Origin of the sequence: Nostoc sp. (genome assembly GCF_041747015.1) — a bacterium.
Classification (GTDB): Bacteria; Cyanobacteriota; Cyanobacteriia; order Cyanobacteriales; family Nostocaceae; genus Nostoc.
This window is the reverse complement of sequence record NZ_JBGTFY010000096.1, coordinates 1-57671: the sequence shown is the minus strand read 5'-3', so window position 1 is coordinate 57671 and position 57671 is coordinate 1. Positions and strand designations below refer to the sequence as shown.

The following is a 57671-nucleotide window of genomic DNA, read 5'->3' as shown; positions in this document are numbered from 1 at the left end:
CTGCTATATCTCATACTACGAAAAGTTGACTTAGGAATTAAACTCAGTAACTTAGAATTTAATTGGTTGAAAGAGTATGAGCTTGTTGAGACTTTAAAAGCTATCAAGCAAGAGCAGCAACATAGATTTCAAGAATTTGGAAATCTAGAATTTGACTTTTCCAAATTACAATCTAAGTACAAAGCTACAAAGCATGACGTTTCTTGGCAATCTAGTCATCTGTATTTCATACTTTTGAAACTTGAGTCAGGAAATTTAGTCACTGATTCAGATGTTAAATGGCTGAGAGCAAATGGTTTAGATGAGACGAATCAAATTGCTCAAGAGATAAACCGATTTACTCAACTTAAATCTAAGTACAAAGCTACTCAATATCAAGACTCATATCCTGAGAGTAAACTGTATCAAATACTGAAAAAATTAGAGTTAGCAGAACGTTTAAATAATTCTGAATATAATTGGCTACTCAATAACCAACTCTTGGAAACAGCAGAAATTTTTAAACATCATGAGTCAGTAGAAGAAGCTAAATTTGCTGAATTAAGAGATAAATACCAAGCGAATCCACACTCAGACTTATCATTATCCAGTCCACTATATCTAATACTGCAAAATCTTGACATAGAAAATAATTTAAGTGATTCAGAAATTAACTGGCTGGAACAGCAAGGACTTAGTGAAACAATTGCCATTGCTCAAGAATTGGAACAAACACGAGATTTTGCTGCATTGAAAGCTAAGTATAAAGCAACTGAATATCAAGATTCATCGTCTAAGAGTCACTTATATAAAATTCTCAAAAGGATTGAGTTGTCCAATCAGTTAGGTGAACAGGATATTAACTTTCTCAAAAAACGCAAGCTGACTGAGGTTATAGAAACTGCAAATGAAAAATATGCCTCTACCCTAAAATCTAAGATAGATTTCGGAGAACTACTTAATGAATCAGAAATTGACTGGCTGAAAAATAACAGACGTGCAGATATCATTGTTCTCGCTCAACAAAAGCACTTCGCTATCCTAAAGAGAAAATATGGATTGATATATCTTTCACTTGCGCTAGAGCCATTTTACACGATTATGGTCAAACTAGAGAAAAAAGAACGGCTAGATCCTAAGTTGGTTTTGCAGCTTATGGAAGAGGAACTATTATCTCCTGGCGGGAAAATTGCTCTTGCGTATTCTAGGTTAGAAGCAGAGTTTTATGAGCAGGAATTTCACCGCACTGGACATAAATGGGATATTCCCACAGCTAGTAGTTATTGGCGCAAAGCAGATGAACCTGAACAGGCATTAAAACTTACTGATTTAGACTTAAGCCAAATTAGAGAAAGCAATCTAAAGTCAGCAATTTCAGTTACTAGAGGTGCTGCTTTCAGAGATATGGATAACTTAGCTGATGCAGAAATTTGTGCAAAAAATGCTATGGAGTATCAGCCAGCAAGTTATCAACCTTGCACATTGATGGCAGCTATTGCTCATGATAGGGGTGACTATGCAAAAAGAGATTATTGGTATGAACAAGCAATTAAACGCGGTGCTAAACCTGAAGATATAGATGATGAGAGAAAACGATTAGTCAGGAGTACAAAAGATGAGAATAAACGACATGAAGCAGCAGAATATTTACTAAAAAAAGATTCACAACGCTACTCTTGGGCTAAGTCTTATCTCAAAAAATCGTCAGACAATGGTAAGTAAACTGGTTTGCATCACCAAACTACCAACATGACCAGATTTATTCACGACGTAGTGGAAAACTTGCTCAAAGTTCGTTTTGGTGAAATAGATAATGAGCTTCAAGCCATTATTGAACCTTTATTAAAGTTATCACCAGAAGAGTTTACGCCTTTACTATTGCAGTTATCACGTGAAGAATTAATCAATCGGTTTTGCTAGTTTAAAGAAGAATTCAGGAGTCAGAATCAATGAGTGGGGGAATTAAAATAATTCGTAATTTGTAATTCGTAATTCGTAATTAAGTTTTGTAATGGGGATTTTACCCCAACACAAAACTAATTAAACCCATTTATTCATCTACCACTCTCACAGAATTAAATTCTGAATTCTGGCTCCTGACTCCTGAATTCTGTTTAAAAAATTTTATTTTCTAGGTCTGTATAAATGGATTTTCTGACAATTCTCGGATTAGCGGCTGCTACACTCACCACAATCTCTTTTTTGCCACAGATGTTTAAAACGTGGCAAACCAAATCAGCAAAAGATGTTTCTTTAGTGACGCTGATTACATTCATAACTGGTGTTTTTTTGTGGTTAATTTATGGAATATATCTACAATCGTTACCGATTATTCTTGCTAATGGCGTGACATTGATTTTTAACTTGATTATTCTATGGCTTAAAATTAGATATAGATAAACTTGCCTCTAAGAAACACCTGTGACATCATCTGTATTTGATTCTGAACGCCTCCTTTTCACCCCCGCCACCCCAGACAATGACGCTATCCCCATAATCTTCGCTTTTCCCAATGAGTACAGCGTAGGTATCACTAGCCTGGGCTATCAGGTGGTGTGGGCAACTTTGACAATTCGTGATGATGTGCAAGTGAGTCGCCTGTTTACCGATACTCATGAACAACTCCCCAGAACGCCGGAAATAGTCGGATTTTCTATTTCTTGGGAACTGGATTATGTAAATATTTTAAACCTGCTGGAATCTTTAGAAATTCCCATTCGAGCAACTTTTCGTGATGATTCTCATCCAATAATTTTTGGTGGTGGCCCAGTTCTCACTGCTAATCCCGAACCTTTTGCAGATTTTTTTGATGTAATTTTGTTAGGAGATGGCGAAAACCTGTTAGGGAATTTCATTGAAGCTTACAAAGAAGTGAGAAATGCTTCTAGACAAACTCAACTAAAAAGACTTGCACAAGTCCCAGGAATTTATATTCCAAGTTTGTATGAGGTGGAATATCACACAATAGATGGTGAAGTAAAGTCTATTAAACCAATTTCTCCCGAAATTCCCGCAGTGGTGCAAAAGCAAACTTATCGCGGAAATACTCTATCGGCATCGACTGTAGTCACGGAAAAAGCCGCATGGGAAAATATTTACATGGTGGAAGTGGTGAGAAGTTGTCCAGAAATGTGCCGCTTTTGTTTGGCGAGTTATCTCACACTACCTTTTAGAACAGCGAGTCTAGAAGATTCATTAATTCCAGCGATCGCCAGAGGTTTAGAAGTTACAAATCGGTTAGGATTATTGGGGGCTTCTGTAACTCAGCATCCAGAATTTGAGACTTTGCTAGATTATATTAGTCAGCCAAAGTATGATGATATCCGTCTCAGTATTGCATCAGTGCGAACCAATACCGTAACAGTCAAGTTAGCAGAAACTTTGACGAAACGAGACACGCGATCGCTTACAATTGCTGTAGAGAGTGGTTCCGAGAAAATCCGGCAAATCATCAACAAAAAGCTGCATAACGACGAAATTATCCAAGCTGCGATAAATGCCAAAGCTGGCGGATTAAAAAGCTTGAAACTCTACGGAATGGCAGGAATTCCTGGTGAGGAACCAGAGGATTTAGAGCAAACTGTGGCGATGATGCGTAATATCAAAAAAGCTGCACCGGGATTGCGCTTAACATTTGGATGCAGCACCTTTGTACCCAAAGCCCACACACCATTTCAATGGTTTGGGGTGAATCGCCAAGCTGAAAAGCGGTTGCAGTTTTTGCAAAAACAGCTTAAACCACAGGGGATAGAGTTTCGCCCAGAAAGCTATAATTGGTCAATTATACAGGCTTTGTTGTCCAGAGGCGATCGCAGACTCTCCCAACTTCTCGAACTTACTCGTGACTTTGGCGAGTCTTTGGGTAGCTACAAACGTGCTTTCAAACAACTCAAAGGACAAATCCCTGACTTAGATTTCTACGTCCACGCCGAATGGTCAACAGAACAAGTATTACCCTGGAGCCACTTGCAAGGGCCTCTACCACAGTCTACACTACTAAAGCATTTGGCTGATGCTAAGAGTTATATCAACCCATCCCCAAAGGAATTACAGCCATTGAATTCATAGCTGAAAACTTAATGCAAAACACAGCTGAGTATTACTGCGCCTATTGCGGCGAACCGAACTTAACTTTTATTGATTTGAGTGCTGGAGGACAGCAATCTTACATTGAAGATTGTCAAGTTTGCTGTAACCCAAATATTTTGTATGTGCGGGTTAATGAAGATACCCTAGATATCGAGATTGATACCGAATCCGAAAGTTAAATTTTAGGTTTTTCTTTCCATGCTGCACTTTAAACATTCCTCAGTAATTAATGCCTCACCAGAAGTAGTTTGGAAATTTCACGAAAGGCTAGATATTTTGCAACTACTAAATCCACCTTGGCAGCCAGTCCAAATCGTTCGTCGTGAGGGGGGGCTTGCTGTGGGCGCAATTACAGAATTTCGTCTGTTTCTGGGCCTATTACCCTTAACTTGGTTAGCGCGTCATACTGAATGTGAAAAATATCGCTTGTTCACCGACGAACAGATATCTGGCCCTTTTGAGTCTTGGGTACATCGACATGAATTTAAACCGGAAGATGGCAAAACTAGGCTGACTGATGCTATTTCCTTTTCTATGCCTGGTGGAGGAACAGTTGAATTTGTCAGTGGTTGGTTAGTGCAAGTGCAATTAGAAGCAATGTTTCGCTATCGTCACTATGTGACTAAACGGGAGTGCGAGTCATAATAAACTCATCTGAGATTATTAATGCAAGTAGGACTAGCCCTTTCAAGATGACTCGACAAATCTCGTTTTTTATCTCTGTATCCTCTACGCCTCTGCGGTTTAAAAGTAATTTATCTAACTACAAAGACACAGAGGACACAAAGATTAAGAAGGGGAAGGGGGAAAGGGGAAAGGGAAACCCCATATTTAAAAATAGGGGAATAAGAGTGGTTGTACGCTGATTTTTCTCGCCTTCAAGACGCTAAGAGCAAACGCACTATGTGGCGGGTAAAATCTTCTTTTAATATTCTCCATATTTAAAAATCGGGGCTTTATACCGTGTAGGGAAAAGTTTACTTTAATTCCTTTACCCCTTCCCCCTTTTTGCTAAAAAGGGGTTTTTTGATCAACATTTTTACCCACCTTGAAAGGGCTAGTTCTACCCAGTTTAATTAATGAAAACTTTTTTAGATAAAAGCCTTGCTGGACAAAGATTTTAGTCTCAATATGCTGATCATTATTCAAGGTGGATTCTTGTATTGAACACCTACCAAGTATAGGCTCTACGTTTATTGTAAGGATCACCTGTAAAAGGCTGTATGCCAATAATCGGATAAGCATCATCCGTAGGACTAAAAATCCGCGCAGCTTCCGAAATATATTGGGTTATGTTAGCAAGTATTTCGTAAATAGCCATAATATTAGACTCCTATTTTTGAGTCGCTTTAATGGTGATACCTACACTCTAATGCCGATATTTTTGGTTAGCTATTATTGTCAATATATTGAGAATATATGCAATGTTTATTCACATAATTTAGTCTGATTCGCTCCTCCTGCCTCCTTCAACATTCAGGGTAACAAATTAACATTATTACTAAGTTTTACTATTAAAAAATATTAAGTATTTTATGAAGTTAGTATAAATTTACCTATAAATCTACTGTTCTACAGCAATTTATAAAATAAATTCGCTAGGAGTTGACATTATTTATGGTAAATATTACCATAAATAGCAGAGGCATCTTGTAGGGAAGCTCTTGCATGACAACTTTATTAGATTTGGACTATGCACCGAAACAGCAAAGCCAACAGAACCAGGAACTAAACCTTTCTGGGGATGACTACAGCTTGCTGACCGACCTTTATCAGTTAACAATGGCAGCTTGTTATACCGGTGAAGGTATAGAACAACGACGGGCAAGCTTTGAGTTGTCTGTGAGGCGCTTGCCAGAGGGTTTTGGTTATTTAATAGCAATGGGGCTAGCCCAGGCGTTGGAATATTTGGACAAATTCCGCTTTAGTGCCTCGCAAATTGCGGCATTACAGGGGACAGGAATTTTTGCTCACGCAGGCGATCACTTTTGGTCAATACTAGCTGAGGGAAAGTTTACGGGTGATGTTTGGGCAGTACCAGAAGGGACAGCCGTCTTTGCCAATCAACCACTGTTGCGAGTGGAAGCACCCCTTTGGCAAGCCCAACTGGTAGAAACTTACCTCCTGAATACGATTAATTACCAAACTTTGATTGCCACAAAAGCAGCACGGTTGCGGGATGTAGCCGGGGAGAAAGCAACGCTTTTAGAATTTGGGACACGACGAGCATTTAGTCCCCAAGCTGCTTTGTGGGCGGCACGGGCGGCATTGGCAGGTGGGTTAGATTCCACTTCCAATGTGTTAGCAGCGCTACAACTGGAACAAAAGCCAAGTGGTACAATGGCGCACGCCCTGGTGATGGCGTTGTCAGCAATAGAAGGCACTGAAGAACAAGCTTTTAGTGCATTTCACCGATATTTTCCGGGTGCGCCATTGTTAATTGATACTTACGATACCGTTGCTGCTGCCCAGCGCTTGGCCGAAAAAGTCAATTCTGGGGAAATGCAATTAACAGGAGTGAGATTGGACTCAGGAGATTTAGTTACCTTGTCAAAACAGGTGCGATCGCTTCTTCCTGGTGTGCCAATTTTTGCCAGTGGCGACTTAGACGAGTGGGAAATTGCCAGATTAAAAGCTGCTGGGGCCCAGATTGATGGTTACGGACTGGGAACGCGATTAGTTACAGGTTCGCCTGTAAACGGAGTTTATAAACTCGTAGACATAGATGGCATCCCAGTGATGAAGCAGTCGAGTGGTAAGGTTACTTATCCAGGGCGCAAGCAGATTTTTCGCTCGTTTACGGGAGGTAAGGTAAAAACAGACAGGCTGGGACTTTTAGGTGAAAGTCCTCTAGAAGAAAAACCTTTGTTGGAGTTGGTAGTGCAAGAAGGTAAACGGGTGCAACCATTGGAGACTTTAGCAACAATTCGTCAGCGTACCACTGCCTCAGTTGCCAGTTTGCCACAACAGACACGGCTTTTAAATCATCCTGTGGCTGTAGAAGTAGAGATTTCTGCCGCACTGCAAGAGTTGACTGAAGAAACTAAGAAACGAACCGCGATCGCGCAGCGTCTCGTAGAGAAGGACGCAAAGTAAGATGATGAGAATTGCTTTGTTTGGTACTAGTGCCGATCCACCAACTGCTGGTCATCAGGCAATTATGAGTTGGTTGTCTGAGCGTTATGATTGGGTGGCAGTTTGGGCAGCGGATAATCCTTTTAAGTCTCATCAAACACCTTTAGAGCATCGGGCGGCAATGCTGCAACTGTTAATTGCGGATGTCGATACACCACGGCACAATATTGCTTTGGAACAAGAATTGAGTAGCTTTAGAACACTGGAAACAGTAGAGAAAGCGAAGGTTACTTGGGGTGATGACGCTGAATTGACGTTGATCATTGGTTCAGATTTACTCAGTCAATTACCACGCTGGTATCGGATTGAAGATTTGTTACAGCAAGTGCAACTATTGATCGTGCCACGACCCGGATATGCAATAGATGAATCTAGTTCAGAGCTAGTGCAAAAGCTGGGAGGTAAAATTGCGATCGCCTCTCTTACTGGTTTAAATGTTTCCTCAACAGCGTACCGCGAAAATGGAAATCTTGAAGCCCTCACTCCCCCTGTAGTTGCCTATATTAATCGACAGCATTTGTACAAATGCCAGGACACCACCAAAAAAAGCTTTCAACTCCGCTGAACCAACAACCTTTGGCCGATTTCAAGGTTGGTGTTGATAATGTAATTTTTTCTGTAGATACTGCCCAAAATCGGCTGTTAGTTCTACTAGTAATGCGGCAGCAAGAACCATTTTTAAATCATTGGAGTCTTCCCGGTACTTTGGTGCGTCCAGGTGAGTCTTTAGAGGATGCCGCCTATCGCATTATGGCAGAGAAAATTAAAGTCAATAATCTCTATTTAGAACAACTGTATACCTTTGGAGGCCCGAATCGCGATCCACGGGAAGCAACCGATAGTTATGGTGTGCGCTATTTATCAGTTAGCTATTTTGCCCTTGTGCGGTTTGAGGAAGCCGAATTGATTGCCGATCGCATGACTGGCATAGCTTGGTATCCGGTAAAACAAGTGCCGCAATTAGCTTTTGACCATAATGAAATTCTGGTCTACGGACACAGGCGTTTGCGAAATAAATTGGAGTATAGTCCAGTGGCTTTTGAAGTCTTACCAGAAATGTTCACTTTAAATGATTTATATCAGTTATATGCGACAGTTTTAGGAGACAATTTTTCCGATTATTCTAATTTTCGGGCGCGTCTACTCAAGTTAGGTTTTTTATGTGATACCAGAATTAAGGTATCACGAGGTGCTGGTCGTCCGGCTAGTTTGTATAAGTTTGATGCCGAAGCTTTTGCTCCCTTAAAAGATAAACCTTTGGTGTTTATTTAACCAATTTCTACCCCAAGTCCAGAGTTAAAAGTCTTAAGTCCAGAGTAACTTATGACTCTTGACAAATGACCAATGACTAATGACTAATGACAAATAATATGAAAATTGCGATCGCTCAAATTAATCCGACAATTGGTGATTTGCTTTTAAATGCCCAAAAAATCCTGGAGGCGGCACAACGAGCAGCATCTAGCGGTGCGCGTTTGTTGTTGACACCAGAACTTTCTTTGTGTGGCTATCCACCAAGGGATTTATTACTAAATCCTAGTTTTGTGGAAGCAATGGGTATCACGTTACAAAACTTAGCCCAGGATTTACCGCCAAATTTAGTTGTATTGGTAGGAACTGTTGAACAGAACCTCAAAGCATCTATTACTGGTGGTAAACCTTTATTTAACAGCATAGCTTTGTTAGAGAATGGCAAGGTCAAGCAACTTTTTCACAAGCAACTTTTGCCTACTTACGATGTCTTTGATGAACATCGCTATTTTGAATCAGGTTTGCAAGCTAATTATTTCACTCTAGATAATATCCATATTGGTGTAACTATTTGCGAAGATTTATGGAACGATGAGGAATTTTGGGGCAAGCGTAGTTATGCAGTGAATCCGATTGCTGACTTAGCAATTCTGGGTGTAGATTTGATTGCAAATTTGTCTGCTTCCCCCTACACTGTCAGCAAGCAGCAGTTTCGTGAAACAATGCTTAAGCATAGTGCAGTGCGTTTTCAACAACCGATTATTTATGTTAATCAGGTTGGCGGAAATGATGACCTAATTTTTGATGGGCGTAGTTTTACCTTGAATCGTCAAGGTGAAATTATGTGTCGCGCCTGTGGTTTTGACAGTGATTTAGTAGTAGTAGAATTTGACGAGGTGCAACGGGATTTGCAGTTGGGTTCTATAGTACCTATATATGAATCAGAAGATGAAGAAATTTGGCAAGCTTTAGTTTTAGGAGTGCGAGATTATGCTCGTAAGTGTCGCTTTTCTAAAGTAGTGTTGGGTTTAAGTGGCGGGATTGACTCTGCAATTGTCGCTGCGATCGCAACTGCTGCACTTGGTCAAGAAAATGTCCTTGGTGTTCTCATGCCTTCCCCTTACAGTTCCGATCATTCCATTAGTGATGCTTTAGCATTAGCCGAAAATCTGGGTATTAAGACTAATCTTTTACCAATTGGCGAGTTAATGCAAGGCTTTGATCAAACATTAGGTGATTTGTTTGCAGATACCGAGTTTGGATTGGCAGAAGAGAATATACAATCCCGAATTCGCGGTAATTTATTAATGGCGATCGCTAATAAATTTGGCTATCTTCTCCTATCTACCGGTAACAAATCAGAAATGGCGGTCGGTTACTGTACTCTCTACGGCGATATGAATGGCGGGTTAGCGGTAATTGCAGATGTCCCTAAAACCCGTGTGTATTCACTTTGCCAATGGTTAAATCGCAATAATGAAATCATCCCGCAAAACATCTTGACTAAAGCACCTAGCGCTGAATTAAAACCAGGTCAAGTTGATCAAGACTCTCTACCGCCTTACGAAATTTTGGACGATATTTTGCAACGCCTGATTAATAATCATCAATCAGCAGCGCAAATTGTTGCAGCAGGTCACGATCTGGTGATTGTAGACCGAGTAATCCAAATGGTAGCGCGGGCTGAATTTAAACGCCGACAAGCACCCCCCGGTTTAAAAATCACCGATCGCGCCTTCGGAACTGGTTGGCGAATGCCTATTGCCAGTAATTGGGTTGGTGTCAAAAACGCTTACCAGACTAAAACTGTACCTACGCCTACCCTAGTCTGTTGGGATGGACAAGATGCCCATCCGCAAATCAAGTAGTAGTCTGTCAAGCTAAACGTGGACGCAGAGATAATTTCCCTCACCGCGTCTTGTTGGATGTTGAGATTTGCTTCCTGTATCAAAACCTTGATTTTTCTATTTATGATGCAGTACACGTCAGTTAAGCATTTCTTCCTTTTCTTTGCGTCCTTTTAAATTGGAGGTTGGGTTAAGCAGAGCGCAACCCAACAAAGCCCCAGAAATGTTGGGTTTCGTTCGTCAAGCTAACCTACGCAGTTTAAATTTTTGGCGCTAATCCAACTACTTTGTGTAAGACAGCAATTTTGTCTAACTTTGTTCTTGTGGTTGCCCTATCTGTGCCGTCAGCTTCTCTTTATCTTGCCTGCGTTTTTTGGCGTAAAGTTGAATAGTTACTGCCATCAAAATAATCATGGCAAAAATGCCCCAGACAGTGATATCTGTAGGTAAATTATTTTTAAACACAGCCAGCAGGACGATCGCTACTAACATAACTGTGGGTGCTTCATTTAAAGCACGTAGTTGCTGGCCATTCCAGCCACATTCATCTACTGCTAACTTCTTCATAATCCGGGCGCAGTAATGATGATAGCCGATTAAAATGGCAACAAACAGCAGCTTGATATGCAACCAACCCTCTTTTAAAACGTCCGGTTCAGTGCTTAATAAACCGATAGCCATTGCGATCGTCACAAACATTCCTGGGTTAGTGATGATATAGTAGAGACGCTTTTCCATAATTTGATACTGATTCTTCAGTATCGTTCGGGCTGGTTCAGGTTCAAGGTTCGCTTCAACATGATAGATAAAAAGACGTACCAGATAGAACAAACCGGCGAACCAAACTACAAAGCCGACAATATGAAATGCTTTAAACCATGAATAAGCCATGAATTCTAATTTCCTTTACTTGTGGTTGTGATGCATTTTTAGTGTTAATAAAAAGTTCACAAATGCAGGCGGGGATAACATTTATAAAAACAGAATTCAGAAGTCAGGAGTCAGAATTTAGCATAGATTCTGTACGATTGGAGAATGAATAAAAGGGTTTAAGATCGCCACTAAATCAACGGTTTAGTGGTCTTCTCTACGTGATCCAAGCTTTGCAAACTCCCTAACGCTACGCTATCCATGTAGGATTCAGACCCACCACTGATGGTTACTGAGTTTGCTGTTAGCGCAGCCTGTTGTAGAGAAGTATTGATTCTTACTTCTGAATTCTGACTCCTGAATTCTTCTTTATCTGTGGGTTCATTTTTATAATATCGATTTTTGCCAGAAGTATATTGTCAATGAGCATCTTTACGGCGTACAAAGGGTAAAAGGTCTTTCAAAATTTCCTCGTGGTAGTGTTCTTGAGGGTAATGTCCGACGTTATTAAGTTTTATTAATTCGGTATTTGGCACGGAATTTGCAAAATTTTGTGCCATGTCTATAGGTAGCCAAGGGTCAATCATACCCCATTGGATTAGAATTGGCTGTTGCCATTGTTTAAAGCCAGATTCAATTTCTTTCATTGCGGAATCAAGCTGTAAATTGCGAACACTTGCTAACAGACTCCGACCAGATGCAGAAGTTTTCAAAAATGGTTTTCGATAAATATCTAAATCATTATCTTCTATGCGATAACGGCTGCCACCTTCTAGCGTCCGGTCAACTAAAAGCGGATCTTGAGTCATTACTTCACCTACCAAAGGTAAACCCAATTGTTTAATTTTCCAGGGTATTTTGGCAGCAGTTGAAATTGGTGTATTTAGGATAGCTAAATTGGCAATTTGTTCGGGGTGACGCAAAGCATATTGTAGTCCTACAGAACCTAAAAAGCCTTGGACAACTAAAGAAAAATGTTCAAGTTCCAGCGCTTTAATAAATCCTGATAAAGCAGTGATAAAAGCATCGGGAGTGTAAGCAAAATCTCGTTTTTCTGGTTTTGCAGAAAATCCGTAACCAATCCAATCTGGTGCGATCGCTCTTGTCCCCTGATTCGCCAAAGCAGGTATAATATTACGCCAACTGTAACTTTGTGAAACTAAGCCATGTAGCAACAACACAGGCGTTAAGTCGGTTCTGCCGATTGGTAAAGATTCCCGATAAAACCATTCCAGTGAATCTACATTGATTTTATGTTCTGTTATTGACACGCTATTTTTTTATGGATTGGGCATTGGGTATTGGGCATTGGGTATTGAGTACCTAACTCTTAACTCCCCACTTCATGAGAAATAATCATCTCACGAATTGCATAAGCTGTGGCGGGTGCTAGTAAAACGCCATTGCGATAATGTCCGGTAGCTAGGAGGACATTACTAAACCCTGGCAACTTACCAATAACTGGGGCCGGTCGTCCTTCAGGACGGGGACGTAACCCCGACCAAGTGCAGAGAATAGTTGCTGTGGCTAGCTCTGGGCAAAATGCGATCGCTTGTTCTCTAAGAGCTTCCAGTAGTTCTTGATTTGGCAGGATCTCACCCTCCGGGTTCGCCAGTTCCTTTAACGGGGGGAACCCCCGCAACGGACTGGACTCATTTCCATCGCTGGGAAATTCCACTGTTGCACCTACCCAATAATCTGTGCTGCCCACAGGAACAATATGGACATCGTTACCTGTTATCGCTGGCTGGAAGTCGGGATTACCTAATAGATATCCTAAACGTAATTGCAACGCTTGCCCCAGTACAGGGCGGATATCAATCATCTGATTTAATTTTGCTGTCAGTGCTGTTGAACCTAGCCCGGCTGCGATTACAAACCAATCAGCGGCTATTTTACCTTCTGTAGTCTCAAGTTGAGTGCAAAGTTGGGGGGAAGATTCAAGTGTAGAGATTGGGGCATCCAAAACAGCCACACCAAATTTGAAAGTCACACCGTTTTGCTGGGCAGCCTCAACTAAAGCTAACGTGAGGGCAATTGGATCAAGTTGACGGTCTTGCGGAGAATAGACAGCGCCAGTAATTTTTTCGTGATTAATTTGAGGACAGATATTCTTAAGTTTAGCCGTGTCCCAAATTTCTAAATGCCAGCCTTGAGAGTGGCGAATTTCGACTAATTTTTCCCATGCTGAGATCCCCTCTTGCCCTGCTTTAAGATGGCTATCAGACAAAAGCATGAGAATTCCCTGACGATTAAAAGGAATTTTGCGACCTGTTAAAGCTTCTAGTTCAGGAATCAAAGTCTCATAGCGTTGGATGCTAGTTTGTCGCATCTGCCAAGCTTTGCCCTTAATTTTTTGGCTGATTGCGCCCATCAAAACGCCAAGTGCAGCGCCCGTGGAAGCTTGGGCTGGTGGTTGCCGATCGCAAACTGTGATTTTCAGTCCTTTAACTAGACTTAGTTCATAAGCGATCGCTGCCCCAACTACACCACAACCGATAATAACTACATTCATGACTTGTATTTGAAGTGAGGAGTTAGGAGTGAGAAGTTAAAAATTTAAAATTCCTAACAGATGCGATTAATCGCGTCTCTACTCCTAACTCCTGTACAGACGCGATTAATCGCGTCTCTCTTCTGTTTTAGGAAGCAGCTGGAGGAATTTGTCAATGTCTGCGAAAGCAGCTTGGGAGTTACTCAAAGCAATTTGAGCATTGCTAGCACTAGTACCTCTATCAAGTTTAACTAGATGGTTAAAGAAATCTCGCGTTATTTGACGTGCTGTGGGTTGGTCTTTGGGTAGAAGGTTAGGAGTGACATAAGTCAGGTTCAGCTTTGCTTCTGTTATGGGACCATGTATAAAGTTACGCACATTAATCCAATCTTTTGTTTGGATCAGGGTATTTAACTCTTCTGAGCGATCGCGCACAGCCTGAATTTCAGGAACGTATGCCTGAATTTTTTCAAGTTGTGTTGCTGTGTAAGTTGGAGGTGCAACTGCAACACCAGGACTGCCACAACTAATGAGGAATGTGGCCAATAGTACTAAAAGAAATGAAAAAATCGAGCGTTGACGCACCATAGACTGAACTTAATTGCTTTTTGTTTGCCAAGTAACAGTGTCATTTTAGATCGCTAGCGCAATTTATCGCTCTTATCAGCCAAGGATTTTGCAGAAAATCCTGATATTTTCTCCAAAGGACAGAGTCCCATCCGCTTTTGAAGAATTTTTAAGTATAATCACTTAATAGGTGTTACCCAGTTCCAACAAGAAGCGATCTTTGGCATCTGTTAATAATCAGGATTGTTCGGAAAGTATGATTTAGAGTTGCTAAATTAAAAAGGTCTTGATAATCTGAGACACCGATAATATAAGCCTTCTGGCGGTTTTCCTGTCTTCACATTACCCCAGACGCCGACGCAATATAGGAGTATTTTTTAGTGAACGCATCTGAACAGGCAACTAACCTTAAACTTGCCAGCAACATTGCTACAGTAGTTAATTTGTTCAAATTTGAGTTTCCTGACGCCAAATCTGATCTCAAACCCTGGAAGAATGACCCGGAGACTAGGGAATTAGTCGATCCAGATTCTATAGATATTGGTTTTCACTTTCCTGGTATCAGCAAATCTTGGCGAAGTCGCAGTATTTTAATTCAAATCCGATTTTATCAAGATCCCATCAATAATTCACGCCGGGCGATCGGTGTGGAGGTAGCTGGATTTGATCATCGCGGCGAAGCGTGGCGACTGTCTACGGTGGAAAACTGGAGTATTGTCGGGGCATCTTCGCCTTCAGGTGAAATTGGGGATAAGCTCAAACAGATTTGCCGACAGATTTTAGAAGTATTTAATAAACAAAGTGAATAAAATCAACTTGTGTTAGAAAAAGTAGTGAGGAATAATACAGAGGAAAACTTTGCGTAGGCGTAGCCCAACCCAGATATTACCCTGAGCCTGCGTCGTTCGCGCAGCGTCTCGCAGAGAAGGGCATCGCTAGATAACATTGCTGACTCTGGCTTTGGGAGATGCAGAATTAGGCATTGGGTAGCTGGTTGTTAAAGCCACTTAATTGAATTAGCGTTGCCAATGGAAACGAATTATGTCAGAGGAAACCGCTTTGAACTAATGACTTAATAGTTGCTTGGCGTTTGCTGTGGCTGACTTACTTAGCTCGTTGTCAGCTTAGAGCGTCTCATTTGAAAAGTCTATTACTCATAAATCCCCTTGTCAATAGGGTTTGAGACGCGCTAACCCTGTCTACAAGTCTCAGCTATTACCTTCACCACTGGGCACTTTTTAAGACGCTAACAATTCTGGCTGAGACATTAAACTTTGGAGAGTATGGCGCATCTGAGCGATCACCTGGAGTTGAGAGTCACCAGTTTCCTGGAATTGATCCAAAGATTCTCCAATTCCTTGCAGCTTTTGCCGTAAGCCATCCAGAGAATCCTGAATTGGCTGTAGTACTTCTTCATAAAGATTCACTCGACCAGAGCATTCAGCAGTTGCTCTTCGTAGGGATAGCAAGTTTTCCTCGATCGCTTTTAGTTCTTGGCGTTTTTCATCAAAATCGTGAGTTTGATTGTCAATCATTCCTTGATTTAGCTCAATACCGGTACGGATCTGCTCAATCTCACGTTCCAGCTTTTGTATTTCCTGTGAATGTTGTTGTCGCTGGGTTTCAATTTGTAACAGAATCGGTTCTAAATTAATTTTATTGTTACTTTCTTCTTCATTATTAACAATATGTCCTTGCCGCCGCAGCAGTACAGCTTGGTGTTGCTTGAGAAACTTCTGATGCTGTAACATATTACGGCGTTGTCCCACCAAACTGGAGTTTAGCATTTCATAGAGGTCTTTTTCATCTGTTAGTTCTAGTTCCAAATTGATATGGTCATGGTCAGATGCGTGATTTATTTTAGTTTGCAGTTCTTCTATAGCTTCTTGTTTATATTTCAGTTCTTGTTCTTGATCGTGAACAAAGCTAGCGTCTATTTCCACCTTATATTGCAAGTCTTGCACTATTTTTTGTAGTTCTTCTAAAGGCTTTTTCTCCAAAGCTTCCACATCAACTTGCTGACCAAGAACTACATCACCAGATGTTGCAGCCAAAGAGTGAATTTGTTGATATAACTCTTCAGCGTTTCGTAATTGCTCTTTGATTATCCGAGTATATTCTTGCTTGCTGGTAAGGTCTGCTGTATTCACCTGCAATTGGGCTGTGTGCTGGGCTAGAGAATTTTGGGCTTGTTGTGATGCATTTTGGCGATCGCTAAAGGTTTGTGACAAGCGCTCAACTTCTTCGTGCTGTTGAGCGATCGCAGTTTTTTGCTCCTCTAGTTTTTGCCAATGTGGGGTAAGAGTAGCTTGCTGTTTTTCGATTAATTCAAAAGCCAGATGGAGGTGTTCTCTGACTGTTTCTGTGGGAGCAATGCGAGTAGACAAGCGATCGAGTAACCCACTCATCACCCGACTTTGCTCCTCATCTAAAACCGTCCCTTGTTGGAAGTCCGCTTGATGTTCCTCTAGGCGACGCTGCTCACCCCGCAAATGCTCCCAAGCGCCTGACAATTCCTGGCGGTTGCGTTCAACTTCTGCAAGAACCCGTTCAATCTCACCACGGGATGTTTCAACTTCCTGTTTTTGCTCCTCTAGGCGTTGCACCTCATCTTCCATTTCTTGCAACTGTTCTGACCGTGCTTCCATGTCCATTTCACGGCGATTCAACTCTTGCGCCTGAAACGTTAGCGACTGTTTCCACTGATCAATCTCATCTTCCTTGAGCTTAAATTTCTCCAATTGGCGAGAAAAATTCTGCAAAATATTAACTAACGGACGCCCTGCCTCCTGAATTCGCTGCACTTGACGATTCGGATTCAGTTCAACCAATACCAAAGCACCATCATTTAATTTGCTTGCATCCTCAGCGGCAATCACTTCTTCCGACACAGTACTCCAATTCTGGTCAGTTCGCTGACAAGCTAGCAATTTTAGTTCGGTTTTGGCACCGCCACTGAGTAAACCACCTTTCTGTTTTTGTACTTCTGCTAAATACAGCACACCGTTAGTCCTTTATTGATGCACTTAAAGTTCGTGTTTTGGGATATACCTTAAATAATTCTGTTAACTTCTCTCACTGAACCGAAGTTTAGGAGAACAAGACAGACAAAACTATAGACGTGAGATATTACGTCTTGATACTTATAGAAGCGACTTGGTCGCGCCTTTATATTCTGTACTGATGATAGTGATGATGACTTCCGTGTTAATACTAGCTTTATCGAAAGCTATTACGAAATATTAAGATTTATAGCTTAATTTATTTCTTAATGACAAGAAGGAACAGGGTAAAAATCTTTCCAATACTGCATAATCAATACTTAAACTACCTGCTCGAAACATGGAAAAATTGCGGGACACCATTAACACATAATATCAACGGCATTGCAAGGAGGACTTTTTAACTAAATGCAGGGAAATTTAAATGAAATTGATATTTGCAGTATCTTGCAATTAATTGAGTTGGGACAGCGAACTGGACAACTATGGGTGGAAGCTTATAACTCCCACCATAGCAACAAAGGAGATGGAGATGGAGCTATCAGACATCACTCCAAACAAAAATCTTGGTTTGTCTTTTTCCTCAACGGTCAAATTATTTATTGCCAGGAAGGCGAAAGTAGTTTATCCCGGATTAATGATTATTTACATTATTACCGAATTGAGATGCGACTCGCTGATAAACAAATTGCCGAGCTATCATCAACCGATGCGTCAGAGTATGCCTATCTTTGGGCGCTCTTGGAGCAAAATATTATCAATCCAAAGATAGCTGGTAATATCATCCACGGCTTAGTCCATGAAACCCTCTTTGACCTGTTGAGTTTACACCAAGGCAACTTTATTTTCCATCAGGATACACCACTTGCTCCGCAATTAAATACTTTGGAGATTGCGCCCTTTGTGACAAAAATTATCAAGCAGGTGCAAGAGTGGAAGCAACTCTATCCACATATTCAGTCTCCCGAACAGTTGCCAGTGCTATCTGACAAAGTTCAGCTACACTCATCGCTACCAGCAGCAACCGTGAGTAAGCTACAACATTGGGCTGATGGTAAAACTTCCCTGCGTCAGCTGGCTCGCTATCTTAACCGAGACATTTTGACCGTGGCTAAGGCAATATATCCATATGTGCAGCAGAGTTGGCTACAACTAGTATATTCAGTCACAACTAAACCGGATACTCACATAGAAAATTGGCACTTGGAGGGAAAATACAAAGGACGGATAGTATGTATTGACGATGCGATCGCGATCGGTGAGACTATAAATTCCATCTTAAAACCACAAGGTTATGAAGCGATCGCTCTCACCAATCCCTTGGAGGCGCTCAATCTAATTTTTCAACTCAAACCGGATTTGATTTTATGCGACATTGCCATGCCGGAATTGGAAGGGTACGAGGTTTGTTCCATGCTGCGACATTCAACAGCATTTCGGCTCTTACCGATTATCATGCTCAGTGGTAAAGATGGATTTATTGATCGACTCAAAGCTAGGATGGTCGGGGCAACAGATTATTTAACAAAACCATTTACAGATACTGAGTTACTCATGCTCGTAGGGAAATATATAAACAAAGATTTTCATGAGAATAGGGCATAGGGCATTGGGCATGGGAAAAACAAATTTTCATTCTGTGTTTACGAACTATAGTTCATGGAGTCTGCTGTGTCGGAGGACATAAAGAAAGCTAAGACTTGTTGATTTCCCAAAAGATGAGGTAAAAGATGTTATCACAGAGTCAGCCAACTCAGTGAAATGTAAATATCTAGGAAATTAATGAAAAACTAGAATTAATTTATACAGTTAGCACTTACGGGAGAATCAGGGAATGTTCCAAATAGGAACGTCTACATCAGGAGGTAGATAAGCACTTATGAGTACAGTTCTGATTGTGGAAGACAGTATCGCGCAAAGGGAGATGATTACAGATCTCCTGAAAGCAACTGGCCTAACAGTCACCCATGCCAGTGACGGATTAGAAGCATTGGAGGCAATTCAAATAGCACCTCCCGATTTGGTGGTATTGGATATTGTCATGCCCCGGATGAACGGCTACGAAGTTTGTCGGCGGTTAAAATCCGATCCAAAAACCCAAAATGTTCCTGTAGTTATGTGTTCTTCTAAAGGTGAAGAATTTGATCGCTACTGGGGAATGAAACAGGGTGCAGACGCTTACATAGCCAAACCGTTTCAACCAACCGAGTTGGTGGGAACAGTCAAACAACTGCTGCGAGGATAAGGATAAAAACAATATGGTCAGCAAACCGGACTTTTTAAGTGGCAGCGGTCAAGACCACTTTCGACCAGAATTACAAGTAGAAAGTCCTGAAGGTGAGTTACATTTGAGGTTTTATATTCCCTCGCATCAGGAGTTTGCGCTACAAGCAACTGGCATCCGAGAGGTAATTGAACTAAGTCCTGATAGAATCACCCCGATTCCTAATGCTTCTCCTTTACTTTTGGGTACTCTAAATTTACGAGGTCGAGTTATTTGGGTGGCTGATTTGGGTCAATTTCTTGGAGAAGCAAGTGCATTAAATACGGATAGAGCTGAAATTCCGGTGATTGCCATCGAAGAGCAAGACACAATAGTGGGTTTAGCAGTAGAGGAAATTGGTGGTATGGACTGGCTAGATGTCCAGAATCTCATGCCGCCAACTCGTATTCCAGATACTATGGCTCCCTTCTTGCGCGGAGAGTGGTTATTAGATGCCAAAAAAAATCAGTGTCTACGACTACTAGATCAAATGGCAATTTTACGGAGTGCTAGGTGGGCAGGATGAAATTGGAGGAGGAAATGGCAGCAAGTATTGATAATAACGAGCCAACATATCAACAGGCGATGACCGCCTATGTCCAAAGGAATTATGAGGTTGCCGCCACTTTAGTTGACCAAGTGGTGCAAAATTTACCAAATGACCCTAACTCCCATTTGTTAAGGGGTCACATCTACTATGTTTTGCAGCAGTACGATGTAGCAAAAGAAGAATATCAACAGGTATTACGCTTGACTAAGGATCAAGAAATTGTTGGTTTTGCCAATAATGGAATTGAAAATATCAATCAATACCTACAATCATTCGATGGTCAGATTGATAGAGCAGGAAGTCAAGAGCAAATAAATTCCTCGGAGATGTCTGATGTACTGGCATATAGCGAACAAGAATTAGAAGATTTGGGTGCTAGTCAGGAGTTTGACAGCAATAGCCTTGATTTGAACTTTTTTGGAGAGGATCAAGAAATTGTAAATGGCGTTGAAGATATATCTTCAGATAGTCCATTTGACCTACCTACAGAAGACAGTATTGGAACGAAAAAAATATCAGATTCTTCTACAGCTTTTGGTGACGACCCTTTTGCCTTAAATGAAGAATCACAAGAACAAGAGTCAAATAGCAGCACTTGGGAGGATAAAACAGAATTAGAGTTGCCTGCTTTGTGGCAGGAAGGTGTATCAGAACATAGCCTTGAAGAATCATTAGTCAATAGTCAGTTTTCAAATAATGGAATAAATTCTTCTCAAGGAAATTCAGCTATTGACAATAATAAAAACTCTTTATCTTCTAATTCACAAAGTGGTAATAGCGAGAATAATTTGCCTGATCTATTAAGTGATCTGAAGTTTAAAGAGTCTAGTATTGGGAATTTAGAATATAAAGAATCTAGTTTTGGAGATGAAACTTTACTAATTGTTGGAGAAGAACTTAGAAATAGTTCGACAACAACAAGTAATTGGGAAGACACCAATCAAGATAATTTACCTGAAACCGAAGCACATAGCTGGTTGGAAACAGAGGAAGTTTTTGAGTCGAATTTATCTGATGATTCTTCATCTTCTAGCAGCCATCTACCTGTGGAAGAAAAACAGTTTAATTCAGATGAACTTAGAAGTAAAAATAGCTTTGATGATGAAAATTTTGATCTAGAAGCATTTGAATCTGCCTTTGGCTCAGAGGGGTCAAGCTCTCATGAAGACTCAAACAATGTACTGAATGGAGAAAATTCTAAGAGCAATATAGAATTTTTAGATGACTTTGAGGAATTTGACGATTTAGGGAATATTCCAGGGTTTGACCTGAGCGAAGGAAATTCTAACTTCGGTGATGTCCCAGTGTACTCTGCTTCGCCAGAAACCAGTGGCAGTGGACGCCCTCAAAGCGCGCAGGCTTTTTTAAGTGAGGCAGCTAGCGATCGCGAAGAAGAACTATTTTCGATCACTGGTTCCCATGAATCAGTTCCAATCTTTAGCCAAACAGATATCTCGAAACTAGAACCCAACGTTAGCATCGAGCAAGGCTGGTTAGCACCATTAGAAAATGCCTCCATAGCCAGGAAACAATGGTTAGTTGCTGGGACTGTGGGCATTGTCTCGGCGCTGGTTGTAGCCACAGTTAGTTTTGTGGCCACCACATTTTCGCCAGCAGGGCAACGAGAATCAGTGCGGAACACAGGTTGGGGAATGTCACTGGCAGCTGGAATTGCAGGTTTTGCGACTGCGGGCTTCATGGGGAATCTCACACTTAAGCAAATTCGGCGCACAACCAAGGATTTGGAAACTCAGTTTGAGGCAGTACGCCAAGGAAATCTCAATGCTCAAGCCACGGTGTATTCCGAAGATGAATTGGGGCATTTAGCCAGTGGCTTTAATGAAATGGCGCGGGTAATTTTCACAACTACAAGTGAAGCCCAACGGAAAGCCGATGAACAAGAGGAAGCCAAAGAAAACCTGCAACGTCAGGTGATTCGCCTGTTGGATGATGTGGAAGGAGCTGCTAGAGGTGATTTAACAGTCCAAGCCGAGGTGACAGCCGACGTACTGGGAGCCGTAGCTGACGCTTTTAACCTGACAATTCAAAACCTGCGGGATATTGTCCAACAAGTAAAAGTGGCGGCGAAGGATGTAACAAGAGGTGCAACCAACTCCGAAACCTTTGCTAGAGCCTTATCTGGTGATGCCTTGCGCCAAGCAGAAGAGTTGGCAGTCACACTGAATTCTGTACAGGTGATGACCGACTCGATTCAGCGCGTAGCAGAAGCGGCGCGGGAAGCCGAAACCGTCGCCCGTGATGCTAGTACGATCGCTCTCAAAGGTGGGGAAGCAGTAGAAAACACTGTGGCGGGGATTTTGGAAATTCGGGAAACCGTTGCCGAAACTACCCGGAAAGTCAAGCGTTTGGCGGAATCTTCCCAAGAAATTTCTAAAATTGTGGCGTTGATTTCCCAAATTGCTTCGAGAACAAACTTACTGGCACTCAATGCTAGTATTGAAGCGGCAAGGGCAGGAGAAGCTGGACGCGGATTTGCGATCGTCGCCGATGAAGTGCGCCAGCTAGCAGACAAATCTGCTAAATCCCTGAAGGAAATTGAACAAATTGTGATGCAAATCCAAAGCGAAACTGGCTCTGTCATGACCGCGATGGAAGAAGGCACACAACAAGTAATTAAAGGCACAAAATTGGCAGAAGAAGCCAAGCGATCGCTCGAAAACATTATTCAAGTGGCGAATCGCATCGATATTCTTGTGCGCTCAATTACCAGTGACACTGTGGAGCAAACTGAAACCTCCCGTGCTGTCGCTCATGTAATGCAATCAGTAGAACTGACGGCACAAGAAACTTCCCAGGAAGCACAGCGAGTTTCGGGCGCACTACAACATTTAGTAGGTGTATCCCGTGACTTGATCGCCTCCGTTGAACGTTTCCGAGTGGAAACTATGGAAACTAGATAAATTGTCCTTTGTTATTTGTTATTTGCTAATGACCAATACTTCTCTACGAGAGGCTGCGCCAACGGCAACACTCAGCACAAGTGACCAATGACCAATGACCAATGACCAATGACCAATGACTAATGACCAATGACTAATGACCAATGACCAATGACTAATGACCAATGACCAATGACCAATGACTAATGACTAAAAAACTATGCTGCCGGAACAACAACAGCGGATTTTGGGTTACTTTATTGAAGAAGCCAGGGATCATGTAAATACCATTGAGCAGGGGTTGCTGAATCTAGAGGGTACCCTGAACGATCCGGAAATGATTAGTGAAGTCTTCCGGGCGGCTCACTCCATCAAAGGAGGAGCGGCGATGCTTGGATTGACTAGCATCCAGCATACCTCCCACCGTCTGGAAGATTCTTTCAAAGTTCTCAAAGATCATCCGGTTCAGGTTGACCAAAAGTTAGAGTCTTTATTCCTCGGTGTATCTGATACTTTGAAAGTGCTGTTAGAGCATTTGAGCGGGCCATTTGGTCTTTCTGAAGATGCCGCTAATATTCTGATGTCAGAAACTGAGCCGGTTTTTCAATGGCTGAATGAGCATCTGGAACTACTTGTAGAACAAGGGAATAGTAGAGTAGCCAGCAATCCTGACACAACACAACAACTACATACAACTTCTGTAGAGAATGTCTCCACACCTACAGAACTTTTCCTGCGGCGAGATATTCCCGGTTTGGCAGAAGACACCCATGAGGAATCTACAGAAATACCCTTCTCTGTATCACCCCAGGAGGTACGTGATACTCGCGGACTCGCTAACGCTGCGCTATCGCCCGTTAGCGCTAAAGAAAATAATAACTGGAGCGAGTTTCAAGCCCAGGTGCTGCAAACACTGCGAGAAATGTTGCAACTGTTTAAGCAAACAACTACACCCTCAACTCGGCAAAACCTTCAGCAATGCTGTTACCAATTAGTCAGACTTGGTGAGACTTGGAATTTGTCCAAGTGGTGCGGTTTGTGTCAAGCAGCAGCCAGTGCGATCGGCAATCCCGAAAATACCTATCTCACTTTAGCGAAAATTGTCATTACTGAAATCAAGCAAGCTCAAGAATTAGTCCTACAAGGTAGAGAAGCCGAAATTGCAATTAGTCATCAACTAGAAGCACTTTTGAGCTTTGCAGAAATTGAGTTGTTAGAAATTACTCCTAATTTGTTTGACGAACAGTTTGCGGCTTTGACAGAGTTATCAACTTCACCAGAGCTAATTGTGTCCGTCAATACTCAAGAAATTGAGAAAACCAAGGAGTTAGTGCCACAAGGTCGCATAATTAATCTATCTGAGGAATTTAATCTAGACGAGAATAGTAGCGATAGCGGAGCGTTAGCGAGTCTGCGAGCGTCTCGCGCAGCGTTGTCTCGCCCCTCTCTTCAGTTACAAGAAACATTAGTAAACCCTGCAACTCCTACTAGCTTTACACCTACCGTACATGACGAAGTACATCCAATAAGTAACAATCTTGACCACAATGGCCCAGAGGTAGGAATATCTGAACTAAATACCCTTGCCGATTTATTTGCAGGTGAAACTCCTGAATTAGATGAAACCTGGCATCAAGAAGAAACCTTAGATATTGTTGCCACTGATAACTTTGGAATTGATTTCAGCAGCAGTGATACTGAAGATGCTGATAGCGATTTATCCGATTTACTCTCATTTGATGACGACACAAGCAACGATTTGGACGCAGCAACTACAGCCACAACCGAAGATTTATCTCTGTTATTTGGCGACAACTTCCTAGAAAAGGAAAATTCAGAACCGCAAAATAAACAAATATCGGCTACGACTCAAGAGTTGAGCGATATCAACGTACTTAATCTAAATTTAGACTCTTCTCCTGCCGAAATTTTACAAGAATTTACGGAAAGTTCTAGTGAGATAAAGCAGCCTCTTGAGGAGATTGTCCAAAAGAGTGTCAACGAAAACGATGTGGTTGAAGATTTATCGGCACTGGCATTAGATGACAATGAACTATTGCCTACAGACGAAGTAACTCAACCAGAAATTGAGGCGATCGCCCTACAGCCCTTCGGGCATCCTACGGCAGACGTTGGCGCAGCCATCGCTAATGTGGAACTATCTCCCAACCAACAGAATAGTTTTGATAACTTATTATTAGAAAGCGGAAATAAAAATTGGGTAGAAGAAATTATCCCTAGTGACTACATCGAATTACCCCAGCAAACAGGCTTGTCTTTGGACAGTCTATTTGCTGATATGAAAGAACAGACACTATTGCCTACAACCGAGTCAGAAATCGGTGATTTATTTGCTACATCTCCGGCAATAGCACCTGAGTTTTCGCAATCAGAAGATGATCTGAGCAACTTCTGGAACCAGGAAACCTTAGAGGAACAACTGGGCGAATTCGATTCTTTAGTTGAGCAGAATGTGGATAGGGCATTAGAAGAAAGTTTGTTTGCTGCGGCTGGTAATGACATTTTTGCCGACAGTCAGCAACCCATACCCTCTCCTATAGCCAGTTTTGATATAGAAGAAGATTTTGATCTTAATTTCCAGCCTCAAGAACACCAAGATTTAATATTCTCATCAGATTCTGGAGATGATTTATTTGAGGAGTTAGCACCGAGTAACTCAATTATTTCCCCAGCAATCAACGATGATCTACAGCCTTCCACACCTGAAACATCGTTGTTCACGCCGCAGCCAGAGGAGGAAATTCACAGGCGATCGCAACAACCAGAAGCTTTAGATTTTGTTCCAGAATTTACCAATCAGCCCCCAGAGATATTTGCTGTTGATCCATTCGGCTCTTTTGATGAAAACACCGATGAGGATTCGCAGCTGCTGTTTGAAGATGTAGCCATAAATGACTCGACTTATATTCAACTGGACAGCACGGATGAGCTATCGGCTACAGAAACTACTCTAGATATTAGTTCTCAGGAAACTTCAACATTACCCCAGACAAGTGCAGAAGTTTTAGATATTGAGGAAAATAATAACTTAGAAACTGCTTTTGATTTCACAGACAACACAGTTGTTGAAAGTACAGAACTGGGTTTTGTGAATGATTTATTGTTTACAGAAACTACTCTGCTAGAAGCAGCAAACCAGGAAGAATTAGCAGAAAACGCGGCAACAATTGACTCGCAAGCCATTAATGAATTCACACAAACGGTTATTCAAGAAGATGTAGCAATCGATTTGTGGGATTTAGGAGAGACATCTGAATCTGTAACAGTCTCAGAGGAAGAAAATCCTATTGTTGCCCAGACTGAAGAATTAGCAACCAGAGAACCTATTGAAGTAGCTGCTCCAGAAGATGAATTTGCAGACTTGGCAGCATTACTAGGAGAAGAAGTAGTACCAATTCCCAAAGCTGCCTCAATACCAGAAGTAGATTTTGCTGCCTTAGAAGAATTACTAGGTGCAGATAACGACGAAGCGGCTAGTATATCTAGCGCTCGTCAGCCCTTCAACACTCAACCAGCCTTGACTAAAAATGCGATTCCATCACCAGCCATAGAAGATGAATTTGGTGATTTGGAGAAGTTACTGGCAGAAGCAGATCAAACAATATCCCATGCACCATTAGTAAAATTCAACACCAGCAAACCTCCCCGCCCCTCTACTCGTCGAACTACGAGATTTGAAGAAACGATGAAGGTTCCAGTTAAGCAACTGGACGATATGAGCAATTTAGTTGGGGAGTTGGTGGTAAATCGTAATACCTTAGAGCAGGATAATGAACGGCTGCGCCAGTCACTAGATAACTTGCTGATTCAAGTGCAACAACTCTCAGATGTCGGGGCGAGGATGCAGGAGTTGTACGAGCGATCGCTACTGGAAGCTTCTTTATTAGCTGGACGCAAAAAGAAAGACTCCGGTTTTCAATTGCCTGATTTCAATGCCGACAGAGGTTTTAGCGAGTTAGAAATGGATCGCTTTACTCCCTTCCATACACTGTCCCAGCAGATGATTGAGCGCATTGTCCGCATCCGGGAATCAGCAAGTGACATTGACTTTGTGACTGAAGAAACCGAGCGAGTTGCAAGGCAGTTCCGCCAAGTAACCACCCAGCTGCAAGAGGGACTAACAAGAGCTAGAATGGTGCCTTTTGCTCAAACTATTGATCGCTGGCGGCGAGGAGTGCGCGACAATGCTATTAAGTGTGGCAAACAAGTAGAGTTAGTGATTGAAGGTGGTGATACCTTAATTGACAAGATGATTTTGGATCATCTCACCGATCCACTGACGCATATGTTGAATAATGCGATCGCTCACGGTATTGAAACGCCAGAAGAAAGGCAGGCTGCTGGTAAACCACCCGTGGGAATCATTACCATCCGCGCCTTCCACCAAGGCAACCAAACTATCATTTCCGTAGGCGATGACGGTGCAGGCATCGATTCAGTAAAGGTTAAGGCTAAGGCGGTGAAGATTGGCATGATTACACTAGCGCAGGCAAAAACCATGTCTCGCCTGGAAGTCTACGATCTGCTGTTCCAATCTGGTTTTACGATCAAAGACCAGGCAGATGAAATTTCTGGGCGTGGTGTGGGTATGGACGTAGTGCGATCTGAAATTAGCGAAATTCGTGGGACAGTCAACACCGATTCTGCTGTTGGCAAGGGAACCACCTTCACCATTCGTTTGCCACTGACTCTGAGTATTTGTAAAGCTCTGTGCTGCGTTTCTGATCGAGCCAGGATTGCCTTCCCGATGGATGGTGTAGAAGATACGCTAGATATACCAGTCAAAAATATCCAACACGATGCCAATGGGCAATCATTTATTTCCTGGCGAGATACGATATTACCATTCCGACCTCTGAGGGAACTTTTAACTTTCAATCGCCAGATCAGTCGCGGTAACGTCTATGGCGGTACCAGAGATGATGATATGGTTTCTGTGGTTGTGGTGCGATCGGCAAATACCATGATTGCCCTACAGATTGACCTGGTATTGAGCGAACAAGAAATTGTCATTAAGCAATTTGAAGGGCCAGCGCCTAAACCCATTGGTGTAGCTGGTGCTACAGTCTTGGGTGATGGCCGCATTATGCCTATTGCTGACGTGCTGGAAATAATTGACATCTTCCAGGGACGAATTTCTACACAAATTGGTGGTGATTCTTGGCAACAGAAAGCTACTCCCCCAGATATCTCTCCTGCGAAGATTGACCCGACAGTGCTGATTGTCGATGACTCAATTACAGTCAGAGAGTTGCTCTCCTTAACGTTTAACAAAGCAGGTTATCGCGTAGAACAGGCGCGTGACGGTCAGGAAGCTTGGGATAAACTCCGCTCCGGTCTACCTTGCGATATCGTATTTTGCGACATCGAAATGCCCCGTTGCGATGGTCTGGAGTTGCTCTCTCGCATTCAGAAAGACCCAAACCTCAACCACCTACCGATCGCAATGCTCACCTCGCGGGGTGCAGACAAGCACAGACAAATTGCCGCTCAACTCGGTGCTAGTGGCTACTTTACCAAACCTTATCTCGAAGAAGCTCTCCTCGAAGCTGCGGCGCGGATGCTCAAAGGAGAGAAACTACTTACTAGTACAAGTAATGCTTAGTTTCACAATTTTGTTATACACCTTAACAGAAGCTCTGCAAGGTGTTTTATTTAAATGAAACAAAGATTAAACTGCTATCAGTAAATTTTCAATGGGAAAGGGTTTTGGGGTAAAGGTAAATTCGGCGTTGCATAAATGCGGGATGATTTTTCTCACGCAGAGGCGCAGAGACGCAGAGAGGATAAGGAGTTTTAGATTTCAATACATAACATTTCATCCCTTGATTCAGCAACGCTGTAAATTCAAACCCTTTCCCCCAAAAAGTATTGTGTACACTCCATGTCTTGGGTCTATCTTTGTAATATGTAAAGAAGTACTTTTGACCTAAGACTATGCCTTCTTCTGAAAAATCCCTCACCTACCCATGCAGCTATAAGAGCAATCAAGTCGATAATTACCACGGTACTTTAGTTGCAGATCCTTACCGTTGGTTAGAAGATCCTGACTCTGGAGAAACAAGAACTTGGATTGAGGCACAAAATCAAGTTACTTTTGGCTACTTGAGTGAAATTCCTGCTAGGGAAAAAATTAAACAACGCCTCACTAAACTTTGGGATTATGAAAAATACGGTATCCCTTTTAAAGAAGGCGAAAATTACTTTTATTTCAAAAATGACGGACTGCAAAATCAAAGTGTTTTCTACACCTTGAAAACCCTCGACGACCAACCTAAAGTTTTACTCGACCCCAATCAACTCTCAGAAGATGGTACTGTTGCCCTTTCGGGATTGTCCATTAGCGAGGATGGTAAACTTTTAGCATACGGTCTATCGACCTCTGGTTCTGATTGGCAAGAGTGGAAAATACGCGATGTTGAAACTGGTGAAGACCTGCAAGACCATCTAAAATGGATTAAATTTTCTGGTGTATCTTGGACACATGATCGTCAAGGCTTTTTCTACAGTCGTTACGATGAGCCGAATGAAAAGACTCAATTAGAAGATGTTAACTATTATCAAAAGCTCTACTATCATCAACTAGGTAAACCACAATCTGAAGACGAATTAATTTACTGTCGTCCTGAACAGAAAGAATGGGGTTTTAGTGGCGATGTTACTGAAGATGGACTTTATCTAATAATCTCAGTTTGGTTGGGAAGTGACCACAAAAATTTAGTTTTCTACAAAGATTTGACTAAACTTAATTCGGAAGTTGTAGAACTGATTAACCAGTTTGAGGCAGATTACAGTTTTATTGATAATAATGACAGTGTTTTCTATTTCCGCACAAGTTTAAATGCGCCACGGGGACGAGTAATTGCGATCGATATCAAAAAACCTATGCTGGAAGATTGGCAAGAAATCATTCCCCAATCATCGGAAACTCTGGAAAGTGTTGGCATCCTCAATAACCAATTTGTTGCTGATTATCTCCAAGATGCTCACAGCCAAATTAAAATTTTTGACTTGAAGGGCGCATTTATCCGCGAGGTAGAATTACCCGGACTCGGTTCCGCAGGTGGCTTTGGTGGTAAACGTTATGATACTGAAACTTTTTATATTTTTACTAGCTTTAATACACCAGGCACTATTTATCGCTACGACATGGTAGCGGGAAAAAGTACCGTTTTCCGCCAGCCGGAGGTTGATTTTAACCCTGATGATTATGAGACAAAACAAGTCTTTTATCATAGCAAAGATGGTACTAGAGTACCCATGTTTATCACTCATAAAAAGGGCATTAAATTAGATGGGAATAACCCCACTTATCTCTATGCCTATGGTGGTTTTAATGCTTCAATGACACCTGGTTTTTCTGTGAATCTTTTGGTATGGATGGAGATGGGTGGTATCTATGCTATGCCCAATCTACGCGGCGGTGGAGAATATGGCGAAGAATGGCATCAAGCAGGAATGAAGGATAAAAAGCAGAATGTCTTTGATGACTTTATTGGCGCTGCTGAGTGGTTAATTGCTAATAAGTATACTAAGCAGGGTAAGCTAGCGATCGCTGGTGGTAGTAACGGTGGTTTATTGGTAGGTGCTTGTATGGTGCAGCGTCCCGATTTGTTTGGTGCAGCTTTACCAGCAGTTGGCGTCATGGATATGCTGCGGTTTCACAAATTTACCATCGGCTGGGCTTGGACTTCTGAATATGGTTCAGCAGATAATTCAGAGGATTTTCAAAAGCTCTACGCCTATTCGCCATTGCAAAATCTCAAATCAGATACAGCTTACCCAGCTACCTTGATTACCACAGCCGATCATGATGATCGTGTTGTCCCTGCTCATAGTTTCAAATTTGCCGCCGCTTTGCAAGCAAATCAAGCCGGTGATGCACCAACGCTAATTAGAATTGAGACGAAAGCAGGACATGGAGCAGGCAAACCCACGGCTAAAATTATCGAAGAAGCCGCAGACAAATGGGCTTTTTTGGTGCGTACTTTGGATGTTGAAGTTTAGCAGCTTTGTCGGGTGGGTTGCAATACTTTTCGGACTTCGCTTAATAATCTCCTTTTTGGTCTCTTAATTGGTTAAAGGGCAAGGGGTAAAGGTAAATTTAAACTCTTTCCCCTTTCCCCTTGAACCCTTTAATTTACGATGACTATTAAACTCCTACCAAAACAGCTTCTCGCACCTTGGCAATCACTTCAATCAAATTACCCGTGTTTAAGCGGTAACTCAGAGGATGGACAATCAAGCGCGCCGTGCTTTCATACAGAATAGCAATCTCAATCAAACCATTTTCGCGCAAAGTCCGTCCTGTGGAAACCAAATCCACGATCGCCTCTGACATTCCAGTAATCGGACCTAGTTCTACTGAACCATACAACGGCACTATTTCCACAGGTAAATCGAGACCGTGAAAATATTCACGAGCGCAATTGACATACTTAGAAGCAACTCTACCATGCGGCGGTAAATCTAAAGGCGATCGGTAAGAACTGGATGCTTTTACCGCCACCGACATCCGACAATGCCCAAACTGTAAATCCACTAAGTGAGCAACCTGCGGCTGTTTTTCCCGCAGCACATCGTAACCAACAACACCTAGTTGAGCTTGACCATATTCTACATAAACAGGCACATCTTGCGCCCGCACTAACAAACCTTTGGCTTGTCCGCGAACGTCATGAATCTGAAGTTGGCGATTTCCTGAATCTAAAAAAGCACTAAAATCTAATCCCACAGATTGTAGCAAGCGGATGCTATTTTTAAGTAGTTCCCCTTTTGGCAATGCAACAGTCAGCATTCTATTTCTTAGTATCCTTGGCGTTCCGACAGTTGAATAATATTGAGAATATCTCTATATGCTTACCACAAGCAGCATGACAATTTTATTAGTTGATGATGAAGTTGAACTAACAGTCCCCTTAAGTCGCTTATTAACTCGTGAGGGTTACATTGTAGATGCCGCTTACGATGGGACAACTGGCAGCAAACATTCACAAGCCGGTAGTTATGACTTACTAATTTTAGATTGGATGCTGCCAGGAAAAACGGGGTTAGAGATTTGTCAAGAATTGCGACGCCAAGGTAAAACTACTCCCGTTCTGTTTCTTACAGCTAAGGATACTCTAGATGACCGTGTAGAAGGTTTAGATGCTGGTGCGGATGACTATCTGGTGAAGCCTTTTGAACTACGGGAATTATTAGCAAGAGTCCGTGCTTTGTTGCGTCGTTCCGGTTCTAAAGCCTATGAAACCATCACCGGACGCTTGACTGTAGCTGATTTAGAACTTGATTGTGAAAATCAAGTAGCCTATCGCCAAGAACGGATAATTGAGCTATCACAAAAAGAAAGCCAGTTGCTACAATACTTTATGGAACACACTGGACAACTGCTAACTCATGCCCAGATTATGCAAAATTTGTGGCAAGAGGAACAACCCAGTAGTAATGTGATAGCGGCATTAATTCGCTTGCTGCGCCGTAAGATTGAAGTAGGTAGAGAAACTACACTGATTCACACAGTTTATGGCAAAGGCTATCGTTTTGGTGCTTCCTCAGTGGAGTCAGTTTAGTCGCCTGCTTCCAACTGACAATGATTCAGTTCATTAGGTAGAAGAATTATTGACATTTTTCAGTTTTTGCAACTTTAATTCCTGTCGAAGTTTGTTGTAGAGGGATGAATCTACAGGCATCATAATCTGTGAAATCCCCTTCCAGACACCAAGCTGATTATTTGCACCCATATCTTTCATGAGTTGCTCAGTGTAACGTAAGGAAAAAAAGGAGATGCATGTTGCCTTCGCTACAATACTATAGTAATGATTTTTCAGCCAATCCATATCTGCTGCTATTTCCTGATACATAACTGACGGCGAAGGCAATAACAAATTGCCTTTGACATACTCTGCCAGCCACCAAGCACTAACTTCTGATGTCAACTGACAATAGAAACTGCTGTTATAGCCAACAAAACCCATCTGTGGAATATTAGGATGAATCAGATAACGGTAAAGGTTAAAATTACCATCTTCATCGATTATCTGTCGGCGATATTCTTCTTCGAGAAAGGGAAGTTCCTGGTTAAATCCTGTACCAAAAATTACTATATCTGCCTGCAACTGCTGACCATTGGCTAATTCCACACCATCAGGGATAAACTTGGCGATGCTCGTTTTAATTGCCTGAATTTTACCAGAGTGTACATACTTAAAGAAATCTGGGGGAGCTATGCTAATGGTACAGTTGACCACATTCATCGGTTGTTCGGGCAACATTCCGCAGCTATCAAGACCGAATTGCAGGCGTAGCAGCATCTCGTTAGTGCGCCAAAAAACCCATACTAGTGGCTTACCCAGAGTGTGCAATAACTTTTCAATCCGTCCCATCTGACGGTAGGGGAACCAAGCTTCTGAAAAGCGGGTTAATAAAATATACTTCAGGTTTACTAAACCCAGAAAAAATCTAGGAACCTTCCACAGTGGCTTACGGAAGACGAGGGTGGATTCTTTGGCTATGTTCGCCGCCAAAGTCGCAATGTCGCAGGCAGACTTGCCAAAACCCACTACCACTACCCGCTTACCCTCAATTATTGAGGCATCGTTAAACTCGGTAGAATGCATTACCCGTCCTCCAGATGCAGCGAAGTCCTCCCTACCAGGCAAAGAAGGTAGCTTAGGGATGCTAAATGTCCCATTGCACACTAGCACAAAGTCAAATTCATGCTTTTCCTCTTTTTCATTCACTCTGATGGTAACTACCCATCCTGGTTTTTCTCCAGTTTTGCGGGAAACATTGGTAACTTCCGTTTGGAAGCGAATCCTCTCAAAAACCCCAAAATTATGGGCGTATGAATCTAAGTAATTCTGCATATCTTCTGCTGTAGGCCATTCTGGGTAAGATGCAGGCATGGGATAGTCCGAAAAACTATATGTATCACCCGTATTTTGAGTTGTTAATCCTGGGTAACTTCGAGATTTTTCCCAAACACCACCAAGTCCTTTTTGTTTCTCGAATACAGTAACGTCGTAGCCTTCTTCGACAAAAGTTTTAGCTGTTACCAGACCGCTGATTCCAGCTCCAATCACGCAAATTTGTTTGATTTCCATTGTTTTGTAACTAAATTCCGAAAGAATTTGTCCAAATACAAATTTACAGCAGTTTTCATTTATTTGAACCGCATCTTGGTCTATTTACCTGAAAATAGCTGTAAGCTAGATAATGCAAATTATGTAAATATATACTGATTGGTCAATACAGCGTGTCCAGATTTCAGATGAAATTCAAGCTATTGACCAATTTGAACAAGGTGCTTCAGGAGTGCTGAGTAGAAAGATTTAATTCATAAGCACTACTCCTTACTCAGCACTGTTTTGGTAAGTCTTGATAATTTTGATAAAACTCTCGCGCTCTCGGTTCATAAAAATATATGACGCAAGAATTCATAGAATTAAGACAAAGTATTTTAGAAGGTCGTTATGATGAGGCGCTAGAGATTATTGATGATTTAGAGGAGATGAGTAAACAGGCAACTCTGCGAAAAATAGAAGCATTTTTAGTAAGATTATGTATTCATCTCATTAAAAATCAAATTGAACAGCGTTTAACTAACTCTTGGATTGCTTCAATCTCTGACTCAGTAATTCAAATTGCCAAATTAAATCTTAAAGATAATCAAAAATCTTACTATATTAAAGCTGATGAATGGCAAGAATATTTAGATGAAGCAGTAGCGATGGCAATTCGACCAGCAAGTGCTGAAATTTTTGATGGTACGTTAAAACCTAGTCAAATTTCCCAAAGGATTAATCAAGAACTATTGATTGATGTTGCTCAGAAACTGTTGTATTTAACTTATGAATATCAACCTAAAGAACTACCAGAGATTATTGATTATCATTTATCAGAATTACCAGGAGGTAAAGATTGGTTTGAGTAAGTTTAAAGATAAGAATCCAGAAGTCAGAATTAAAAAGACTTTGATACTCAATGCCAAAAACTTTCATTCAATAATGTTTCTACATCATTAGGAAAAGGACAATCATCAGGAAATTTTGTTTCATATTCCTTACTCATGTTTTTATGTGCATTTTGATAACATTCATCATATATAGTTAAGAAATAATTACGCAGACTGGGAGAATCTCGAAGAATACGATTTAATTCCTGTTGTGTGCGGCTAATTGTTGCTTCCCAACCGCCATAACATTCTGGTAAATTTACATAATTCCGTTTTAAGGCGTGTTCAAATAAAGTTGTCAAACGACTTTCTAATTCCCGTCTATCTCTCCTCCCCAATCCTTCTATCTCCTCAATTAAGTTTTCCCAGTCTACCTTGCTATAATCTTGGGATTGTAAGCTATTGATAGTCTGCTGAATCCACAATGCAAAGTCTGTCTCGTAGAGAGTTTTTACTGATGATTGAGTCATAATGATTAAAAACTTTAGAGTGCTTTAGCAATAGTTTAACCCAAGGGTTTAACAAAATTTTAAAGATATAGCGATACCTACGGTGGGCTTCTCTACGAGACCCTTCTCTACGAGACGCTCCGCGTAGCTTGCTTCCACGAAGTGGTACGGCAAGCTCAGGGCAGCGCGCTACGTGAATACCAACGCATTTTTTTTGGGCGTTCTACGTGGGTGGTTACGAAGATAACAGGATTTTAAGATGGTTGCTACAAAATGGCGATCGCACTTGTACTATAAGCTAATAAACATCGTCATGAGTACCAATGTCTAGCAAAAGAACATCGCACTAAGTCAATCATCATACATGAGCGATCGCTTTACTTTAATCAGCGATCGCACTATTCCTCTGACATTCCTCTCAATCAATGCTATCATTAGCACAAATTTCTCACTTTAGGGATGCACGTAATCAGCAAAGTGAAATTGCGGGAATTCTGGGTTCAACACGCTGATTCTGAAGATGCTCTCAATGACTGGTACAAGTTTGCTTCAATTGCGAACTGGTCTAATTTACTGGATGTTCAGAAAAGATATCCAAAAGCATAAGCGGTTGGTAATTTTACAGTGTTTAACATTAAAGGTAATAGCTATCGTTTAATAGTAGACATTAGATATTCCAGCCAGACAATTTTTATTAAATACGTTCTCACCCATCCTGAATACGATAAAGAAAGGTGGAAAGATGACTCCTACTTCTAGTCAACAAACCTATACTGACTTACTGATTCAGTATCAACCTAAGCCAATTAAAACAGAGCAGGAGTATAACAGAGCTCTAACAGCAGTCGAGGGGATGATGTCTGGCGAGTTGACAGAAGCCGAAACTGCCCTTTTTGAGTTGTTGGTTCTTTTGATTGAAAATTACGAGGAATGTCATTATGCGATGGGTGCATCAAAACCCGTGGCTACTTTGGAATCCCTCATGCATGAGTTTGATGTGGAACCAACTTCTTTAGTTGGGGTTTTTGGCTCTGTTGAGATTGTCAGGGAAGTGGTTAATGGTCAACGAAAAGTTAGCCAATCTCAAGCTGACTCCCTAGCTAAGTTTTTTAATGACCATTATTTTGGGCTTTCTCTAACGGCTCTTGACTTTAAACAGTAAGAAAATTGAAGATTAATAAGATTTCTGAGGAATTTCTCTAGATTTGGTTGGTGTGATGTTGCGATGGCTGCGCCAACGTCTGCGACGATCGTAATTCTACCAGCTAGCGCTGAAATTTTTGAGGGTACGTTAAAACCTAGTCAAATTTCCCAAAGGATTAACCAAGAACTATTGATTGATGTTGTTGAAAAACTGTTGTGTTTAATTTATTAGTATTAACCTAAAGAACTACTAAATATTATTAATCAACATTTAGCAGAATTACCAGGAGGTAAAGATTGGTTTTAGTAAATTTAAAGATAATATTAGGTAATTGAATCTAAAAACCAATGACTACAAACACACACTTTAACGCTAAAGTCAACAACGGCACAATTGAAATTCCTATTGAGTATCAAGATGAGATACGCAACGCCGAAATCGTGCAAATTGTGATCTTGAAACCCTTGCCAAAAAAGAAATGTTTTCCGCAAACGGGTATCATCGCCCAGTTAACTGCAAATCCTATCCAGATCGCAAGTTTCAAACCACTCACCCGAGAAGAAGCAAATGAACGCTGGTGATTTGACACGATGCTTTGTTGATTCCAATATTTGGCTTTATCGTTTTATTTTGAACCCCAGCGATCGCATCGTGTGCGGTTTACTGCCACTGATATAACTTTATAATTCAAGCTAACAAGCAAAAGGCATGACCTAAAAAACCAAGCAGAGCAATTTGTTACGATAACTTCTATACTAATCAGGTTTGCTTAAGCATTTGCTAGAAATAAACAAACTGTTGTTACTAAGGTGCAAGCATTTATAACAAATGAGTACCCAAATACGATATCGAAGTACCCAAATACGATATCGGAGTACCCAAATACGATATCGGAGTACCCATTTATAATTAATGCTTAATTTGTTAGCTTAAATTTTAAGTATTTGTTATGCTGAGTACGCGATCGCACCGATCGCAGCAAATGAGTATCCATTTATAATAAATGCTTAAGCTTGTTGTTGCTAACAAATAAATATTCGTAAAGTCCGGGTCTGTCTTTGTAACGAGTGGACAAGCTATTATTATCACGGGAACTGGATTTGTAACGTTGCTGCTGCTTCGACTTCCACAACAGCTTGAGCAATTTCTGGGTCTTGGTCTGCTGCTGCTTTGAGTTCCAGCACTGCTTCACCATAATCTAAACGCTGCGGTTCATTTCCCTCAACAGCACTGGTGAGTAATGGCGATTTATTCTTCTGGCGGAGTAATCCGATTAACTTACCACCTAGCGCCCATGTAGCATCACCAATGTTTTCGCCGATTTTCTCTTGAGCTTTAGTCCAAAGTGTAGTTGCGATGTCTACGACGGGCTACGCCTACGCAGTAGCAACAGCCGTCAGTGTCACAGTTAGCATAAATTTACTACAAACTTACAGCAGTTTTTATTTAATTGAAACACATCGTAAACCTGTTATCATCAAAAAACTTAAGCTTGTACTATTTATAATTTACCTAAAACCTGATTAATTTGAAGTTGCAGTTTTTCTCGTAATTGTTGCGCCTGTTGATAAACTGCTGTACGTCCTTTGTTTGAGTGGGTGTCTAATTCTGCTGGCTCTAGAGGCTGAATAAAGTAACGCAGACGAGTTTTCATTGCCCAAACTCCCATTGAGGGAAACAGAAGTAAGCCAAACATCAAAGGCGAAAAAGGCAAAAATGGTAACTTGACTAGCTGTTGCAATTTTTTTAAATTAACAGTCCAAGGATGTAAAGATTCACTACCGATGCAAACAACTGGCAGAATCGGAATATTATAGCGATCGCTCAACTGAATAAAGCTAACATCAAACTTTTCTAGTTGATAGCGTCTTTTCCAACCTTTCAGAGGCCCGCGCATACCTTCGGGTGCATACAAGAGAATTTTACCTTGGGCAATTGCTGCCTCAAAATCATTTAATTCGGCTCGCACACCACCTAAAACCTGTGACCATTTAGCTGGTAACCACCAAATTACCCAAGGATGATCAAATAATGCTGGACTTGCTAGGGGATGCACTTCCCATCCTCCGGCTTCACTTAATAGATAACCCAAGGTCAAAAAATCCCAAGGAAAACACATCCCTGCATGATTCATTACCACAATCAATGGCCCTGTTTGCGGCAAGTTTTTGACTTGCTGCATCTCTCCACGAAAATAATATTTAACAATGGGGCTAAGAATTTCTACGCGAAAAGCTTTTTGATACTTAGGATCAAATTCACCAACTTCTTTTCGTGGTAAACGACAGCCAAGACGCAACCAGCGATTTAGTAGCGCCAGATAGAATCCACCAGGAATTAAAAATAATCCATATTCTATCCAATTCCAACCATCTGGATCGGTATAATAGTGCTGCCAGTGGCGGTTAAATAAAATCAGCCAGCCTGGAGGATACCAAAGACAAAACCAATCAAACCAACTAAATTTATAGCCTTCATCTGAAACTTTTTCCAAATGAGTATATAGGAGGTTTTCGGAGTCTTGATTAATCAAAATAGTGATGTGAATTAGGCAACAGTTTCGTTAGTGTACCATAGCTTTGTTATTGGCATCTTACTATAGAAGTAAAAATAACATTGAGTTAGTTAAATACCAAAAATCCTACTTAACAAGAATGACTTCCTTCAACATCAACCTTTATCTGTTTCTAGAAAACCTTGTCTTTTTCGTAATTGCCACATTTTTTATTGTGGTTGTAAACAGGGGGTGGAAAGACACAAAGCCCTATACTCTGCCTTTACCATTACCTGCTTGGTATAAAGTCTGGTTTCTATCAGTGCAATTGCTAGGAGCACTGCTGCCATTAGTAGTTATGCTGTTATGGGGTGTATGGTGGGGCGAACGCACTGTGTTAACTGTGCTTGGCTGGTATTTTATAGTATTAGGGTTGCAAATCCTCTCGGAGATAGTTACACTCAGGCAGTTACAAAATGTAGTCTGGGTGATGGTTCCTTACATATACCTGCCTTACCGCTTCTGGCAGTTGTATGAAGGTTTGACACTTTTGGGTTCTAAAACCGAGTTGTTGTGGGTAAGATATTTATTGATTTTTGAACTGGTGTTGTGGATGGTGAACTATGCCTTAGATATATCTCAACTACCAAGGCTACTTCGCTGGGAAGTAAAATCAAACTCCGACGTTAGTATCAGTTAAGTGTTCAGAAACTCTCTAAAAGCTGATAGCGTCAAACAAAGGAAGATATCGTTGTGGACTTTCGAGCTTGAAAACCCGTTCTAATTACTGGCTACTGCTGCCTTACATCCGACTCCAGTGGAAAACCATCACCAAGGGACTTGTTGGCATTTTAGGATACGTGCTGGCAACATTAGTGCTGATAAATCTCGCCGGGAAATTGGCAACTCCCTTTGCACAAGGTAATGTAGTAGCGATCGCTCAAATAACTGGTAGCTGTGCCTTAGTCTTTCTTGTCAGAGGCTTGTTTCAGTCTATACAAGATATGTACATGGCAAAAGCTGCTTTGAGAGTTGCTTTTCATCTCCGCCAGCAAGTCTACGCCCATCTTCAAAAGCTGAATCTCAGCTATTTTGAAACGGCCAAAGCCGGGGATTTATCTTACCGCCTCACAGAAGATGTTGACCGGGTTGGCGAAGTCGTAAATAAAGGATTTCACGACTTTATTCCCTGCATTTTGCAGTTGGTGGCAATTCCAATTTACATGATTTACCTGAATTGGCAGCTGACATTAGCAACGGTGATTGTTGCACCCTTGATGGGTATTTTAGTCGGCTGGTTTGGTGAACGGTTACGCAAGTATTCCTTAAAAAGTCAAAATCGGGTGTCGGGTTTATCGGCTATCCTCTCAGAAGTTTTCAACGGTATTCGTTTGGTACAGGCTTTTGCTGCCGAAAATTACGAAATTGCCCGCTTTGGCTATGAAGCAGAACGCAGTCTGAAAGCAAAATACTCAGCCGAACGCCTCAAAGCGATTCAAATTCCGATCATCGGATTTCTGGAAGCCTTAAGTGCGTTATCGTTACTGATTGTGGGAGCATGGCAAATTTCCCAAGATAACTTAACAGTGGCGGATTTCTTCAGCTATTTAGCGGCGGCGGCGCTGTTAATTGACCCCATTGGTCACACCACGAATAATTACAACGAATTTAAGCAGGGTGAAGCATCTGTTGATCGCGTTTTTGAATTGATGGCAATTCAGCCGACGGTGATCGAAAAGATCAATGCGATCGCTCTACCTCCAGTCAAAGGCAAAGTAGAATATCGTCATATTTCCTTCGCTTATAAACCAGGTGAACCCGTATTAAAAGATATCAGTTTATTCGTATCGCCAGGTGAAGCGATCGCTCTTGTGGGTGCTTCTGGTGCTGGTAAAACCACATTTGTGAATCTCCTCCCGCGTTTTTACGACCCCGAAGTTGGGCAAATCTTTATTGACGGTGTTGATATTCGAGATGTCAAACTGCATAGTCTGCGGCGACAAATTGGGATTGTTCCCCAAGAAACCATCATGTTTTCGGGGACAATTGCCCAAAATATCGCTTTTGGACAAGATGTTTTTGACATGGAAGCAGTTAAAGAGGCGGCAAAAATTGCTAATGCCCATCAATTTATCAGCCAACTGCCAGATGGTTATCAGACTTGGGTGGGTGAGCGTGGGGTAAACTTATCTGGAGGACAAAGACAAAGAATTGCGATCGCTCGTGCTGTTCTGCTCAATCCCCAAATCTTGATTCTGGATGAGGCGACATCAGCATTAGATTCCGAGTCGGAAGCACTGGTACAGGAAGCGCTGGAAAGATTGATGGAAAAACGGACAGTGTTTATTATTGCTCACCGTTTATCAACCGTTAGACGGTGCGATCGGATTTTAGTTCTCGAACAAGGACAAATTGTCGAATCGGGAACCCATGAAGAATTATTAGCTTTAGAGCGTCGCTATGCACGGTTTTATGCTCAACAATTTAGTTAGGCAGAAAGGAGAGTAGGGAATCTCACTTCTTTGGAGTACAAGTATCATAGGAACAGAAAACCGAATTATCAAATAACTAGGTACTCATCATGATTCAAGATGACATCATTAAGGAATTGCAATATATTCCCGAATCAAAACTACAGGCACTATACGAACTAATTCACTATTTTCGGCTTGGGATTAACAGTGAGATGGAAAAACAATCTAGTGAGTCCGAAGACTTAAAAATAGATAAAAATCTATGTATGAATACCTTGCAGAAAATTAAGCAGGGCGATTTATCAAGTTTTAGTGAGATTGGTGATGTGAAAACATACATTCAAGACTTAAAACATGAAATTAGTTAAAGATGATGACTATAACCGTAAAGAACGAAAATTCTTTAAAAAACGCCCTCATTTAATTGATAAATATGGAGAAGTCTTAGAAAAGCTAAAAACTAACCCATTTGACACATCACTAAAAACGCATAAATTAAAAGGCGAACTTAGCGAATTTCATTCATGCAGCTTAACCTATGAATATCGAATTATTTGCGTATTTTTAATACAAGATGAAACGATTGTTTTAGTCGATATTGGTAGCCACGATGAAGTTTATTAACGCATTACTATGACTACCCAACCCGAAACCGAACTAGAATCTATTATTAGAGTGTTACCAATGGCTATCTAAACATATTGCTAACTCGCTCTCTTGAAATGCCAAGTTTAGCTTCTTGCAATGCTGATTGAGTGTCCAAAGGTAATTTATAAAGATCGAGTGTTATTGTTTTTGGTGAAGCTGCAAATGTACCATTTACGCAAAATCCTAAAATTTCCGAATAAGAACTAGTTGAATTAAGAATAATGTGTTGAGTAACTACATCTCTATCAGGAATTAAATCATTTCCGTACTTACCCTTTAATTGAAATGCAGCAACTATATTACCATTAGAAAGAGCAGTGTAGAACAACGGTTTAGCTGCCAATTGCTGATTTATTTTATAGGCTTGATTGTTGGAAATAAATGGTCGATAAATAGTAGGAGCCGTATGGTTAAAAATGTCATATCGTGAAACGTAACGATTGACATTGCCAGCGTGAATTTTACAGAATTCAGGCGTAGATTGGGCTTGTGCTACCGATTGAATTGTTAAAGATGTAATTGCACAAATCAAAATTGATTTGATAGCTTTCATTTAGTGTTTTCCCTGATGAAGACATTCCTCTAGCTTAAAATGCAGTAATTTTTCTTACCTCGGTAAAAGCGCTAGACTTTCTTAATGCTTTTTTGGGGGATGTCGTCAAATATCTGTTAACCCGGTTTTCTATGCGAGTGCTACTCATACCCCATTTTCTTATGGAAACGCAGGGCAAAGCCATCTAAATATTGACAATAAAGCAGAGGGGCAAAGGAAAAAAATGATTTTCGGTACAAGCCTTGCCCCATGCTAACTATCTCCTCGACTGAATTGCCTTGATTAACTCATAAAAAGGTTGCCAATTATCTTCCTGAGCAATTGCTTCCCAAATAGATTCAATCACAGGTCTTAATAATGCCGTTTGCGGATTATGAACAGCTAGAGTTTGGGCAATTACATCAATGCGTAGGCGTAGCCCGTCGTAGACATCGCACTCCAAATCATTCAAAATTTTATGGTATAGTATACACCAATCATCAAAAATTCCTGATGCACCCGGTACTGGTACAATATCGGAACCATTCATTACAAAACCTGGTTCATCTCGCCATTTAGATGAAAAAGTGCGAGCCATCTCATAAAAGAATTGGTGATAACCAACTTGGCTCACTTTCAAAAATTCAATCGTTAGATTCAACAGTTCCCCAGCTTCTGGATGTGCCAACTCCCCAAAACCCAACTTTTTCAACATCAAAGAACTGTATTCAGCTTCATAATATTCACCAAACCTAGCTAATCCAGACTCCATTTCGGCTTTATCTATAATCGCCTTCAAAGGTTCCTGGAGCATTTCTAAATTCAACTGGCAAATAATTGGTTGATTACCGTAACAGTAGCGTCCAGAATAGTCAAAATATGCAGCTATAAAGTAGGGGTTATAATTAGGGATAAATGCGAAAGGGCCATAATCAAAACTCTCTCCCGTAATCGACATGTTATCAGTATTAAGAACTCCATGACAAAAGCCAGCCGCCATCCACTGCGCTGCTAGTTCTGCAACCCGTTTAACTAATTCGGCGTAAAACAGAGCATATTTCTCTTCTTCAGTACTTAAGTGTTGATAATACTGCTCAATTACATGGTCTAATAACTTCTGAGTTAAATCTGGACGCTGAAAATAGTGCAGTCGCTCAAAAGTGCCAAACCGAATATGAGAACTGCTCATCCTCACCATCACAGATGAACGGGTAGGCGAAGGTTCATCGCCCCGCCAGAGTGGTACACCTGTTTCAATCATGCTCAGACAGCGCGAAGTCCTTACACCCAAATAGTGCAGTGCTTCCGCAGCCAGAACTTCCCGCATTCCACCTTTGAGCGTGAGCATACCATCGCCACCACGGGAGTAGGGCGTTCTCCCAGAGCCTTTCGTGCCAAAATCGTACAATTCGCCATCATTAGCACGTATTTGCCCGTAGAGAAAGCCTCTACCATCACCCAACTGCCCGTTATATTCCCCAAATTGATAGCCGTGGTAACGCAGCGCCAACAAGGGTTTGCGCCCCTGAAATTTACCAAAAGCTGCGATAAAATCTTCGTCTTTGACTACTTGGGGGTCTAGACCGAAACGGGGTAATAGTTCATCGTTACGCCAACGCAAGAGGTGTTGGGGAAATTCTGCCGCCGCAACCTCATCGTAGTAGTCATCGCCTAGAGATTCTAAGGCGCTTTCGTAGTTGACGGTGAGAAAAGGATTGCTAGAATTTTTGTTGTTTGGAGTTTCAGCCAGAGTCATTACGAGCAAAGCTTAATTCATTCTTCCCTTAATACTACCTCTGGCTTCGGCATCAGCATAGACGCAAAAAGCGACCCATATCCCAAATATGGTAGCGCCACCATTAAAATCTGGAGCGGATAATGAATAAAATTTTGCAATTAAAGAAAAAGTTGACTCAATTGGCTATTTTAGACGCTACATTTGAGGTTTTTGGTTCAGAATTACACCAGTATCAATTTAAACCTTGCTTGAGTAACAAAGATATTCAAGTGTTTGAATCCAGATATAGTATTATACTACCAAGTGAATATCGAAACTTTCTCTTAGAAGTTGGTAACGGTGGTGCAGGACCCGGATACGGCTTATGCGGACTGGCGGGAATTGAATCCGAAGATGTCACTCCAGAAAAGCCATACCGAGAGAATTACGAAATTCTCTGTAAACCATTTCTTTTAAAAGAAGCATGGAATGATTTGGATTTAATTGTCAACAATGATGCTTACTTTGACGATAAATTAATTCATGGCACTCTAAGCATTACAAATTATGGTTGCGGCATTTATGCAATGTTAATCGTTACTGGGGAACAATCAGGAAACATTTGGATAGATGACCGTACTAATGATAATGGAATATATCCTGCTTCTTTGAGTTTTTGTCATGCTTTCCATGACGTTGATCCTAATGATTTTAATCCCAATAGCGATGATGAACAGCCTTTAACTTTTTATGATTGGTATGAAGACTGGCTCAACCGAAGTTTGGAACAAATTCGTCAGAATTCGTAATACTTCGGCTGCGCTCAGTACAAGTTCGTAATGACGCTGCGCTATTGATCGTCTATAAATTATTTTAAAATTTAGGTGGTTGCCAATTAGGATTTATAAGACTTGTGAGAATATGATCTTCCCATTGCCCGTTAATTAACAAATAGTCTCTAGCATATCCTTCAATGACAAAATCTAGTTTTTTAAGTACATTACCACTGCGCCGATTGTGAGGCATATAATTAGCCATAATCCGGTGAAAATTTAACTCTTGAAATAGATATTGAGTTGCTGCTTTTAGCCCTTCTGTCATATATCCTTTACCTTGTTTCTTTTCAGCAAGACTATATCCGACATAGCAAAAATGAGCCGCTCCTCGGACAAAGTTACTAAAATTGACAGTTCCAATAATGACGGTGGGATTTTTTTTTGTAAAAATAAATAGCTTTAACGATTGGCCATTGATAAATTCCAGAAAATTATTCTCTATCTGATACTGCCAATATTCTTCAGTAAAAAAACCATCAGCCCAAAAAGGGTAGAATGGAGTGAGATAAGTTTTATTATTAATGAAGTATTTGATAATTTGAGGTATATCTTCATGGATCGCTACTCGTAATAATAAGCGATCGCTTGTAATTAATGGCAGTTCTGATATCATAACAGGACTTAATCGACGGGATATCTTCTCTAGATTGTGTAAATTCTCTCATACTTGCGGTTTAACAGTATTCAACTTTGTTGTATTATGATGTTCCAATTAGCAGAATCAGCCGTAAGGATAGTGATGTGGTGGGAATACGCTACGATTGGCAGGAATTAGAGATTCGGGCGATATACAACACGCCATTGCTAGAGCTTATTTATCAAGCTGCTAGTGTGCATCGCCAATATCATGACCCAACAAAAATACAAGTTTGTAAGCTTATATCGATTAAAACGGGAGGTTGTCCAGAAGATTGTAGCTACTGTGCCCAATCTTCGCGCTATCAAACAGAGGTAAAGGCGCAAGCACTCCTAGAAAAAGAAACCGTAATTGGCATCGCCCAAAAAGCTAAAGAAACTGGCGTTAGTCGCATCTGCATGGGTGCTGCTTGGCGGGAGGTGCGGGATAACTCACAATTTGAGGAAGTCCTGGAAATGGTCAAGGATGTAACCGCAATGGGTTTAGAAGTGTGCTGTACTCTGGGTATGTTGACGGCAAATCAAGCTAGGAAGTTGGCAGAAGCGGGACTTTACGCCTACAACCATAACTTAGATACCTCGCAGGAATATTACAGCACAATTATTACCACCAGGACTTATAGCGATCGCTTAAACACAATTGAAAATGTCCGTCAGACAAATGTTACTGTATGTTCCGGCGGTATCCTGGGTTTGGGCGAAACTGTCGAAGACCGTGTGGGTATGTTACAAACTCTGGCAAACTTACATCCACATCCAGAATCCGTGCCGATTAATATTCTCTCACAAGTACCGGGTACACCCTTAGAAAATCAGCCGGATGTCCCCATTTGGGATGTTGTGCGGATGATTGCCACAGCCAGGATTTTAATGCCAGCTGCCGATGTGCGTCTTAGTGCCGGTAGAGCGAGACTTTCTCAAGTTGAGCAAGCTTTCTGCTTTATGGCAGGAGCCAATTCGATCTTTTCTAGCGACGATAACAAAATGTTGACGGTGACAACTCCCTGTCCAGATTATGATAGCGATCGGGAGATGTTGAATTTACTTGGTTTGGGAATGCGTCCGCCTTCTCAAAGACAGGAAAATGTGGCAAGTCCGGCTGTTGTGGGGTAAATTGATTTCTTGCAAAAATTAGAATTAAGAATTTTTGGCGTTGCTGAATCTAGGGATGAATGTCTCGCGCAAAGGCGCAAAGACGCAAAGGAAAATCCATAAAATCATCCCGCATTTATGCAACGCCAAGTTTTTAAGCACAGAGAAATATTGGTGTTTATCTGTAGTTCAATTCAAAAAAATCTATTTTTGCAAGAGGTCTAATATCTCTATACTGTCCTGATCAATCTACCACCAACAGCATAGACTGCATTAAATCCGATTCGTTCTGCCCAAATTGCTGCATCAGCCTGTTTAGATTGTAATCGGCGACTAATTACTACTAAATCATTACCGATTTCATATTCACCCGTCTCAACATTAATTGAGATAATTTTACCAATATTCTCTGCTGTCTCCACTTGAAGGCGGATACTCTTCTCATAGAGTTCTTTGCCACGTCGGGTAATTTCTTCGCCATTGAGTTTGGGGTGAGACATACAGGCAATTTCCCAATTTAAGTTAGTAGACTCCTGCCATTATTGTAAACCCAGATTACAGCCGAGCAGTCTTTGTATAGGAGGTTAAACCGTATTTCTTTGTATTTTACAACCCCATGACTAGCCCTTTTTGTTGATGCAAGACGAATTTGTTTTTGGGCGAATACAAGTTTTAGGGAACTCGACAGAAGAACCATCTAACATTCCTTTGTAGAGGCAAAGTAAATTTTCTAGATGATCTTCGCTTAATTGGTTAAAGGGTACAGGAAATTCTTCTACAGGTATGATACGTCTATTTTTTGCCTTCAAACCTAGAGCGTGAAATCCAGTCTTAACACCTGCATGAAGATAGACTTCCTGAAGTTCTCCACAACCTAGATAGTGAGCAATACGCATTGCCACATCATAAGTAGCTAATTCACCAAAGCCTTTGACTTCCTTTCTAACAGAGTGAACAAATTGATGAATAGTTTTAAAATTGTCAAAACCAGTAATACGCTCAGTATCAAAATGTTCTAAGGCAATCTCAGCCGCTAAAGGTAAATACTTGGGAATACCATAACGGGATTGATGATCTTCAACTTCTCCCTTTTCGTTTATACTAAGAAAAGCTCTTTCGACAGCATCTCTTAAATTGCCAGGTTGTTTATACCAAGAATATTCCTCCTCTACACGGCAATAAAAATTTTCATGATAGTGGTTGAATATGTCGGTGTAAGATTTCATATCTAAAAACTCATTGCTCAAGCTTTAGTGTAATCTTAGACACTAAAATAGTCAACTTTACTAAGTATATTTTCTCCTTTTTTAACTGAATATTAAACACCAAAGCACGAATTTTTTGCCGCAGTTCTGTATTTATTTGTCTTTTACAACCCCATAACCTTGCGATAATGAGCCTCAATTTGCGCGACGGTTTCAGACTTGCGCTTTGTCTCCCATTGACTGCGGTTAAATAATTCTTGCCGCAAATCATCAACATTAATAGTAGTCACTTTACCATCAGCAACAATTTGCTTGCCATTCACCCAAACACTATCAACAACATTTGTGGGACGACCTAAAACTAATAAACCAATAGGATCTGTACGCGGAAGTAATGATAAATTAGTGAGGTCATAAAGTACCAAATCAGCTTGTTTACCGACAGTTAAAGAACCGAGTTTATCTGCAAGATTAAATCCTTTTGCGCCTCCCAACGATGCCATTTCTATCGCTTGGCGGGGCGTAATCCAGTGTTGATAATCTGAGTCTGTGACATTATGTAAAATAGAACCAATTTTGATTGCTTCTAGCAAATCTTGAGAGTCATTACTAGAGGCACCATCACAACCAAAAGTTACATTTACTCCAGCTTGGCGATATTTTAAAATGGGGGCGATGCCACTGCCTAAACGCAGATTACTTAAGGGATTATGAACAACTGTAGATTGAGTTTGGGCGAGGATGGCGATATCAGCATTATTTAACCAAACGCAATGAGCAAGTGAAGTGCGATCGCTTAAAAAACCGATTCTTTTCAAATGTTCAACAGCAGTACAACCGTATTTTTCTTGAGCGAGTTTTTCCTGTGCTTTAGTTTCAAGTAAATGAGAGTGACGACAAAGATTATAGCGATCGCTTAATTCAATACACCCCTTAAATAAAGCATCAGTACATAATTGTATCCCTGTTGGTGCAACTAAAATACTCACACCTTCATCTGGGCGATGAAATTGTCGCACCGCCTCTTCGATGATTTCTAATGTTGCCGCCGTTGAGCGAAAATAAGGTTCATGACTTTGGGCTGATTCCCCGGAGGGCATACCTGCGGTAAGGGATTCATCTTGAATTAGGGGGGCGATAAAGGCGCGAATTCCAACTTCTCTGTAAGCACGAGTTGCAGTGGCGATCGTTTCCAATTCAAGTCCGGGAATTAACACCAGATGATCTACCACACTCGTCCCGCCAGAAAGTAGGGTTTCCACCGCCGTACCCAAAGCGCTGAGATAAACCTTTTCAGTGTCGAGGGGGGCAAAATCATAAAGTTCCGCTAGCCATAATTCTAAAGGGAAAACTGACATAATTCCGCGTTGCCACATTTCTGAAGAGTGGGTGTGGGCGTTGAAAAAGCCAGGTAGCAATAGCTTATTTTTGCCATCTATGGCAGTGCCGACAACATCTAGATTGGGTGCAATGGCAGCAATCGCACCATCCACAAGCTGTACATCTACTGTTGCATAATCATCACCGATAGCAATCATAACATTTTTGATGGTAAAAATTATCATATTTAACCTTGATTAAGTAATCGTATTTTCAACTAAATTTCAAGTTACAAAATAGAAAATGGTCTTGGGTATTGTAATTTATGGATCTGCCTTTTCGGACATTGGGAGTTGCACCAAATGCGTGGACAGTGAATAATGCGATCGCAGATATCACTCGTCTTCAAAAGACCCCACAACCCGTTATTTTATCAACAGAAACTAAAACCTTACGCCTAGACTTGGCAAAATCTGCTATCCTCGTCATTGATATGCAAAACGACTTCTGTCACCCCGATGGCTGGTTAGCGCATATCGGCGTGGACGTAACTCCGGCACATCAGCCTATTGAACCTTTGAACAACTTACTTCCAGAATTGCGTGAGGCTGGTGTTCCAGTCATTTGGCTAAATTGGGGGAATCGTCCCGACTTACTCAATATTAGTGCTGGTTTGCGTCATGTCTATAACCCAACAGGGGAGGGTGTGGGATTGGGCGATCCACTACCAAGCAATGATGCCAGAGTACTCATGGCAGGTAGTTGGGCGGCGGCAGTGGTAGACGAACTAGAACTGCTACCGGAAGATATTTGTGTGGACAAATACCGGATGAGTGGGTTTTGGGATACACCCTTAGATAGTATCCTGCGGAATTTGGGAACAACGACAATATTCTTTGCTGGTGTCAATGCTGACCAATGTGTACTGACAACTTTATGTGATGCCAACTTTTTAGGATATGACTGCGTGTTAGTTAAAGACTGCACTGCCACAACTTCTCCTGAATATTGTTGGCTAGCGACATTGTACAACGTCAAACAATGCTTTGGTTTTGTCACCGACTCCCAAGCGATTTTAACAGTGCTGCAAAAGAGACGCGATTAATTGCATCTAGACATATTATAACTAACAACTCAACATTCAAAACTCGTATCTCATAAATTTTCATAACCATCAGTAACTTCCGAGGAGATAAATAAATGTACGCTACTCGTTGTGTAATTCCGGTTATCAAATCTCCCAAAGATTACCAAGTATATCGCATCAGTCCCCACGACTCTAATCGGTTAGCGATTGTCTTCGATTCGACAAACGCTAATACTTCCTTGACTTGCTGCATAGAAATTTTTGATGTTGGTGGACAAACACCGCAAAATCGCCATCAGTGGGCGGTAGAAATGTTTTTTGTCCTCAAAGGGGAAGCGATCGCCATTTGTGACGGCAAGAGTGCCAGGATTAAAACTGGAGATAGTTTGTTGGTGCCTCCCACTGGTACTCATTTGATCAAAAATACAGGTTCTACACGTTTGTACACGCTAACTGTTATGGTGCCTAATGAAGATTTTTCTGAACTAATTCGCAGTGGAACTCCGGTGGAATTAGATGAAGAAGATATGGCAGTACTGGGAAGATTTGATACTTTGATGCCTTGCTAGAAATATTTTACACCACAGATGCTCTTACAGCAGTTTTTATTTATTTGAACCACATTTGTTGTAAGGGCACAGCATTGCTCATTCGCAACTCGCAATGCGATCGCATCTACCAAAAATCAGAAACCTACCCCGCTAAAGCTACACTTTGTCTACCATAAGAGTTTGCGGGGAGGGAATTAAGGGGGAACTAGTACATTAGTATTAGCGTCAGAGTAGAGGTAGCGAGTCATCGAGCGTCAAGGGTTTCCCGACTTGTACCAAGCCCAAACGACTGGAAGTTTACATCAAAGTCTTCCCCGGTTTTCTTTGCTTGCCTCAATAGATAATTTTCTTTAATTAAAGTATATTAAATATTACCCTAACGATCATTCTCAAAAATCTACGTTTGAGTGATAAAAAAGTTTTTACACACCTTAATTTATGATTATTTGCGGAATTACAGGCTTGGAAGTTGAAGAATATAGCTATTGATACCTAGAGTACTGGAAGTTAGGGTAACAACTAATGCATCGGAATTATTTACAAAAAATTAGCCGTAAGATAACTGAGAAGCTGGAATTATCTCTGTTTAAAAGTAACAGAGATGCAAAAATAGCTCCTGTATTTGACTCTCAAGTTGACTTTTTATTACAGCTACTCCAGGCTTCAGCAGACAGCGACGGTGATGCCAAAGTGATACACTCACTGCTGGAAGCAAACCAAGAGAAGCTAGACATGAACTTTGCCCAAGTGTTACGCAGTTGGACAACGGCAACTCTATTAGACTTAGATCCAGAATCAGCACAAAACACTGTTATAGATGTATTCAATTTTAGCTACCAATTGCAAGACTGTTCCTTAGGGAACCGGGCGGATAATCTGGAAATTGCGATTACAGGTTATGAAATTGCGCTGACTATTTTCACCCGCGATCGCTTTCCCGAAGAATGGGCAATAATGCAGCACAACCTGGGCAATGCCTACCTTGACTGCATCCAAAGGGAGAAGGTAGAAAATTTAGAACAAGCTATCTCTTGCTACCAACAAACTTTGCAAGTTTACACCCGCGATCGCTTTCCTGATGAATGGGCGACAACGCAAAACAACTTAGGCTTAACTTATTTTTACCGCATCCAAGGAGAGAAGGCAGAAAATTTAGAACAAGCTATCTCCTGTTACCAAAAAGCTTTGCAAGTTTACACCTGCGATCGCTTTCCTTATGAATGGGCGACAACCAAAAACAACTTGGGCTTAACTTACTTTTACCGCATCCAAGGAGAGAAGGCAGAAAATTTAGAACAAGCTATCTCCTGTTACCAAAAAGCTTTGCAAGAATACACCCGCGAGGCTTTTCCTCAAGATCATGCAGAAACTGCCTTCACTCAGGGTTTGGCTTACGTAGACGCCAAACGTTTTACAGATGCTTACGACATTTTTAAATCTGCCATTGACACTGTAGAATTCCTGCGGGATGAAATTGTCTCTGGCAATGAAATTAAAAAAGAATGGAATAAACTTTATCGCTGCATGGTAGAAGTTTGTGTGGAATTGCAATACTATGACCAAGTAGTTGAATATATCAAGCGTAGCAATATACCTAACTTAGTAGAACTGCCGATAATTCAAAGCTCACCAGAACTGTATCAGTTGCAAAACATTAACAAAGAAAAGCACTTTCTAGAAGCAGAAGTAAAATACAATTTAACTGAGATGTTGTACCAGTTTCAACAACCACCTCAGGATTTATTCTGATCGGATACAGCAACATTTTTAAGGATAGTCATCGGTCCTTGGGCTTTGATAATCTCCATTTGTGCGGCATTCTGCACTAGCAAAGTACCAGCGAATCCTAATGAATTCACAGAGATGGATTGGAAATGCTCTTGCGATCGCGGTACAATCAGCATCCATTCTCGTGTCATCAGCAGATTATAAGCGCTAGATTGCCTTGCATCCAAACTCAGAGCATCTAGCAAAGTGCGATAAACATCCAGTATTGCTTGGGCTGCTGTAAATGGCATCCAATGGGGATCTAAGGGTGCAAAAGCGTGTACAAAAGGAAGTTTTGGTAAAGTTGCAATCAAGTTTTGAGATTGTACTGATGTCAGCAGAGGTTCAATAGGTATCTGTAGATCTGAAGGTGTAAGTGGTAATGGAACTAATTGCAAGTGCTTGTGTCGCTGACTAGCACCTGCGGTTTTGCCACTATTATAGAAACCTAAACCATCAAAATCAGCTAGACAAGCCCACAGAGATGCAAAATCTTCGAGAGTGAGTAAACTTTCCTGTTCTTCAAAGGCGCGGGTGATGATTAACAGGTGATAATCAACAACATTGAATTTATTTAAGATGCATACATGGGTATCGGAGATATCCGCCACAAATAGATCCTTTTCGTAGGGCAAGAAAGGATTAAACTCTTCACCAGACGCGGTAGATTGTTTTTCTTGTTTCTCCTTAGCTGCTTTTTTGCGATTCAGGTTGGACAAAATCCGTACTAAAAAGCGCACGCCATCCTGCTCGACAAATTCAAATTCCGTTGGTATCGACAGCAGCGCCCCGCATTGCAGAGCATATTCAGTCCGTTCTTTAACACTTGTCCATAAAGTGCCAGACTTAAGTAATATTTTCCCCTGTGCCATTTTTAACCCGGTAGAAAGGCATAAGTGTCATTGGTGTCAACTTTAGAAAAAACCTGCTTTGTTTCGAGGTTTTGCCCTCATCCCCTGCTAAAATACCAAACTCTTTACAATAAAGCAATATCTCTGCAACAAAACTGCTATAAATAATATCTACATTAGTAATACATCTAACCATATTCTTCCAGACAGCAAATGCAAAACGAATCTCCCGACAGAGAACACCCATCAAATAGCATTTTACATAACACAACTAATACCAAATACTATAATAGAGTAGTCTGGAAAAAGGCTGCCGCCTCTCTATCGCTAGTGCTGCTGGGATCAGGGATGACATTGGCAGGCGGTTATATAGCTGGAAATCCTCAGCAGGTATCTGAAAGTGCGTCTAATTTGGCAGTGAGTCGAGTCAATGCTGCTCCGGCATTACCAGTCGCCACAGATTCTAACTTTGTTATACAAGTGGTGCAGAAGGTCGGCCCAGCAGTAGTACGGATTAACTCTTCCCGAACGGTAAGAAGTCAAATTCCAGATCAATTTAACGATCCATTTTTTCGCCGCTTTTTTGGTTCGCAAGTGCCACAATCACGAGAAAGGGTAGAACGCGGTACTGGTTCCGGTTTTATCATCAGTGCCGATGGTCGCATTCTCACTAACGCCCATGTAGTAGATGGGGCTGATACGGTGACAGTGACACTCAAAGATGGGCGTACCTTCCAAGGTAAGGTGCTAGGAAAAGATGAATTAACCGATGTCGCTGTTATCAAGATTCAGGCGGACAATTTACCTTCAGTAGTCTTGGGTAACTCAGATACACTGCAAGCAGGAGAATGGGCGATCGCGATCGGCAATCCCCTGGGATTAGATAATACAGTAACTACCGGAATCATCAGTGCCACCGGACGCAGTAGTAATCAAATCGGCGCTCCTGATAAGCGAGTAGAGTATATTCAAACCGACGCGGCGATTAATCCCGGTAACTCCGGCGGACCTCTGCTAAATTCCCGTGGCGAAGTGATTGCCATGAATACTGCCATTATCCAAGGCGCACAAGGATTAGGCTTTGCGATTCCTATCAACACAGCACAACGCATTTCCAGTCAACTGATAGCTACAGGCAAAGTACAACATCCTTATCTGGGAATTCAGATGGTAGGATTAACGCCTCAGCTAAAACAAAATATCAACTCAGATCCCAATAGCGGTTTGAGGGTGAATGAAGATAAAGGTGTATTGGTTGTGAAAGTTTTACCAAATTCACCTGCGTCTAAAGCAGGGATACGTGCTGGTGATGTTATCCAAAAAGTCGGTGGTCAATCAGTCACAGATGCCAGCAGCGTCCAAAAGGCAGTAGAAAATAGCCAAATCGGGAGCGATTTACGGATGGAATTAAGTCGAAATGGACAGAATCTTAACATAGCTGTGCAACCTGGGGCTTTCCCTATCCAAGTGCAATAAAAGTTTTGCTATCAAAGGTGAATCTTCTGGGATGGGTATTTTGCCCGTCCCTTTTTTTATGAAACTGCGCTAAATAGGCGAGGCGACTATTCAGTATCAGGAGCATCAACGTTGAAATCGTCGTGAAGGAGTTGCATATAAAATAAATAGGGTAAACCGAAAAAGTAGGTAGTCTAACTTTTTGTAAAACAGTAGCAATTGTTGCTGATGGAGTCAGGCGATCGCAGTAAAATTTTTGAATTAACTCTAATAAGAACCCCATAATTCCTAACTCTGACCAGATACTTGCATCTTGTTTGTTTAGGAAAGTTTTGTAGTAGCCGTTCTTTAAGCGATCGTATACTACTTGACCTCTAAACTTATGGCACTTCTCTTTAAGTCTCAGAATCTATAGTGAATATCTAGTTACTTTGACTAGACATTTTTTATATTTGAGAAGCAACAATGGCATCTAATCACTTATCTGAAGAAAATCATCCGTTTTTGTCTCTATTGATTTATTTGTATTATCTGCTAAGTCTTTCCTGGGCTTTCTATCCTACAGACTTTTTAAGTCTCCTTAGTAGTATTTATGAGCAAATTGTTGGGATATTGGCTCGTGGACGAGGCAGAGTGCCAGTAGTTTAAATAACGACCTGGACAACGTTGTAAAACTGATATTAAATTACATTCAAAAGACAAATGACGAACGTAAAAAACTTCCAAAAACTAGTAGAACTGGCAGATGAGTATGGGATTATTTGCCAGCCAACACAAGAAGAATGCTTGATTGGCTCTTTGCCTGGAGAGGATGATTTCTTATTAGCTTTTACTTGGTCTGGTACCCTTGAGGGAGAGCCGCCAGAACAGGAATTAATCGCAATTAGTGTACAGGACATGGTTAAAGAAGTTACCGTTGCAGCTTGGCAAATTCCTATTTATTTATTCGGAAACGTTTTAAGACAAGCACAGATGCTTGTGGCTGCCCACAAAGATTTTCTTAGCTAGCAGACAAGTTTTTGCTAAGAATTACTATCCCTTTCCATTGTGGCTACGCAATAAACTGGCACTCGTAGTCAGGACTTTAGTCCTAGTTTATAATGGGGACTTCAGTCCCCATTATAAACTAGGCAGTATATAACTAAACTCGTCAATTTTTACCACATTAAACGCTGTCGCTCAGAAAATTAAAGCTGTAGTTACCACAAATTAAGTTGTCGTTACCACGGATAAAGCTGTGGCTATAATCGTTCAAAGTGTTATAAGTAATTAGGACTTACGCACTATACAAATTAACCGTGATGTGGATTAACGAAAATAGGTCGTTTCAGGCTTTTATTAATTATCCTTATGATGCCTACGGCGGTAAACTACGTAAATAGACTACGCTGTAGGGGTTTAGCAATGCTAAACCCTTACGAAAGATGTGGCTTTCAACCATATCCATATTTGGTATTTCTTCTCAATGCGTAAGTCCTAGTAATGTTGAAGTTGTAGAAACCACAGCTTCAATATTACTTATGAATGCCTTATCTTTCACCGCAGGAGGATTTATTCTAAATTACTCCGATATGTCGTTACGCCGTTAACGTGAATTTTCCAAGGTTTGTAAAACCTTCCAAAGCCTCAGAAACAACCTCTGGCAAGAGGTTGAATGAGTTTGTTAAAAATATCGTCACAACCATATTGCACAGTCAAAAATGAAAAGGAGTCAGAAGTCAGAATCCAGGAGTCAGAATACCCCAGCAATCAAGTCAGGGGTTTCAAGCAAGGAATACTTTTCTTCTCCTCCACGACTGTTCGCGCAGCGTCTCGTAGAGAAGTCGGGGGCAAAAGATGCACGATTCAGACGCTCTCTTACGAGACGCTAAAAGCGTAGCTTGCTTCTCTGTAAGAGTACGAAGACTCGCTACCGCTCCGCTATCCACTTTTTCGTTCAGAATTCAATTCTGTTAGCGGATAGCTAAGGTTTAGCCCATTCTGGCTCCTGACTCCTGATATTCTTCTTCGGTAAAATTGTAGAAGTTGAACACAAGGCAAATGACTGACACACCCGAATATTTCCATTTCATTCTCATCTAGTCCGCCTCAGAATGAATTCTGAGTCTAATAGCGAAAGTCGTCTAAAGACGACTAATAAAAGGTTATAGTCCGTTTTAACGGACTTTAGCTATTAGCCCTGAACTTTAGTTCTGGGCGGTTTCTGTCTAGAACGAAATAGCCCTGGGGGTAATACTCTGCGGGAAGCCGCTTCTTTACGAGACGCTTTGCGAATGCGTCTACATGAATTGCTCCTACAGCGTGTAGTTTTGCGTAAGTCCTATCTTTGGATCTGATTTTTAACTGTCTGCTAGTGACATACTCCTACACTGACTGAGTACAGTACAGTGTAGGCTTCTCACCCAGTCCAGCTATTGCTTCGGAGGCGATGAGCTTTGTTTAGAGTCCACGAGATGCCCCTCCGCAGACTTTGTAGCTTGCTTCCCTGAAAG

The 57671-nt window shown here is 41.3% G+C and carries 52 protein-coding genes and 1 pseudogene (1 of these 53 running past the window's edge); 35 read left to right on the top strand and 18 right to left on the bottom strand.

Annotated elements, in window-relative coordinates:
* Positions 1 to 1701: the 3' portion of a hypothetical protein gene (locus ACEW80_RS07330; RefSeq protein WP_373525958.1), read on the top strand. The gene continues 93 nt to the left of window position 1, outside the view; the window shows 1701 of its 1794 coding nt (coding positions 94–1794); its start codon lies off the left edge, out of view; it ends in the stop codon at positions 1699 to 1701.
* A gap of 27 nt (positions 1702 to 1728) precedes the next feature.
* Positions 1729 to 1899 (top strand): hypothetical protein, encoded by a 171-nt coding sequence (locus tag ACEW80_RS07325; RefSeq protein ID WP_373525957.1) that lies wholly within the window; start codon positions 1729 to 1731, stop codon positions 1897 to 1899.
* Between the two features lie 194 nt (positions 1900 to 2093).
* Here ACEW80_RS07325 and ACEW80_RS07320 read toward each other — a convergent pair whose 3' ends face one another.
* Positions 2094 to 2255 (bottom strand): hypothetical protein, encoded by a 162-nt coding sequence (locus ACEW80_RS07320; RefSeq protein WP_373525966.1) that lies wholly within the window; start codon positions 2253 to 2255, stop codon positions 2094 to 2096.
* Here ACEW80_RS07320 and ACEW80_RS07315 point away from each other — a divergent pair.
* Genes ACEW80_RS07315 through ACEW80_RS07300 form a run of 4 tightly spaced genes read left to right on the top strand, consistent with a single transcriptional unit; the run spans position 2182 to position 4713 of the window.
* Positions 2182 to 2379, top strand: coding sequence for a SemiSWEET transporter (locus ACEW80_RS07315; protein ID WP_373525965.1), 198 nt, complete (start codon positions 2182 to 2184; stop codon positions 2377 to 2379). The genes ACEW80_RS07320 and ACEW80_RS07315 overlap by 74 nt on opposite strands.
* 21 nt (positions 2380 to 2400) lie before the next feature.
* Positions 2401 to 4047, top strand: a complete 1647-nt coding sequence (locus tag ACEW80_RS07310; RefSeq protein ID WP_373525956.1) for a radical SAM protein — start codon at positions 2401 to 2403, stop codon at positions 4045 to 4047.
* Positions 4048 to 4058: 11 nt separating this feature from the next.
* Complete coding sequence (locus ACEW80_RS07305) at positions 4059 to 4247, top strand: CPXCG motif-containing cysteine-rich protein (RefSeq protein WP_334871764.1); 189 nt, start codon at positions 4059 to 4061, stop codon at positions 4245 to 4247.
* Positions 4248 to 4266: 19 nt separating this feature from the next.
* Positions 4267 to 4713 (top strand): SRPBCC family protein, encoded by a 447-nt coding sequence (locus ACEW80_RS07300; RefSeq protein WP_373525955.1) that lies wholly within the window; start codon positions 4267 to 4269, stop codon positions 4711 to 4713.
* Between the two features lie 526 nt (positions 4714 to 5239).
* Here the strand turns inward: ACEW80_RS07300 and ACEW80_RS07295 are convergent.
* Positions 5240 to 5389 carry a nicotinate phosphoribosyltransferase gene (locus ACEW80_RS07295; protein ID WP_373525954.1) on the bottom strand — a complete coding sequence of 50 codons (150 nt, stop codon included), beginning with the start codon at positions 5387 to 5389 and terminating at the stop codon, positions 5240 to 5242.
* A 347-nt stretch (positions 5390 to 5736) separates the two neighbouring features.
* On the opposite strand from ACEW80_RS07295, the gene ACEW80_RS07290 reads away from it, so the two are divergent.
* The 4 genes from ACEW80_RS07290 (at position 5737) to ACEW80_RS07275 (ending at position 10322) form a co-directional block, all read left to right on the top strand.
* Positions 5737 to 7164, top strand: coding sequence for a nicotinate phosphoribosyltransferase (locus tag ACEW80_RS07290; protein WP_373525953.1), 1428 nt, complete (start codon positions 5737 to 5739; stop codon positions 7162 to 7164).
* Positions 7165 to 7168: 4 nt separating this feature from the next.
* On the top strand, positions 7169 to 7768 hold the full coding sequence (locus ACEW80_RS07285) for a nicotinate-nucleotide adenylyltransferase (protein ID WP_373525964.1): 600 nt from the start codon (positions 7169 to 7171) through the stop codon (positions 7766 to 7768).
* A complete protein-coding gene (locus ACEW80_RS07280) occupies positions 7729 to 8475 on the top strand; it encodes an NUDIX domain-containing protein (protein WP_373525952.1) in 747 nt (248 codons plus the stop codon). The genes ACEW80_RS07285 and ACEW80_RS07280 overlap by 40 nt, the downstream gene beginning before the upstream one ends.
* A 98-nt stretch (positions 8476 to 8573) precedes the next feature.
* Positions 8574 to 10322 (top strand): NAD+ synthase, encoded by a 1749-nt coding sequence (locus ACEW80_RS07275; RefSeq protein WP_373525963.1) that lies wholly within the window; start codon positions 8574 to 8576, stop codon positions 10320 to 10322.
* A 288-nt stretch (positions 10323 to 10610) separates the two neighbouring features.
* On the opposite strand, the gene hemJ is transcribed toward ACEW80_RS07275, so the two are convergent.
* From hemJ to psbQ, 4 genes are all read right to left on the bottom strand, one after another.
* Positions 10611 to 11192, bottom strand: coding sequence for a protoporphyrinogen oxidase HemJ (gene hemJ / locus ACEW80_RS07270; RefSeq protein ID WP_373525951.1), 582 nt, complete (start codon positions 11190 to 11192; stop codon positions 10611 to 10613).
* 398 nt (positions 11193 to 11590) lie between these two features.
* Complete coding sequence (locus ACEW80_RS07265; protein ID WP_373525950.1) at positions 11591 to 12442, bottom strand: alpha/beta fold hydrolase; 852 nt, start codon at positions 12440 to 12442, stop codon at positions 11591 to 11593.
* A 59-nt stretch (positions 12443 to 12501) separates the two neighbouring features.
* A complete protein-coding gene (locus ACEW80_RS07260) occupies positions 12502 to 13686 on the bottom strand; it encodes an NAD(P)/FAD-dependent oxidoreductase (RefSeq protein WP_373525949.1) in 1185 nt (394 codons plus the stop codon).
* 105 nt (positions 13687 to 13791) lie between these two features.
* Positions 13792 to 14253, bottom strand: coding sequence for a photosystem II protein PsbQ (psbQ, locus tag ACEW80_RS07255; protein WP_373525948.1), 462 nt, complete (start codon positions 14251 to 14253; stop codon positions 13792 to 13794).
* Between the two features lie 359 nt (positions 14254 to 14612).
* Between psbQ and ACEW80_RS07250 the strand changes: the two genes are divergently transcribed.
* On the top strand, positions 14613 to 15041 hold the full coding sequence (locus ACEW80_RS07250; RefSeq protein WP_373525947.1) for a hypothetical protein: 429 nt from the start codon (positions 14613 to 14615) through the stop codon (positions 15039 to 15041).
* A gap of 429 nt (positions 15042 to 15470) precedes the next feature.
* On the opposite strand, the gene hmpF is transcribed toward ACEW80_RS07250, so the two are convergent.
* Positions 15471 to 17234, bottom strand: coding sequence for a pilus motility taxis protein HmpF (hmpF, locus tag ACEW80_RS07245; protein WP_373525946.1), 1764 nt, complete (start codon positions 17232 to 17234; stop codon positions 15471 to 15473).
* Between the two features lie 408 nt (positions 17235 to 17642).
* Here hmpF and ACEW80_RS07240 point away from each other — a divergent pair, with 408 nt between their 5' ends.
* The 6 genes from ACEW80_RS07240 to ACEW80_RS07215 all read left to right on the top strand — a co-directional run bounded on the left by ACEW80_RS07240 (position 17643) and on the right by ACEW80_RS07215 (position 30975).
* Entirely contained in the window at positions 17643 to 18839 is a 1197-nt protein-coding gene (locus ACEW80_RS07240; RefSeq protein ID WP_373525945.1) for a response regulator, read from the top strand.
* 274 nt (positions 18840 to 19113) lie between these two features.
* Positions 19114 to 19479: a response regulator transcription factor gene (locus ACEW80_RS07235; protein WP_069073698.1), complete on the top strand. Its 366-nt coding sequence runs from the start codon at positions 19114 to 19116 to the stop codon at positions 19477 to 19479.
* Between the two features lie 13 nt (positions 19480 to 19492).
* Positions 19493 to 20023 carry a chemotaxis protein CheW gene (locus tag ACEW80_RS07230; RefSeq protein ID WP_373525944.1) on the top strand — a complete coding sequence of 177 codons (531 nt, stop codon included), beginning with the start codon at positions 19493 to 19495 and terminating at the stop codon, positions 20021 to 20023.
* A gap of 14 nt (positions 20024 to 20037) precedes the next feature.
* Positions 20038 to 22968: a methyl-accepting chemotaxis protein gene (locus ACEW80_RS07225; RefSeq protein ID WP_373525943.1), complete on the top strand. Its 2931-nt coding sequence runs from the start codon at positions 20038 to 20040 to the stop codon at positions 22966 to 22968.
* A gap of 199 nt (positions 22969 to 23167) precedes the next feature.
* Positions 23168 to 28573: a response regulator gene (locus ACEW80_RS07220; RefSeq protein WP_373525942.1), complete on the top strand. Its 5406-nt coding sequence runs from the start codon at positions 23168 to 23170 to the stop codon at positions 28571 to 28573.
* A gap of 332 nt (positions 28574 to 28905) precedes the next feature.
* Complete coding sequence (locus ACEW80_RS07215) at positions 28906 to 30975, top strand: prolyl oligopeptidase family protein (RefSeq protein ID WP_373525941.1); 2070 nt, start codon at positions 28906 to 28908, stop codon at positions 30973 to 30975.
* Between the two features lie 145 nt (positions 30976 to 31120).
* Here the strand turns inward: ACEW80_RS07215 and hisG are convergent, their stop codons facing one another.
* Entirely contained in the window at positions 31121 to 31765 is a 645-nt protein-coding gene (gene hisG / locus ACEW80_RS07210) for an ATP phosphoribosyltransferase (RefSeq protein ID WP_373525940.1), read from the bottom strand.
* A gap of 76 nt (positions 31766 to 31841) precedes the next feature.
* On the opposite strand from hisG, the gene rppA reads away from it, so the two are divergent.
* Positions 31842 to 32537 (top strand): two-component system response regulator RppA, encoded by a 696-nt coding sequence (gene rppA / locus ACEW80_RS07205; protein WP_373525962.1) that lies wholly within the window; start codon positions 31842 to 31844, stop codon positions 32535 to 32537.
* A gap of 33 nt (positions 32538 to 32570) precedes the next feature.
* Here the strand turns inward: rppA and ACEW80_RS07200 are convergent, their stop codons facing one another.
* Entirely contained in the window at positions 32571 to 34070 is a 1500-nt protein-coding gene (locus tag ACEW80_RS07200) for a flavin-containing monooxygenase (RefSeq protein WP_373525939.1), read from the bottom strand.
* A 320-nt stretch (positions 34071 to 34390) separates the two neighbouring features.
* Between ACEW80_RS07200 and ACEW80_RS07195 the strand changes: the two genes are divergently transcribed.
* Positions 34391 to 34900: a DUF29 family protein gene (locus tag ACEW80_RS07195; protein WP_373525938.1), complete on the top strand. Its 510-nt coding sequence runs from the start codon at positions 34391 to 34393 to the stop codon at positions 34898 to 34900.
* Between the two features lie 47 nt (positions 34901 to 34947).
* On the opposite strand, the gene ACEW80_RS07190 is transcribed toward ACEW80_RS07195, so the two are convergent.
* Positions 34948 to 35391: a DUF29 domain-containing protein gene (locus ACEW80_RS07190; RefSeq protein WP_373525937.1), complete on the bottom strand. Its 444-nt coding sequence runs from the start codon at positions 35389 to 35391 to the stop codon at positions 34948 to 34950.
* Positions 35392 to 35829: 438 nt separating this feature from the next.
* Between ACEW80_RS07190 and ACEW80_RS07185 the strand changes: the two are divergent.
* The 4 genes and pseudogenes from ACEW80_RS07185 to ACEW80_RS07170 all read left to right on the top strand — a co-directional run bounded on the left by ACEW80_RS07185 (position 35830) and on the right by ACEW80_RS07170 (position 37095).
* Positions 35830 to 36129 (top strand): annotated as a pseudogene (locus ACEW80_RS07185) (type II toxin-antitoxin system HigB family toxin).
* Positions 36113 to 36532 carry a type II toxin-antitoxin system HigA family antitoxin gene (locus ACEW80_RS07180; RefSeq protein ID WP_373525936.1) on the top strand — a complete coding sequence of 140 codons (420 nt, stop codon included), beginning with the start codon at positions 36113 to 36115 and terminating at the stop codon, positions 36530 to 36532. Before ACEW80_RS07185 ends, ACEW80_RS07180 begins: the two are co-directional and overlap by 17 nt.
* A gap of 63 nt (positions 36533 to 36595) precedes the next feature.
* Positions 36596 to 36745, top strand: a complete 150-nt coding sequence (locus ACEW80_RS07175; RefSeq protein WP_373525935.1) for a hypothetical protein — start codon at positions 36596 to 36598, stop codon at positions 36743 to 36745.
* Between the two features lie 116 nt (positions 36746 to 36861).
* Positions 36862 to 37095 carry a hypothetical protein gene (locus ACEW80_RS07170; protein ID WP_373525934.1) on the top strand — a complete coding sequence of 78 codons (234 nt, stop codon included), beginning with the start codon at positions 36862 to 36864 and terminating at the stop codon, positions 37093 to 37095.
* A 920-nt stretch (positions 37096 to 38015) separates the two neighbouring features.
* Here the strand turns inward: ACEW80_RS07170 and ACEW80_RS07165 are convergent.
* On the bottom strand, positions 38016 to 39047 hold the full coding sequence (locus tag ACEW80_RS07165) for a 1-acyl-sn-glycerol-3-phosphate acyltransferase (protein ID WP_373525933.1): 1032 nt from the start codon (positions 39045 to 39047) through the stop codon (positions 38016 to 38018).
* 121 nt (positions 39048 to 39168) lie between these two features.
* On the opposite strand from ACEW80_RS07165, the gene ACEW80_RS07160 reads away from it, so the two are divergent.
* The 4 genes from ACEW80_RS07160 (at position 39169) to ACEW80_RS07145 (ending at position 42106) form a co-directional block, all read left to right on the top strand.
* Positions 39169 to 39708: a hypothetical protein gene (locus ACEW80_RS07160; protein ID WP_373525932.1), complete on the top strand. Its 540-nt coding sequence runs from the start codon at positions 39169 to 39171 to the stop codon at positions 39706 to 39708.
* A 67-nt stretch (positions 39709 to 39775) separates the two neighbouring features.
* Positions 39776 to 41500, top strand: a complete 1725-nt coding sequence (locus tag ACEW80_RS07155; RefSeq protein ID WP_373525931.1) for an ABC transporter ATP-binding protein — start codon at positions 39776 to 39778, stop codon at positions 41498 to 41500.
* An 89-nt stretch (positions 41501 to 41589) separates the two neighbouring features.
* Positions 41590 to 41850: a hypothetical protein gene (locus ACEW80_RS07150; RefSeq protein ID WP_373525930.1), complete on the top strand. Its 261-nt coding sequence runs from the start codon at positions 41590 to 41592 to the stop codon at positions 41848 to 41850.
* Positions 41837 to 42106: a type II toxin-antitoxin system mRNA interferase toxin, RelE/StbE family gene (locus tag ACEW80_RS07145; protein WP_292748256.1), complete on the top strand. Its 270-nt coding sequence runs from the start codon at positions 41837 to 41839 to the stop codon at positions 42104 to 42106. Before ACEW80_RS07150 ends, ACEW80_RS07145 begins: the two co-directional genes overlap by 14 nt.
* Before the next feature lie 64 nt (positions 42107 to 42170).
* On the opposite strand, the gene ACEW80_RS07140 is transcribed toward ACEW80_RS07145, so the two are convergent.
* Both ACEW80_RS07140 and ACEW80_RS07135 read right to left on the bottom strand, forming a co-directional pair.
* Positions 42171 to 42683, bottom strand: a complete 513-nt coding sequence (locus ACEW80_RS07140; RefSeq protein ID WP_373525929.1) for a hypothetical protein — start codon at positions 42681 to 42683, stop codon at positions 42171 to 42173.
* A gap of 256 nt (positions 42684 to 42939) precedes the next feature.
* Complete coding sequence (locus ACEW80_RS07135) at positions 42940 to 44418, bottom strand: YdiU family protein (RefSeq protein WP_373525928.1); 1479 nt, start codon at positions 44416 to 44418, stop codon at positions 42940 to 42942.
* 122 nt (positions 44419 to 44540) lie between these two features.
* On the opposite strand from ACEW80_RS07135, the gene ACEW80_RS07130 reads away from it, so the two are divergent.
* Positions 44541 to 45188 (top strand): SMI1/KNR4 family protein, encoded by a 648-nt coding sequence (locus ACEW80_RS07130; RefSeq protein ID WP_373525927.1) that lies wholly within the window; start codon positions 44541 to 44543, stop codon positions 45186 to 45188.
* Positions 45189 to 45252: 64 nt separating this feature from the next.
* Here ACEW80_RS07130 and ACEW80_RS07125 read toward each other — a convergent pair whose 3' ends face one another.
* Positions 45253 to 45828, bottom strand: coding sequence for a GNAT family N-acetyltransferase (locus ACEW80_RS07125; RefSeq protein WP_373525926.1), 576 nt, complete (start codon positions 45826 to 45828; stop codon positions 45253 to 45255).
* Between the two features lie 128 nt (positions 45829 to 45956).
* Between ACEW80_RS07125 and bioB the strand changes: the two genes are divergently transcribed.
* Positions 45957 to 46964 (top strand): biotin synthase BioB, encoded by a 1008-nt coding sequence (gene bioB, locus ACEW80_RS07120; protein WP_373525961.1) that lies wholly within the window; start codon positions 45957 to 45959, stop codon positions 46962 to 46964.
* Between the two features lie 209 nt (positions 46965 to 47173).
* On the opposite strand, the gene ACEW80_RS07115 is transcribed toward bioB, so the two are convergent.
* From ACEW80_RS07115 to ACEW80_RS07105, 3 genes are all read right to left on the bottom strand, one after another.
* Entirely contained in the window at positions 47174 to 47443 is a 270-nt protein-coding gene (locus tag ACEW80_RS07115) for a hypothetical protein (protein ID WP_373525925.1), read from the bottom strand.
* A 120-nt stretch (positions 47444 to 47563) separates the two neighbouring features.
* Positions 47564 to 48169: a hypothetical protein gene (locus tag ACEW80_RS07110; protein WP_373525924.1), complete on the bottom strand. Its 606-nt coding sequence runs from the start codon at positions 48167 to 48169 to the stop codon at positions 47564 to 47566.
* A gap of 143 nt (positions 48170 to 48312) precedes the next feature.
* Entirely contained in the window at positions 48313 to 49710 is a 1398-nt protein-coding gene (locus ACEW80_RS07105; RefSeq protein ID WP_373525960.1) for an amidohydrolase, read from the bottom strand.
* A gap of 83 nt (positions 49711 to 49793) precedes the next feature.
* Here ACEW80_RS07105 and ACEW80_RS07100 point away from each other — a divergent pair, with 83 nt between their 5' ends.
* From ACEW80_RS07100 to ACEW80_RS07090, 3 genes are all read left to right on the top strand, one after another.
* A complete protein-coding gene (locus tag ACEW80_RS07100; RefSeq protein WP_373525923.1) occupies positions 49794 to 50573 on the top strand; it encodes a cysteine hydrolase family protein in 780 nt (259 codons plus the stop codon).
* 95 nt (positions 50574 to 50668) lie between these two features.
* Positions 50669 to 51124 (top strand): cupin domain-containing protein, encoded by a 456-nt coding sequence (locus tag ACEW80_RS07095; RefSeq protein ID WP_373525922.1) that lies wholly within the window; start codon positions 50669 to 50671, stop codon positions 51122 to 51124.
* A 504-nt stretch (positions 51125 to 51628) separates the two neighbouring features.
* The gene (locus tag ACEW80_RS07090) at positions 51629 to 52855 is read left to right on the top strand and encodes a tetratricopeptide repeat protein (RefSeq protein ID WP_373525921.1); all 1227 of its coding nucleotides are present in this window, start codon (positions 51629 to 51631) and stop codon (positions 52853 to 52855) included.
* On the opposite strand, the gene ACEW80_RS07085 is transcribed toward ACEW80_RS07090, so the two are convergent.
* On the bottom strand, positions 52840 to 53745 hold the full coding sequence (locus ACEW80_RS07085; RefSeq protein ID WP_373525920.1) for a phosphorylase: 906 nt from the start codon (positions 53743 to 53745) through the stop codon (positions 52840 to 52842). The two genes, ACEW80_RS07090 and ACEW80_RS07085, sit on opposite strands and share 16 nt — an antisense overlap.
* Positions 53746 to 53937: 192 nt before the next feature.
* Between ACEW80_RS07085 and ACEW80_RS07080 the strand changes: the two genes are divergently transcribed.
* The 3 genes from ACEW80_RS07080 (at position 53938) to ACEW80_RS07070 (ending at position 56187) form a co-directional block, all read left to right on the top strand.
* On the top strand, positions 53938 to 55200 hold the full coding sequence (locus ACEW80_RS07080; protein ID WP_373525919.1) for an HhoA/HhoB/HtrA family serine endopeptidase: 1263 nt from the start codon (positions 53938 to 53940) through the stop codon (positions 55198 to 55200).
* A 444-nt stretch (positions 55201 to 55644) separates the two neighbouring features.
* Positions 55645 to 55827 (top strand): hypothetical protein, encoded by a 183-nt coding sequence (locus ACEW80_RS07075; RefSeq protein ID WP_373525918.1) that lies wholly within the window; start codon positions 55645 to 55647, stop codon positions 55825 to 55827.
* 54 nt (positions 55828 to 55881) lie between these two features.
* Positions 55882 to 56187, top strand: coding sequence for a hypothetical protein (locus ACEW80_RS07070; protein ID WP_196515620.1), 306 nt, complete (start codon positions 55882 to 55884; stop codon positions 56185 to 56187).
* The last annotated feature ends 1484 nt before the right edge of the window (positions 56188 to 57671 follow it).

Excerpts from the sequence above, each read along its gene's own strand:
- psbQ (WP_373525948.1), bottom strand. The coding sequence starts at position 14,253 with ATGGTGCGTCAACGCTCGATTTTTTCATTTCTTTTAGTACTATTGGCC.
- ACEW80_RS07145 (WP_292748256.1), top strand. The coding sequence starts at position 41,837 with ATGAAATTAGTTAAAGATGATGACTATAACCGTAAAGAACGAAAATTC.
- ACEW80_RS07115 (WP_373525925.1), bottom strand. The coding sequence starts at position 47,443 with ATGTCTCACCCCAAACTCAATGGCGAAGAAATTACCCGACGTGGCAAA.
- ACEW80_RS07285 (WP_373525964.1), top strand. The coding sequence starts at position 7,169 with ATGAGAATTGCTTTGTTTGGTACTAGTGCCGATCCACCAACTGCTGGT.
- ACEW80_RS07195 (WP_373525938.1), top strand. The coding sequence starts at position 34,391 with ATGACGCAAGAATTCATAGAATTAAGACAAAGTATTTTAGAAGGTCGT.
- ACEW80_RS07290 (WP_373525953.1), top strand. The coding sequence starts at position 5,737 with ATGACAACTTTATTAGATTTGGACTATGCACCGAAACAGCAAAGCCAA.
- hisG (WP_373525940.1), bottom strand. The coding sequence starts at position 31,765 with ATGCTGACTGTTGCATTGCCAAAAGGGGAACTACTTAAAAATAGCATC.
- ACEW80_RS07160 (WP_373525932.1), top strand. The coding sequence starts at position 39,169 with ATGACTTCCTTCAACATCAACCTTTATCTGTTTCTAGAAAACCTTGTC.
- ACEW80_RS07295 (WP_373525954.1), bottom strand. The coding sequence starts at position 5,389 with ATGGCTATTTACGAAATACTTGCTAACATAACCCAATATATTTCGGAA.
- ACEW80_RS07170 (WP_373525934.1), top strand. The coding sequence starts at position 36,862 with ATGACTACAAACACACACTTTAACGCTAAAGTCAACAACGGCACAATT.
- ACEW80_RS07130 (WP_373525927.1), top strand. The coding sequence starts at position 44,541 with ATGAATAAAATTTTGCAATTAAAGAAAAAGTTGACTCAATTGGCTATT.
- ACEW80_RS07080 (WP_373525919.1), top strand. The coding sequence starts at position 53,938 with ATGCAAAACGAATCTCCCGACAGAGAACACCCATCAAATAGCATTTTA.
- ACEW80_RS07305 (WP_334871764.1), top strand. The coding sequence starts at position 4,059 with ATGCAAAACACAGCTGAGTATTACTGCGCCTATTGCGGCGAACCGAAC.
- ACEW80_RS07140 (WP_373525929.1), bottom strand. The coding sequence starts at position 42,683 with ATGAAAGCTATCAAATCAATTTTGATTTGTGCAATTACATCTTTAACA.
- ACEW80_RS07230 (WP_373525944.1), top strand. The coding sequence starts at position 19,493 with ATGGTCAGCAAACCGGACTTTTTAAGTGGCAGCGGTCAAGACCACTTT.
- ACEW80_RS07095 (WP_373525922.1), top strand. The coding sequence starts at position 50,669 with ATGTACGCTACTCGTTGTGTAATTCCGGTTATCAAATCTCCCAAAGAT.
- ACEW80_RS07275 (WP_373525963.1), top strand. The coding sequence starts at position 8,574 with ATGAAAATTGCGATCGCTCAAATTAATCCGACAATTGGTGATTTGCTT.
- ACEW80_RS07100 (WP_373525923.1), top strand. The coding sequence starts at position 49,794 with ATGGATCTGCCTTTTCGGACATTGGGAGTTGCACCAAATGCGTGGACA.
- ACEW80_RS07190 (WP_373525937.1), bottom strand. The coding sequence starts at position 35,391 with ATGACTCAATCATCAGTAAAAACTCTCTACGAGACAGACTTTGCATTG.
- ACEW80_RS07075 (WP_373525918.1), top strand. The coding sequence starts at position 55,645 with ATGGCATCTAATCACTTATCTGAAGAAAATCATCCGTTTTTGTCTCTA.
- ACEW80_RS07085 (WP_373525920.1), bottom strand. The coding sequence starts at position 53,745 with ATGGCACAGGGGAAAATATTACTTAAGTCTGGCACTTTATGGACAAGT.
- rppA (WP_373525962.1), top strand. The coding sequence starts at position 31,842 with ATGACAATTTTATTAGTTGATGATGAAGTTGAACTAACAGTCCCCTTA.
- ACEW80_RS07260 (WP_373525949.1), bottom strand. The coding sequence starts at position 13,686 with ATGAATGTAGTTATTATCGGTTGTGGTGTAGTTGGGGCAGCGATCGCT.
- ACEW80_RS07125 (WP_373525926.1), bottom strand. The coding sequence starts at position 45,828 with ATGATATCAGAACTGCCATTAATTACAAGCGATCGCTTATTATTACGA.
- ACEW80_RS07320 (WP_373525966.1), bottom strand. The coding sequence starts at position 2,255 with ATGAATGTAATCAGCGTCACTAAAGAAACATCTTTTGCTGATTTGGTT.
- ACEW80_RS07220 (WP_373525942.1), top strand. The coding sequence starts at position 23,168 with ATGCTGCCGGAACAACAACAGCGGATTTTGGGTTACTTTATTGAAGAA.
- ACEW80_RS07225 (WP_373525943.1), top strand. The coding sequence starts at position 20,038 with ATGGCAGCAAGTATTGATAATAACGAGCCAACATATCAACAGGCGATG.
- ACEW80_RS07200 (WP_373525939.1), bottom strand. The coding sequence starts at position 34,070 with ATGGAAATCAAACAAATTTGCGTGATTGGAGCTGGAATCAGCGGTCTG.
- ACEW80_RS07280 (WP_373525952.1), top strand. The coding sequence starts at position 7,729 with ATGCCAGGACACCACCAAAAAAAGCTTTCAACTCCGCTGAACCAACAA.
- ACEW80_RS07070 (WP_196515620.1), top strand. The coding sequence starts at position 55,882 with ATGACGAACGTAAAAAACTTCCAAAAACTAGTAGAACTGGCAGATGAG.
- ACEW80_RS07175 (WP_373525935.1), top strand. The coding sequence starts at position 36,596 with ATGGCTGCGCCAACGTCTGCGACGATCGTAATTCTACCAGCTAGCGCT.
- hemJ (WP_373525951.1), bottom strand. The coding sequence starts at position 11,192 with ATGGCTTATTCATGGTTTAAAGCATTTCATATTGTCGGCTTTGTAGTT.
- ACEW80_RS07180 (WP_373525936.1), top strand. The coding sequence starts at position 36,113 with ATGACTCCTACTTCTAGTCAACAAACCTATACTGACTTACTGATTCAG.
- ACEW80_RS07135 (WP_373525928.1), bottom strand. The coding sequence starts at position 44,418 with ATGACTCTGGCTGAAACTCCAAACAACAAAAATTCTAGCAATCCTTTT.
- ACEW80_RS07150 (WP_373525930.1), top strand. The coding sequence starts at position 41,590 with ATGATTCAAGATGACATCATTAAGGAATTGCAATATATTCCCGAATCA.
- ACEW80_RS07325 (WP_373525957.1), top strand. The coding sequence starts at position 1,729 with ATGACCAGATTTATTCACGACGTAGTGGAAAACTTGCTCAAAGTTCGT.
- ACEW80_RS07215 (WP_373525941.1), top strand. The coding sequence starts at position 28,906 with ATGCCTTCTTCTGAAAAATCCCTCACCTACCCATGCAGCTATAAGAGC.
- ACEW80_RS07240 (WP_373525945.1), top strand. The coding sequence starts at position 17,643 with ATGCAGGGAAATTTAAATGAAATTGATATTTGCAGTATCTTGCAATTA.
- ACEW80_RS07090 (WP_373525921.1), top strand. The coding sequence starts at position 51,629 with ATGCATCGGAATTATTTACAAAAAATTAGCCGTAAGATAACTGAGAAG.
- ACEW80_RS07110 (WP_373525924.1), bottom strand. The coding sequence starts at position 48,169 with ATGAAATCTTACACCGACATATTCAACCACTATCATGAAAATTTTTAT.
- ACEW80_RS07235 (WP_069073698.1), top strand. The coding sequence starts at position 19,114 with ATGAGTACAGTTCTGATTGTGGAAGACAGTATCGCGCAAAGGGAGATG.
- ACEW80_RS07300 (WP_373525955.1), top strand. The coding sequence starts at position 4,267 with ATGCTGCACTTTAAACATTCCTCAGTAATTAATGCCTCACCAGAAGTA.